General features: G+C 63.7%; 54 protein-coding genes and 2 tRNA genes (1 of these 56 cut by a window edge). 28 read left to right on the forward strand and 28 right to left on the reverse strand.

What is annotated here, in order from left to right; all coding sequences use genetic code 11:
- Positions 1-127 precede the first annotated feature (127 nt).
- The 5 genes from AB6M95_RS00785 (at position 128) to AB6M95_RS00805 (ending at position 3,360) form a co-directional block, all read left to right on the forward strand.
- Positions 128-301 (forward strand): hypothetical protein, encoded by a 174-nt coding sequence (locus AB6M95_RS00785; RefSeq protein WP_371384825.1) that lies wholly within the window; start codon positions 128-130, stop codon positions 299-301.
- Positions 302-484: 183 nt separating this feature from the next.
- Entirely contained in the window at positions 485-739 is a 255-nt protein-coding gene (locus AB6M95_RS00790; protein ID WP_371384826.1) for a hypothetical protein, read from the forward strand.
- A gap of 19 nt (positions 740-758) precedes the next feature.
- On the forward strand, positions 759-1,154 hold the full coding sequence (locus tag AB6M95_RS00795; protein WP_371384827.1) for a hypothetical protein: 396 nt from the start codon (positions 759-761) through the stop codon (positions 1,152-1,154).
- Between the two features lie 96 nt (positions 1,155-1,250).
- Positions 1,251-2,090: a tyrosine-type recombinase/integrase gene (locus AB6M95_RS00800; protein WP_371384828.1), complete on the forward strand. Its 840-nt coding sequence runs from the start codon at positions 1,251-1,253 to the stop codon at positions 2,088-2,090.
- A gap of 187 nt (positions 2,091-2,277) precedes the next feature.
- A complete protein-coding gene (locus AB6M95_RS00805) occupies positions 2,278-3,360 on the forward strand; it encodes a site-specific integrase (RefSeq protein ID WP_371384829.1) in 1,083 nt (360 codons plus the stop codon).
- Positions 3,361-3,409: 49 nt separating this feature from the next.
- On the opposite strand, the gene AB6M95_RS00810 is transcribed toward AB6M95_RS00805, so the two are convergent.
- The 9 genes from AB6M95_RS00810 to AB6M95_RS00850 form a co-directional block, all read right to left on the reverse strand.
- Positions 3,410-3,503, reverse strand: a tRNA-Ser gene (locus AB6M95_RS00810).
- 87 nt (positions 3,504-3,590) lie between these two features.
- Entirely contained in the window at positions 3,591-5,120 is a 1,530-nt protein-coding gene (der, locus tag AB6M95_RS00815; RefSeq protein WP_371384830.1) for a ribosome biogenesis GTPase Der, read from the reverse strand.
- 121 nt (positions 5,121-5,241) lie between these two features.
- Complete coding sequence (locus tag AB6M95_RS00820) at positions 5,242-7,566, reverse strand: methyl-accepting chemotaxis protein (RefSeq protein ID WP_371384831.1); 2,325 nt, start codon at positions 7,564-7,566, stop codon at positions 5,242-5,244.
- Between the two features lie 157 nt (positions 7,567-7,723).
- Positions 7,724-8,761: an S-methyl-5-thioribose-1-phosphate isomerase gene (mtnA, locus tag AB6M95_RS00825; RefSeq protein ID WP_371384832.1), complete on the reverse strand. Its 1,038-nt coding sequence runs from the start codon at positions 8,759-8,761 to the stop codon at positions 7,724-7,726.
- Between the two features lie 293 nt (positions 8,762-9,054).
- Positions 9,055-10,488: an Asp-tRNA(Asn)/Glu-tRNA(Gln) amidotransferase subunit GatB gene (gene gatB / locus AB6M95_RS00830; protein WP_371384833.1), complete on the reverse strand. Its 1,434-nt coding sequence runs from the start codon at positions 10,486-10,488 to the stop codon at positions 9,055-9,057.
- 10 nt (positions 10,489-10,498) lie between these two features.
- Positions 10,499-11,143 carry a DUF4254 domain-containing protein gene (locus tag AB6M95_RS00835; protein WP_371384834.1) on the reverse strand — a complete coding sequence of 215 codons (645 nt, stop codon included), beginning with the start codon at positions 11,141-11,143 and terminating at the stop codon, positions 10,499-10,501.
- Complete coding sequence (locus AB6M95_RS00840; RefSeq protein WP_371384835.1) at positions 11,136-12,533, reverse strand: MltA domain-containing protein; 1,398 nt, start codon at positions 12,531-12,533, stop codon at positions 11,136-11,138. Before AB6M95_RS00840 ends, AB6M95_RS00835 begins: the two co-directional genes overlap by 8 nt.
- Before the next feature lie 69 nt (positions 12,534-12,602).
- Entirely contained in the window at positions 12,603-14,366 is a 1,764-nt protein-coding gene (locus AB6M95_RS00845; protein ID WP_371384836.1) for an ARMT1-like domain-containing protein, read from the reverse strand.
- Between the two features lie 2 nt (positions 14,367-14,368).
- Positions 14,369-15,232 (reverse strand): NAD(+)/NADH kinase, encoded by an 864-nt coding sequence (locus tag AB6M95_RS00850; protein ID WP_371384837.1) that lies wholly within the window; start codon positions 15,230-15,232, stop codon positions 14,369-14,371.
- A gap of 164 nt (positions 15,233-15,396) precedes the next feature.
- Here AB6M95_RS00850 and AB6M95_RS00855 point away from each other — a divergent pair, with 164 nt between their 5' ends.
- Positions 15,397-15,807, forward strand: coding sequence for a DVU0524 family FlgM-associated protein (locus AB6M95_RS00855; RefSeq protein WP_371384838.1), 411 nt, complete (start codon positions 15,397-15,399; stop codon positions 15,805-15,807).
- 28 nt (positions 15,808-15,835) lie between these two features.
- On the forward strand, positions 15,836-16,144 hold the full coding sequence (flgM, locus tag AB6M95_RS00860) for a flagellar biosynthesis anti-sigma factor FlgM (protein ID WP_371384839.1): 309 nt from the start codon (positions 15,836-15,838) through the stop codon (positions 16,142-16,144).
- A 23-nt stretch (positions 16,145-16,167) separates the two neighbouring features.
- Here flgM and fliW read toward each other — a convergent pair whose 3' ends face one another.
- From fliW to AB6M95_RS00915, 11 genes are all read right to left on the reverse strand, one after another.
- Positions 16,168-16,614 carry a flagellar assembly protein FliW gene (gene fliW, locus AB6M95_RS00865; RefSeq protein WP_371384840.1) on the reverse strand — a complete coding sequence of 149 codons (447 nt, stop codon included), beginning with the start codon at positions 16,612-16,614 and terminating at the stop codon, positions 16,168-16,170.
- A complete protein-coding gene (csrA, locus tag AB6M95_RS00870) occupies positions 16,587-16,829 on the reverse strand; it encodes a carbon storage regulator CsrA (protein WP_071546860.1) in 243 nt (80 codons plus the stop codon). The genes fliW and csrA overlap by 28 nt, the downstream gene beginning before the upstream one ends.
- Before the next feature lie 103 nt (positions 16,830-16,932).
- Positions 16,933-18,600 (reverse strand): flagellar hook-associated protein FlgL, encoded by a 1,668-nt coding sequence (gene flgL / locus AB6M95_RS00875; protein WP_371384841.1) that lies wholly within the window; start codon positions 18,598-18,600, stop codon positions 16,933-16,935.
- 15 nt (positions 18,601-18,615) lie between these two features.
- On the reverse strand, positions 18,616-20,751 hold the full coding sequence (flgK, locus tag AB6M95_RS00880) for a flagellar hook-associated protein FlgK (RefSeq protein ID WP_371384842.1): 2,136 nt from the start codon (positions 20,749-20,751) through the stop codon (positions 18,616-18,618).
- Positions 20,751-21,230 carry a flagellar export chaperone FlgN gene (flgN, locus tag AB6M95_RS00885; RefSeq protein WP_371384843.1) on the reverse strand — a complete coding sequence of 160 codons (480 nt, stop codon included), beginning with the start codon at positions 21,228-21,230 and terminating at the stop codon, positions 20,751-20,753. The genes flgK and flgN overlap by 1 nt, the downstream gene beginning before the upstream one ends.
- 77 nt (positions 21,231-21,307) lie before the next feature.
- Positions 21,308-22,051 (reverse strand): rod-binding protein, encoded by a 744-nt coding sequence (locus AB6M95_RS00890; protein WP_371384844.1) that lies wholly within the window; start codon positions 22,049-22,051, stop codon positions 21,308-21,310.
- Position 22,052: 1 nt separating this feature from the next.
- Positions 22,053-23,210: a flagellar basal body P-ring protein FlgI gene (locus AB6M95_RS00895; RefSeq protein WP_371384845.1), complete on the reverse strand. Its 1,158-nt coding sequence runs from the start codon at positions 23,208-23,210 to the stop codon at positions 22,053-22,055.
- A 58-nt stretch (positions 23,211-23,268) separates the two neighbouring features.
- On the reverse strand, positions 23,269-23,964 hold the full coding sequence (locus AB6M95_RS00900; RefSeq protein ID WP_371384846.1) for a flagellar basal body L-ring protein FlgH: 696 nt from the start codon (positions 23,962-23,964) through the stop codon (positions 23,269-23,271).
- 15 nt (positions 23,965-23,979) lie between these two features.
- Positions 23,980-24,987: a flagellar basal body P-ring formation chaperone FlgA gene (gene flgA, locus AB6M95_RS00905; protein WP_371384847.1), complete on the reverse strand. Its 1,008-nt coding sequence runs from the start codon at positions 24,985-24,987 to the stop codon at positions 23,980-23,982.
- 42 nt (positions 24,988-25,029) lie between these two features.
- Positions 25,030-25,812: a flagellar basal-body rod protein FlgG gene (flgG, locus tag AB6M95_RS00910; RefSeq protein ID WP_371384848.1), complete on the reverse strand. Its 783-nt coding sequence runs from the start codon at positions 25,810-25,812 to the stop codon at positions 25,030-25,032.
- Between the two features lie 17 nt (positions 25,813-25,829).
- Positions 25,830-26,606, reverse strand: coding sequence for a flagellar hook-basal body protein (locus tag AB6M95_RS00915; RefSeq protein WP_371384849.1), 777 nt, complete (start codon positions 26,604-26,606; stop codon positions 25,830-25,832).
- Between the two features lie 136 nt (positions 26,607-26,742).
- Between AB6M95_RS00915 and AB6M95_RS00920 the strand changes: the two genes are divergently transcribed.
- From AB6M95_RS00920 to uxx1, 12 genes are all read left to right on the forward strand, one after another.
- Positions 26,743-26,818 (forward strand) — tRNA-Gly (locus tag AB6M95_RS00920).
- 113 nt (positions 26,819-26,931) lie between these two features.
- The gene (rimP, locus tag AB6M95_RS00925) at positions 26,932-27,390 is read left to right on the forward strand and encodes a ribosome maturation factor RimP (protein WP_371384850.1); all 459 of its coding nucleotides are present in this window, start codon (positions 26,932-26,934) and stop codon (positions 27,388-27,390) included.
- A gap of 54 nt (positions 27,391-27,444) precedes the next feature.
- Entirely contained in the window at positions 27,445-28,887 is a 1,443-nt protein-coding gene (gene nusA / locus AB6M95_RS00930) for a transcription termination factor NusA (protein WP_371384851.1), read from the forward strand.
- Between the two features lie 50 nt (positions 28,888-28,937).
- A complete protein-coding gene (locus tag AB6M95_RS00935; RefSeq protein WP_371384982.1) occupies positions 28,938-29,144 on the forward strand; it encodes a YlxR family protein in 207 nt (68 codons plus the stop codon).
- Between the two features lie 4 nt (positions 29,145-29,148).
- Positions 29,149-32,064, forward strand: coding sequence for a translation initiation factor IF-2 (gene infB, locus AB6M95_RS00940; protein WP_371384852.1), 2,916 nt, complete (start codon positions 29,149-29,151; stop codon positions 32,062-32,064).
- Between the two features lie 70 nt (positions 32,065-32,134).
- Positions 32,135-32,428, forward strand: a complete 294-nt coding sequence (locus tag AB6M95_RS00945; RefSeq protein WP_371384853.1) for a DUF503 domain-containing protein — start codon at positions 32,135-32,137, stop codon at positions 32,426-32,428.
- Positions 32,429-32,439: 11 nt separating this feature from the next.
- Complete coding sequence (rbfA, locus tag AB6M95_RS00950) at positions 32,440-32,781, forward strand: 30S ribosome-binding factor RbfA (RefSeq protein ID WP_371384854.1); 342 nt, start codon at positions 32,440-32,442, stop codon at positions 32,779-32,781.
- Positions 32,756-33,721 (forward strand): DHH family phosphoesterase, encoded by a 966-nt coding sequence (locus tag AB6M95_RS00955; protein WP_371384855.1) that lies wholly within the window; start codon positions 32,756-32,758, stop codon positions 33,719-33,721. The genes rbfA and AB6M95_RS00955 overlap by 26 nt, the downstream gene beginning before the upstream one ends.
- On the forward strand, positions 33,722-34,663 hold the full coding sequence (gene truB / locus AB6M95_RS00960) for a tRNA pseudouridine(55) synthase TruB (protein ID WP_371384856.1): 942 nt from the start codon (positions 33,722-33,724) through the stop codon (positions 34,661-34,663).
- A gap of 64 nt (positions 34,664-34,727) precedes the next feature.
- Positions 34,728-34,997, forward strand: a complete 270-nt coding sequence (gene rpsO / locus AB6M95_RS00965; protein WP_371384857.1) for a 30S ribosomal protein S15 — start codon at positions 34,728-34,730, stop codon at positions 34,995-34,997.
- Between the two features lie 250 nt (positions 34,998-35,247).
- The gene (gene pnp / locus AB6M95_RS00970) at positions 35,248-37,497 is read left to right on the forward strand and encodes a polyribonucleotide nucleotidyltransferase (protein WP_371384858.1); all 2,250 of its coding nucleotides are present in this window, start codon (positions 35,248-35,250) and stop codon (positions 37,495-37,497) included.
- Between the two features lie 183 nt (positions 37,498-37,680).
- On the forward strand, positions 37,681-37,884 hold the full coding sequence (gene uxx1, locus AB6M95_RS00975; RefSeq protein ID WP_371384859.1) for a UXX-star selenoprotein family 1: 204 nt from the start codon (positions 37,681-37,683) through the stop codon (positions 37,882-37,884).
- A gap of 98 nt (positions 37,885-37,982) precedes the next feature.
- Here the strand turns inward: uxx1 and amrB are convergent, their stop codons facing one another.
- The 3 genes from amrB to AB6M95_RS00990 form a co-directional block, all read right to left on the reverse strand.
- Entirely contained in the window at positions 37,983-38,792 is an 810-nt protein-coding gene (amrB, locus tag AB6M95_RS00980) for an AmmeMemoRadiSam system protein B (RefSeq protein ID WP_371384860.1), read from the reverse strand.
- A gap of 138 nt (positions 38,793-38,930) precedes the next feature.
- Entirely contained in the window at positions 38,931-42,353 is a 3,423-nt protein-coding gene (locus tag AB6M95_RS00985) for a tetratricopeptide repeat protein (RefSeq protein WP_371384861.1), read from the reverse strand.
- Positions 42,354-42,417: 64 nt separating this feature from the next.
- Positions 42,418-43,434, reverse strand: coding sequence for a sigma-54 interaction domain-containing protein (locus AB6M95_RS00990; RefSeq protein ID WP_371384862.1), 1,017 nt, complete (start codon positions 43,432-43,434; stop codon positions 42,418-42,420).
- A gap of 446 nt (positions 43,435-43,880) precedes the next feature.
- On the opposite strand from AB6M95_RS00990, the gene AB6M95_RS00995 reads away from it, so the two are divergent.
- The 9 genes from AB6M95_RS00995 to AB6M95_RS01035 all read left to right on the forward strand — a co-directional run bounded on the left by AB6M95_RS00995 (position 43,881) and on the right by AB6M95_RS01035 (position 51,134).
- Positions 43,881-44,576 carry a type 1 glutamine amidotransferase gene (locus tag AB6M95_RS00995; protein WP_371384863.1) on the forward strand — a complete coding sequence of 232 codons (696 nt, stop codon included), beginning with the start codon at positions 43,881-43,883 and terminating at the stop codon, positions 44,574-44,576.
- Positions 44,577-45,056, forward strand: a complete 480-nt coding sequence (locus tag AB6M95_RS01000) for a pyridoxamine 5'-phosphate oxidase family protein (protein WP_371384864.1) — start codon at positions 44,577-44,579, stop codon at positions 45,054-45,056. It begins immediately after the preceding gene.
- 346 nt (positions 45,057-45,402) lie between these two features.
- Positions 45,403-46,230 (forward strand): nitrogenase iron protein, encoded by an 828-nt coding sequence (gene nifH / locus AB6M95_RS01005; protein ID WP_371384865.1) that lies wholly within the window; start codon positions 45,403-45,405, stop codon positions 46,228-46,230.
- 72 nt (positions 46,231-46,302) lie between these two features.
- Positions 46,303-46,626, forward strand: coding sequence for a P-II family nitrogen regulator (locus AB6M95_RS01010; RefSeq protein ID WP_371384866.1), 324 nt, complete (start codon positions 46,303-46,305; stop codon positions 46,624-46,626).
- 10 nt (positions 46,627-46,636) lie between these two features.
- On the forward strand, positions 46,637-47,008 hold the full coding sequence (locus tag AB6M95_RS01015) for a P-II family nitrogen regulator (RefSeq protein ID WP_371384867.1): 372 nt from the start codon (positions 46,637-46,639) through the stop codon (positions 47,006-47,008).
- A 36-nt stretch (positions 47,009-47,044) separates the two neighbouring features.
- Positions 47,045-48,610 (forward strand): nitrogenase iron-iron protein, alpha chain, encoded by a 1,566-nt coding sequence (gene anfD, locus AB6M95_RS01020; protein WP_371384868.1) that lies wholly within the window; start codon positions 47,045-47,047, stop codon positions 48,608-48,610.
- Between the two features lie 11 nt (positions 48,611-48,621).
- Complete coding sequence (gene anfG / locus AB6M95_RS01025; protein ID WP_371384869.1) at positions 48,622-48,972, forward strand: Fe-only nitrogenase subunit delta; 351 nt, start codon at positions 48,622-48,624, stop codon at positions 48,970-48,972.
- Positions 48,973-48,984: 12 nt separating this feature from the next.
- Positions 48,985-50,373 (forward strand): Fe-only nitrogenase subunit beta, encoded by a 1,389-nt coding sequence (anfK, locus tag AB6M95_RS01030; RefSeq protein WP_371384870.1) that lies wholly within the window; start codon positions 48,985-48,987, stop codon positions 50,371-50,373.
- Between the two features lie 113 nt (positions 50,374-50,486).
- Positions 50,487-51,134, forward strand: a complete 648-nt coding sequence (locus AB6M95_RS01035; protein ID WP_371384871.1) for a gamma-glutamylcyclotransferase family protein — start codon at positions 50,487-50,489, stop codon at positions 51,132-51,134.
- 124 nt (positions 51,135-51,258) lie between these two features.
- On the opposite strand, the gene AB6M95_RS01040 is transcribed toward AB6M95_RS01035, so the two are convergent.
- The 5 genes from AB6M95_RS01040 to AB6M95_RS01060 all read right to left on the reverse strand — a co-directional run.
- Positions 51,259-52,857: a sigma-54-dependent Fis family transcriptional regulator gene (locus AB6M95_RS01040; RefSeq protein WP_371384872.1), complete on the reverse strand. Its 1,599-nt coding sequence runs from the start codon at positions 52,855-52,857 to the stop codon at positions 51,259-51,261.
- 473 nt (positions 52,858-53,330) lie between these two features.
- Positions 53,331-54,096 (reverse strand): IS5 family transposase gene (locus AB6M95_RS01045; protein WP_371384873.1). Its coding sequence is split into 2 segments (ribosomal slippage): positions 53,331-53,745 and positions 53,744-54,096, totalling 768 coding nucleotides; the frame shifts between segments, so codons are not numbered across the junction.
- A 292-nt stretch (positions 54,097-54,388) separates the two neighbouring features.
- Positions 54,389-54,994, reverse strand: a complete 606-nt coding sequence (locus AB6M95_RS01050; RefSeq protein WP_371384874.1) for a 2-oxoacid:acceptor oxidoreductase family protein — start codon at positions 54,992-54,994, stop codon at positions 54,389-54,391.
- Entirely contained in the window at positions 54,995-55,846 is an 852-nt protein-coding gene (locus AB6M95_RS01055) for a 2-oxoacid:ferredoxin oxidoreductase subunit beta (protein WP_371384875.1), read from the reverse strand. It lies immediately after the preceding gene.
- Between the two features lie 4 nt (positions 55,847-55,850).
- Positions 55,851-56,269 carry the 3' end of a 2-oxoacid:acceptor oxidoreductase subunit alpha gene (locus tag AB6M95_RS01060; RefSeq protein WP_371384876.1) on the reverse strand. The gene runs 727 nt beyond the window's last position, so the window shows 419 of its 1,146 coding nt (coding positions 728-1,146); its start codon lies off the right edge, out of view; it ends in the stop codon at positions 55,851-55,853.

The raw sequence follows: 56,269 nt of genomic DNA on the forward strand, positions 1-56,269 counted from the left end.
CGGGAAGGTGGCCGCAATGCTCCACAACAACCTGCGGTCATTCTACGCTGACGAGCCCATGGCAATGGACTTCTACCGGCAAATGCAAGAGTGCACCGGACAGAATGACGCCAAATAGGGAATCATCATGGAAGACAAACACAAAGAACGGCATGTCCATTTGCACCGCCGCCTTGACGAACTGGTGGCCGACTTTATCCAGTACACCCAAAAACTGCCGAGCAAAACCACGGTCAAGGAATTGATTGATTGGTCCTACGAGCAGTCCCTTGCGCCCGATCATCCGAATCACGGCGCGTAGTTCTCAGCATACTCTTGGAGGAATGATGGACGCACGATGCCAATGGAAAGAATACCAGGAAGGCTATGATGCATACAAGGAGGGGAAGTCTATCTATGACAATCCCTACGCCCCTGTCACCAACGAAGAATACTCTTGGGCATACGGCTTCAACGCCGCGAGACAAAACTCACAGAGGGCACGATGAAAACATACACCGCAAAGCTCAAAACCAGAAAGCAGATGGAGAAAGATATCCCACGCGCTCAATGGGGGTGGTGGATTGATGTTTGTCCCGGCGCGACACTCCAGCTTCGAGATGCCACCGAAGAAGACCTTGCAAGGTGTATCCTTGAGGAAGGCTCTTCCAGAAATCACGAAGACTACCTGTGCGAATCGAAGCCGGAACGTGGGTGGCTTATCCTTCGGGATGCAGTCGCAGAAATAAAAGTTAACTGACTACATGAGAAAGCCCGACATGAGCGAAGAAATCAGAGAAAGCGTTGACGTTGTTGGTGAGTTGTACCGCTGCGCCTGTTCTTGGGAGCCTCAAGTGCGGCTTCTCGGAAACATTCAGGCCATGGAGTTGCGCCAGTTATGTCTACATCACGCCGCCCTTGTAGACGCACTTGAAAAGATTAAGGACCGAACTGAGTTCTGGTGTCCTGATTGTGGTTGGACTGGTGCAGAGCGTGAGCTTGAAATCCACGGAGCCAATACCGAGGCCGGGAATGATGAGATGGCGTACTGCCCCAAATGCGGCGGCGATGAAGTCTGTGAGTTTGAACCCGATGAGTACGCCAAGGAAGCAATAGAACGGGCTGCGAAAATATCGCCTGATACAACCAACCAAGACGCACAAGGCCCCGTCTAGGGACGAGGCCAGTGCGGTGAGTAGATGACAGCCGGGGCCACCCCGGCAGGGACAGGGATAACACAACCGCAATCCGGGGAAAAGGATTGATGCCAAATGGCGAAGGAAATCATCTTGGCTGAGTTCATGAGTGAATACATCGACTACCGCAAGGGCGCGGTCATGGCGTCCACAGTCATGGCCGATACCCTGGCCCTGCGGAAGCTGTGCGACCACGTTGGACGCGAAAAGCCGTTGGTCGAGATCCGTCCCCGCCATGGGGACACGTTCGTCTCCCACTGCACTCGCTCTGGGCTCAAGGCCACCAGCACAACCAACCACTTCCGCCACCTCCACAGAGCGTTCGAAACGGCCAAACTGTGGGAGTACATTGAGTCAAATCCATTCAGCGAGGTGAAGCCGCCCAGGATATTCAAGGCCCCGCCAAAGTTCATCCCGGCCGCCGAGGTAGGCCCGTTCATCGCGGGCATAGAAGACTTCGACAAGCGCATGTTCATCACGGCGCTATATGCCTCCGGCCGACGCAGGTGCGAACTTTTGAACCTCAGATGGGCAGACGTGGACATGACCAAGCGCGAATACCGCGTGCACGTCTCCAAGGTCCACAGGGACACGATCCTACCCATGAGCAAGCTTTTTCACGACGTGCTCGTAGAGCAGAAGATATTCCATGGGCACGGCGAAAAGGTCTTCCCGAAGTGGCGCAACCCGGACAGCGTGACCCACTGGGTGAAGCTTGAGCTCATCAAGGGGGGATACCCTGAACTCCACTTGCACCACCTCCGCCACTCATTCGCTTCGGCCTACGTCGAGGCCGGCGGGAACATCTTCACGCTGTCGAAGCTGCTCACCCATTCCAACGTGAACACCACACAGATATACAGCCACCTCACGCCGGGGCACCTGGCTATGGAAGTGGATCGAGTGAAGGTGTAGCCCATGGCCACGACCGACGACCGCTGCATAGACTACAAGGCCCTGGCTGAGAAGCTTGGGCGCTCCGAGAGCACCATGCAAAAGGAATGGCGCATGTATCCCCATTTCTTCGTCGGTCGTGGCCGCAACTTGAAGTCTGCGCGTTTTGATTTTAATGAGGTGCTAGATCACGTAAAGGAGAAGGCGCGTGGCATTCAAACCGTACAAGGGACCGGGCGGAAAGTACCGGATGCGATTCCGCTACAAGGGGAAAGAATACAGCCAAGTCGTAAAGACCAAGGCCGACGGGGAGACGTGGAAGCAAGAAAAGCTTGCGGAACTCAAGAAAGCCGACAAGGAGGCTCCCGCCGGCTTGACGCTTTCCGTCATGTTCGAGACATACATGGACGACTGCCGGGCCCGGATGCGGCCGCAAACGGTTGATGAAAAACTCCGGCACTTGACCAAATTTGCGGACTCACTGGGACAAGATGTTTACCCGGAACAAATCTCAATCAAACTGGCACAATCTTTCATTTCCAGCGTCCAGCGAGACAAAACCAATAAGACAGCGAATCGCTACCTCCGCACCGTCAAAGCCTGTTGGAACTGGCACATCAAAAAGGGTGAGCGGATAGACAATCCTTGGAACAACGTCGAGAAATATCCAGAAGAGGCCCATCTCAAGAACGTCCCCTCTGCCGAACAAGTGGCGGCTGTACTCATGGCCGCAAACCCTTTCCAGTCCGACTACCTCCAACTCATCTTGCAAACAGCAGCTCGACCGGGAGAAATACGTCTCCTTAAATGGGATGATGTCATATTCGACCGGAAGGTACTCATCTTGTGGACTAGGAAACGAAGAGGCGGAGGCAAGACGCCGCGCCCTGCCCACATGACCAAGACCATGGAGACGATCCTCAGAAGGCGATGGGCGAACCATCCAGGCGGTCCATGGGTGTTCACCCATCCCGATACAGGAAAGAACTACGAACGCCATTCCAACGCCATCCAATACATGATGACAAGGCTATGCAAGAAAGCGGATGTCAGCTTCTTCGACCTGTACTCACTGCGCCACTACGTCAGCCAGCGGGTGATAGATTCAGGCAAGGCAAAGCCGGTTGATGTCCAAAGACTCCTTGGGCACCAAAGGCTTACCACGACCGACAACTACATAAAATCCCTCGTCCCAGACATGCACAATCTGGACGATGTCCTGGAGTCAATTTTGGGCCAAAACGAAGAAGAAAATGCTCAAAAGGGGGCACAACAGGGGGGCACAAAATAATAAACGGCACAAAAATGGGGTTGCAGATTTCACTGCAACCCCTTGATTTTGGCGGAGAAGGAGGGATTTGAACCCTCGTATGAGCTTTACACCCATAACACGCTTAGCAGGCGTGCGCCTTCAGCCAGCTCGGCCACTTCTCCAATCTCTTTGCGCGCGAAAAGACGCCGTGCGCATTGAGGAAAGTCCGTCTACACTTTTACCGCGCGGATTGTCAATAAAGATGGTCCCTATTTGCCTTTTTTCCCCTTCCCGCCCTTGCCGCCCTTGGCGTCCTTGGCGTCGCGTTCCTCGCGGCGGCGCTTGCTCTTGAGCGCCTTGTACTTCTCCTCGTGGCGGCGCGTCTTGGCCCCGCCGATGCGCTCGCGGCCCGGACCGCGCTTGCCCAGCGCCGAGATGCCCCGCGCCTTCTCCCACTCCTTGTTGTCGTGGCTGGACCGGAAGACGATGTTCACTGGCGCGGACTTGATGCCGAGCAGCTTGCGGAACTGGTTCTCCAGGTAGCGCACGTAGGACGTCTTGACGATGGTGTGGTCGTTGCAGAAGAACACGAAGGTCGGGATGGGCTCGTCCGCCTGGGTGACGTAGTAGAACTTGGGCCGCTTGCGCTTGACCACCGGGGGCTGGAGCTTCTCCACCACGGCCTGCATGGCGCGGTTCAGCTCGCCGGTGCCCACGCGGATGTCGCACTCCCGACGCATGGCCTCGGCCATGGGCAGGAGCTTGCCGATGCCCAGCCCCTTGACCGCGCTGGTCATGACCACCGGCACGTGCGGGACCAGGCGCAGTTCCTCCCGGAACGCCTCAAGCGCCTTGTTGGTCTCGTTGCGGGGGATGAGGTCGGCCTTGTTGACGACCACGATGAACGGGGTCTTCTCCTTGGACAAAAATTCGATGAGCCGCTTGTCCTGCCGCCCCACGCCCAGGGTGATGTCGATGGTCAGGATGGTCACGTCGGACCGCTTGGAGTTCTTGAGGGCCCGGATGACGCTGATCTTCTCCAGGTGCTCCTGGATGTTGGCCCGCTTGCGCACGCCGGCCGTGTCCACGAAGGTGTAGCGCTTGCCCTGCTTCTCGAAGGTCACGTCGATGGAGTCGCGGGTGGTCCCGGCCACGTCCGAGACGATCAGCCGGTCCTTGCCGATGAGCGCGTTGATCAGGGAGGACTTGCCCGCGTTGGGACGGCCGAGCATGGTCAGCCTGAGCCCCTTCTCCACGCCGTCGTCCACATCCTCGGGCAGCCCCAACCCCTTGACGAACTTGCGGACCCGGTTGCGCACCTCGTGCAGGTTGAAGCCGTGGGCCGCGGACACGGGCAGGAATTCGATGCCCAGGGAGTGGAACTCGGCGGTCATGTGCGCCTCGAACTCGGAGCCGTCCACCTTGTTGATCAGCATGAGCACGGGCTTGCCGGACCGGCGCACGTACTCGGCGGCCTGCTGGTCCAGCGGGGTCAGCCCCTCCTTGCCGTCGACCACGAAGATGATGGCGTTGGCCTCGTTGATGGCCTCCTGGGCCTGCTCGAAGATCTCGTCCTCGAAGTCCTTGGACAGTTCGGGCGTTGCTTCGGATTCGAGGACCATGCCCCCGGTATCGATGAGGTCGAACCGGGTCTCTCCCATGATGCACTCGCCGTAGATGCGGTCGCGCGTCACCCCGGGCAGGTCGTGGGTGATGGACCGCGACTTCCTCAGAAGTCGGTTGAAGAGGGTGGATTTGCCCACGTTGGGGCGGCCCACCAGGGCGACGATCGGCAGCATGTTGGGCTCCGGATGGTGTTTGATGGCGCGGTAATGCGTGAACCCCGCGCTTTCCACAGGCGGGAAGCGCGGGGGTTACCCTATCTTCATTTAAAAGTCGAGTCCATTGTTGTCGGCGGAATCATCCCTGACCCGCCATGTCCTCGATGACCTCGTTCAGCCGGGTGGCCATGGCGGCCACTTCCTGGATGGCCTCGCTGGCGCTCTGCATGACCTGATACGTCTCCATGGAGATGTGGTTGATGTCGTCCGTGGCCCGGTTGATCTCGTCGCTTGTGGCGGACTGCTGTTCGGCGGCCGTGGCGATGATCCGCACCTGGTCCGAGGCGGTCTCCACCCGGCCGACGATCTCCAGCAGCGCCTTGCCCGACTCGCGGGCCAGGTCGGTGCTGCGCTCCACGGCCTGGGCCGCCCGCTCGGTGGCCCCGACGTTGCGCCCGGTCATCTCCTGAATCCGGCGGATGGCCTCGCCCACCTCGCTGGTGGCGGCCATGGTCTTTTCGGCCAGCTTGCGCACCTCGTCGGCCACCACCGCAAACCCCCGCCCGGCGTCGCCGGCGCGGGCCGCCTCAATGGCCGCGTTGAGCGCCAGCAGATTGGTCTGGTCCGCGATGTCCGTGATCACCCCGAGCACGTTGCCGATGTCCTCAGCCTCGGAGCCGAGCCCCTCCATGGAGCGCCGGAGCTCCTCGGTCTGCGCCTGGACCTCGCCCACGGCCTCGATGACCTGATTGACCATCTTCTCGCCGCGCTGGGCGTGGCTCTTGGCCTCGTCCGCGTCATCGGAGGCCTGGCTCGCGTTGCGGGCCACGTCGAGCACCGAGGCGTTCATCTGCTCCATGGCCGAGGCGGTCTCGGCCGCACGGGCCCGCTGGTCCTCGGACCCGCGCTTGCCCTCCTCCATCTGGGCGGACAGCTCCTCGGCCGCGCTGGACAGGGACAGGGAAATCTCCCGCGCCTGCCCGGCGGCCACGGAAATGCGTCCGTTCTGCTCCTCGATGAGTTTCTGCTGGCCCCGGATCTCGGTCACGTCGACCCAGATGGTCAGGGAGCCGAGCAACTGGCCGTCCATGTCGTAAAACGGCGTGGAGGTCACCTGGGCGTTGATGACCGAGCCGTCCGTCCGGGTGTACTCGGTCTCGTTGTCCAGCCGCTGCTGCTGTTCCACGGCCCGGTCGGACAGGGTCTTGCGGCCGGGCTCCCTGTAGAAGAACTCGCCGGGCGCAAGCCCCACGTAGCTCTCGGGCGGATCGGACCGCAGGAGCAGATCGCACATCTGCCGGTTGACCCACAGCAGCTTGTGATCCTCCCCCACCAGGGCGCACGGCAGGGCGATGCCCGCGAGCACGCCGTCGGAAAAGCCGAGCTTGACCTTGAGTTCGTGCACCATGGTCTCGATCTGCGCGGCCAGGGACCTGAACTCGAACTTGTACTTGCCTTCCAGACGGGCCTGGAGATTGCCCCCGGCCACCTCGGAGGCGTAGCCCAGAATATTCTTCACCGGATTGGTGATGGTCTTGCGCACGGCGAAAACCAGCACGCCCACCAGCAGAATGCCCAGGCCCACGCCGCCCACGGCCAGCTTGTCGCGCTGGTTATGGGCCGCAGCGGCCAGGTCGTCCTCATAGGCGCTCATGACCACCTTCCAGCCGGTCTTGGGCGCGGTGTCGAAGACCATGTACTTCTCGCGGCCCTCCCAGGTATAGGTGGTTTCGCCCTTGTCCGCGCCCAGCGCGACCTTGGCGAACTTCTCGCCGGATACGTCCTTGAGATACAGGTCCTTGTTCACGGCGTGGGCGATTATCCGCCCCTTGTCGTCGAGCATGTAGGCGTACCCGCTGCCCGCCACGCGGAAGGGATCGATGAACTTGGAGGTGAAATTGTCCCACTTGGGGAACAGCCCCACCCCGCCGATGATCTCGCCCGTGTGGTCGTGGACCACGGCGGCCGCGGCGAAGATGAGGATGCCTCCGCCGCTCTTGGAAATAAGGATGTCATTGGACAGGAAGTGGTCCGCCTTGCCCGAAAGGACGGCCTTGACGTACTCGCGCGAGCTGCGGTCCGCCCCGGCCAGGTTCTGCTCCTTGGCGTTGTACCCGGCCACCACCTTGCCGTTCTTGTCGAAGGCGAAGGCCGCCCAGTAGCCGCCGGAGGTGGACATCAGGTCCTTGAACAGCCAGGACGCGGGCAGGGCGTCCCGTCCGGCCAGGGCGTCGGCCACGGCCTGCTGCGAGGCGAGCATGCGCACCATCTCGTCGGTCTGGGCGATATAGTTGTCCAGCGCGGCCATGGTCTGGGCGACCATGTTGTTCATGGCGACCTTGCCCTCGTCGAACACGGTCCGCCGCGTGTCGTGGCTGACCCAGAGCACGGCGGCCAGGATCGAAACGGCCATGCTGGCGGCGATCAGCAGGGCGATGGCGGTATTGACGCTCTTCATCTTCATGATGGACCCGTCCTTGAAGCTGTGTGTTATGCCCCTTCAGTCATAAAAGCCCACCGGGACTGATGTCCATTAGAACAAGCCTCCTCCCGGGGACAAAAAAGGGCAAAACCGCAATGCGGTTCTGCCCCGATACCAGCCCATACCTTGATCACGCCTATTACATGAACAATTTCTTAATGGCAAGGTCGTAGGGCGGATACAGGACGCCCTTTTCGGTGATGATGCCCGCGATCAGTTCGTTGGGCGTGGGATCGAAGGCCAGGTTGTAGACCTCCACGCCCTCGGGCGGGATGCGATGGTCGCCGATGTGGGTCACCTCGCGCGGGTCGCGGTCCTCGATGGGCACGTCGTCGCCGGTGGGCGTCTCCGGGTCGATGGTATACACCGGCGCGGCCACATAGAAAGGAATATTGAACCGTTTCGCGATGATGGCCACCCCGAAGGTGCCGATCTTGTTGACCGCGTCGCCGTTGGCCGTGATCCGGTCCGCGCCGACCACGACCTTGTCCACCAGGCCGCGCTTCATCAGCAGGGCGCAGGCGTTGTCGCAGGCCACCTTGACCGGGATGCCGTCCTTGTGCAGCTCGTAGGCGGTCAGCCGCGCGCCCTGCAGGAACGGCCGCGTCTCGTTGGCAATGACCGAGACCTTCTTGCCCTGGTCGATGGCCCCCCGGATCACGCCCAGCGCCGTGCCGTATCCGGCTGTGGCCAGCGCGCCCGCGTTGCAGTGGGTCATGACGGTGTCCCCGTCGTCGATGAGCTCGCCGCCGAACTTGCCGATCAACTCGCACATCTCAATGTCGCCGGCGTGGATCTCCTTGGCCCGGTCGAGCCAGATGTCCAGCAGCGCATCAAGGGAAACGTCCCCCGCTTCCTCCCAGATGCGGCGCATCTCGCGCACGGCCCAGCGCAGGTTCACCGCCGTGGGCCGGGCGTCGTGGATCTGGTCCAGCTTGGCCGACAGGGTGGCCTTCCAGTCGCCGTCCATGGACTGCACCTCGCGCCCGGCCAGATAGCAGCCGTAGGCCGCGGTCACGCCGATGGCGGGCGCGCCGCGCACGACCATGACCACCAGGGCGTAACAGATGTCGTCCGTGGTCTTGCACTCGAACCAGTCCTCCCGGTTGGGCAGGTAGCGCTGGTCAAGCAGGATCAGGGCGTCTTTCTCGGGAGAATACTGAATGTGTTCGGTCATTTTTGGTTGCCTCCGGCGGCCAGAGGGGAAACTTTTGGAAAAGTTTCCCCTCTGGACTCCCCTTCAAAACTTTTTATCGCGGCGCAGGTAGTATCGGGGTCAACGAGACTCCTCGTATGCGCCGGGCGGTGCGGGCACCACCCTTCCGTCCAATATACAGAGTACGGAGAACGCACCCCCACGCCGCCTTGAAGAATGGACTTTCCCCGAGAACTTCCTGGCGGCGTGGCGACAAAAAGTTTTGAAAGGGGGGCCGGGGGAAAACTTTTCCAAAAATTTTCCCCCGGTCTTCCTTACGAAAGTTTCTTCTGGAACAGCTGCGTGACCACGCCGGGGTTGGCCTGGCCCTTGGACAGGCGCATGACCTGGCCCATGAAGAAGCTGATCAGCTTGGTCTTGCCGCCCTTGTAGGCCTCGACCTCGGACGGGTTGTCGGCGATGACCTTGTCGACCATGGCCTCGAGTTCGGAGGTGTCGGACATCTGGGCCAGCCCCTTGGCCTTGACGTATTCGGCCGGGTCGTCGCCGGAGGCGCACAGGTCGCGGAAGATGTCCTTGCCGATCTTGACCGAGATGGTCCCGTCGTCCACCAGGGAGAGCAGCGCGGCGAGCTTTTCCGGCACGAGCCTGACCGCGCATGCCTCGGTGCCGCTCTCGTTGCAGAACGGCATGAGTTCGCCGACCACCCAGTTGGTGACCTTCTTGGGATCGCCCGGGTAGGCCTTGACCGCCGCCTCGAAGTAGTCGGCCGCGGCGAGGTCGTTGGTGATCAGGGCCGCGTCGTAGTCGGCCAGGGTGTACTCGGCCATGAACCGCTCGCGCTTGGCGGCGGGCAGCTCGGGCAGCTCGGACTTCCACTTGTCCACCCAGGCCTGCTCCAGAACCAGCGGCACCAGGTCCGGGTCCGGGAAATAGCGGTAGTCGTGGGCCTCCTCCTTGCCGCGCATGGAGTGGGTCGTGCCCTTGTCCACGTTGTACAGCCGGGTCTCCTGGATGACCTTCTCGCCGTCCTCGACCAGGTCGATCTGGCGCTCCACCTCGTACTCGATGGCCTTTTGGATGTGCTTGAAGGAGTTGAGGTTCTTCAGCTCCGCGCGGGTGCCGTACTCCTCCTGGCCGAAGGGCCGGACGGACACGTTGGCGTCGCAGCGGAAAGAGCCCTCCTCCATGTTGCCGTCGCAGATGCCGAGGTACAGCAGCACCGAGCGCAGCTCCTTGAGGTAGGCCACGGCCTCCTCGGCCGAGCGCATGTCCGGCTCGGACACGATCTCGATGAGCGGCACGCCGGTCCGGTTTAGGTCCACGAAGCTGGCGTTATCCGCTGCGGAGTGGATGTTCTTGCCCGCGTCCTCTTCCATGTGGATGCGGGTCAACCCCACGCGCTTCTTTTGGCCGTCCACCTCGATGTCGACGTGGCCGTGCTCGCAGATGGGCAGCTCGAACTGGGAAATCTGGTACCCCTTGGGCAGGTCGGGATAGAAGTAGTTCTTGCGCGCGAACACGGACTTGAGGTTGATCTCGCAGTCCGTGGCCAGCCCCGCCTTGGTGGCGTATTCGGCGACCTTCTCGTTGAGCACGGGCAGCACGCCGGGCATGCCGGAGCAGACCGCGCAGACGTTCTCGTTGGGCTCGTTTCCGAACTTGGTGGAGCAGGAACAGAATATCTTGCTCTCGGTTTTCAGCTGTGCATGGACTTCGAGGCCGATGACGGTTTCGTACCGGGACATGGGGGCTCCCCTATTTCTTGTTTCCGTAGAGTTCCGGGTTGAGCTTGGGGTCGTTGTACATCTTGAACTGGAAATAGACCTTGGGCTTCTTGGTCCCGGCGAAATACTCGTCGATCAGCTCCAGGATGGCCCGTTCCAGATCGTTGTGCTGGCGCTTGAGCACGCCGACCTTGTTGTCGCACTGCCGGATGTGCTCTTCGTCCACATCCTTGCGCGAACACTGCTCTTTCATATGATATATCTTGAGCGCCTGGATGGACAGACGGTCCAGGGCCATGCCCACGGTCTCGGTGTTGTACCGCTCCGGGGCCTCCGAAGGCAGGAGCGGCTCCATGGCCGAGACAAGGCACTCGTCCACCCGCTCGATCAGGTCGTTGCGCTGCTGGTTGAGCTTGTCGATGGCGTACTTGCAGTCCGCGATGACGCGGGCGTCCACGTCCTTGCGCCGGGCGCGGTCCTCGACATGCCAGAGTTGGAAGTTGGCCCAATGCTGGCGGCCCACCAGCTCGCGCAGGCCCTGGAGCCCGGCCAGATCGTCGGCGGGATTGCCTTCGTACACGGGTTCGCCGAAGTGCCAGTCCATGACGGACCGGATCTGATGGGCCACGGCGTCCCGAATGGTGCTCTTGATGGAATCGTGTGTGATGTCAGCCATTGATCAATGCTTCTTTGCTTATGAGGAGGTAAACGGTGGCCTCGGTCTTGATGTTGCTGGCGATGGGCGCCACCGCGTTGCCCTCGCCTATGTAGTAATCGACATGGGGGCCCCGGATGGCCGTGCCCGTGTCCTGGGCCAGGCCGATGCCCGCGATCTTGCGCTTGCCCGCCGGGCGACCGTCGCGGGCCTCGGGGATTTCGGCCTCGAAGGCCAGCAGGCTGCCGAGCGGCAGGAGCTTTCGGTCTGTAGCCAGTGAAACCATCGGCGTCAACGGCTTTCCGATCGTTCCCTCGGGCGGCGAGTCTTCCAGACGGAAGAAAACATAGCTCCGGTTTTCGGCCATGAGATCAAACATCCGTTCGGGATGCTTGGCGAAATATTGCTTCACGTCCTCCTTGGACAGATGCCCGTCCGGCAGCAGCCCCTTGGCGTGGAGGATGCGGCCGAGCGAACGGAAGTCGTGGCCGTTCTTGGCCCCATAGAGCACGTTGCGGGTGGTCCCGTCGGGCAGCCTGAGCCGTCCGCACCCTTCCACCTGCATGTAGAAGACGTCCACCGGGTCCTTGGCCCAGGCGATCTCGAGTCCGCGCCCGGCCAGGACCTTGCGCACGTCCACGTCGCCGCGCCTGTAGTACGACAGCACCCGCCCGCTGTCCACGCGGTAGAACCGGTTGCGGCCGCGCACCGGGCCGTAACACAGGTCCTCGGGCACGCCGTAGATGGGATACTCGTAGCCGGGCCGCCGGGTCAGGCTGGCCTCGATCTCCGGGGTGTAGTAGCCGGTCATGAGCGGCTTCTGGCGCATGCCGTACCAGACGAACCGCTGGGCCAGCAGGTCCGGTTCCGCGTCCAGGTGCGGCAGCAGGTCGAGAAATTCCGTGAGCGAGCGGACCACCTGGCCCCAGGTCAGGGACATGCCGGGCCGGGCCAGGGCGGGCTCGGCGGCGGGCATGTTCAGGGCGTATTCCAGGCTGCGCTGGACCGGGCTCTCCAGGGCGCGCCAGGAGTCGAGGCCCTGGCTTCTGATGTCCAGCCGGGCCATGTTCTGCGCGCCCTCCACGTTGGACAGGGGGAAAAACATGTCGCAGGCCGGGATGGACAGGGGCTCGCGCACGGGGCGCAGGGTCAGCCGCCGGACCGATGCGTCGCGGTACAGGCAGGTCACGTCGGCCGCGCCGGCGAGATCCGCCACGGCGTCACCCTCTTCCTCGCTGGGGTCGGCAGCATCGGCATCGGGGGCATCGGTCGCGTCGGCCCCATCGGCGGGGGCCGTCTCCACGGCGGCCGTTTCCCCGTCGGGCGCGGCGGCCCGGGACGGGAAGAGCGGCCCGGTCCTCACGCACGACAGCAGCGCGGCAAGGCAGGCCGAGGCCAGCAGGAGCCTCATCGCCCGCCACAGGGAGGGCCGTATGTCAGTGGGAAAAGGATGCATGGGGTACCGCGCCGTTTGAATTTACTAACCGCACGAGTCGATGGCCACGTCGCAGAACTTGCCCACCCCGTACTCCCGCCTGCGGAAGAACTTCTCGGGGTTCGGGCCGATGATCTGCAGCTCGGGATGGACCCGCTGCACATCCAGGGCGATGTGCATTTCCTTGGTGCAGCCCGTGGAGTACGTGGAGTCCTTTCCGGCCCAGACCGGGGGCACCTTGCGCCCCATCAACTCGAAGCTCTTTTCAATATCGAAATACGTCTGGAAACGCCAGACATTGATGTACCCGCTGCGCTGGACCTTTTCCCACATGAACATCAGGTCGTCGGCGTCCATGCCCTCCTCGAAGTGCTCGCCGGGATTGATGATGTACACGTCGTCCAGCTGGCCGCGCAGGTGGTTGACGTAGGTGGTGATGACCTCGATGGCCTCCTTGGTCTGGCCCGGCACCGAGCCGATGATCCCGGAGTAGAACATGACCGTCTTGCCCTGGGAACGGGCCCGGCGCATCTCCAGGATGATCTCGTCGGCCTTGCCGGTGATGTACTGCTCGGAGAAAATCAGCACCCGCTCGGGCTTGGGCCGGAAATGGACATGGAACACGCCCTGCTCGTCCCGACGGAAATTGAGGATGTCCCGGGTGAACTCGTGGGAGTTGAGGATCAGCCGGTCGTAGGTGTCCTCGCCCTTGGCCAGGACCAGGTCGCACTCCTTCCAGGCCCGGGCGAAGGTCACCGAGGTCCGGTAGGGGTTGAACTTCTCGCGCGTGCCGTCGGAGATGACCAGGAACGGATGGCGGGCCATGACGGCCAGCAGCTCGTTCTTGGACAGCTTGTCCTCGCTGACGAAGTGCGCCCCGGAAAAGGCCCTGGCCAGCTCCAGATCGGAATCCCGGTCCCAGAAGGTCGGGTGGTCGAAGTAGAATCCTTCCTTGAGCGCCATGACCACGCGGTGGCCCAGCCGCAACAGGGCCTTGACCACCTTGAGGTCGAAGAGGATGCCGCCCGCCCGATTGGGCAGGTACAGGATGCGGCGGCGCTGCTCCCCGTCCTTGCCCAGCCGTTCGAACATGGGGGTCAGAAGATCCGTGCCCTCGCGCACCTCGTCGGCCAGGCCCGAGGCGCGCAGGCCGTCCAGGGAGAACATCTCGGGGTTCCAGTGGTCCGTGAAGGTGGCGATGCGCATGAGCCGCTCAATCTCGAGCCGGTCGAGCCGGTTGCGCAGGTCGTCGGTCCTGCCGCTGGCATCGATGTCCACGGGGCTGCCGTGGACCATCTCATCGAAATCCTTGCTCTCGACCATCTCGGCGGCCCGCCTGTTGAGCCCCCGGCGGATGTGCAGGTAGGGGTCGTCGATGCCGGACTGGGTCATGAATATGGTAATGAACCACTTCATCAGCCGCGAGGGCATGAGGATGGGCGAAGCCAGGACCATGCGGAACTTGTGCCGGGCCAGCTGGATGAACCGCCGGGCCATCTTCCGGTCCGCGCAGAAGTCGCGGGACAGGTGGAGGAACCGCTTCCACTGCTCCAGGTATTTTTCGCGCAGCCGGTCCGGCAGCCGCTGGTCCAGGAGCATGAGGAACATCCAGTCCGAGCACGGGGCGTAGAACTCCCCCTCCTTGAGGGCGATCATGAAGCGCATCTGCTCGCCCGAGGCGTTCTTCAGCGGATCGATGGTGTATTCCAGGTGGTTTTCCGACATGAAGTGGAGCAGCAGCGCATCCAGACTGGGGTCGATTCCGTATTTGATGTCCAGGACCGAATCGAACTCTTTGGCCAATCCCATGTTCACCTCTCGCTCAGGAAACCGTGTTTCTTCAATTTCTCGAAATACGCGCCCGGCCCCAGGTCGACCACCAGCAGGTCGGCGGGAGACTTCTCCACGACCACCTCGTCGCCCGGTTCGAGCCGGACGCCGGCCTGGCCGTCCTCGGTCAGGTTGACCTCGCAGGCCTGCTCCTCCACGCGCACGGTGAGCACCCCGTCCGCAGGCAGGACCATGGGCCTGAAGCCGTTCAGGAAGGGACAGACCGGGGTCACGCAGCAGGCCGCGAGCCCGGCGTGGACCAGGGGGCCGCCCGCCGACGCCCCGTAGGCCGAGGACCCGGTGGGCGTGGAGATGATCAGCCCGTCCGCCCGCAGGCGGGAAATATCGATGTCGTCATAGGCCACGGCCAGACGGACGAGCCGGGCCAGTTCGCCCCGGCTGACGACCAGTTCGTTGATCACCAACCCCCTGGCGACCGCTTCGCCCCGGCGCACCACGGCGTACTTGAAAACCAGCCGGTGGGCCGCCCGGAACCCTTCGTCCAGGACCTTGGCCAGCCATGGTCGCCAGTGGTCACGCTCGATCTGGGTCAAAAAGCCCACGCGGCCGAGGTTGACGCCCATGAGCGGGGTCCCGAAGTGCAGCAGCCGCCGGGCCGCGCCGATGTAGGTGCCGTCCCCGCCCAGGATCACGGCCAGGTCGAAGGGGCCGCGTATGCGATCCTCGTTGTCGCAGGACTCGGGACGGGCGTCCACGTGGTGCTCGCAGGTCTCGAAGGGCACCCCCCGCTCCGCCAGAAAACCGGCCATGGCCGTGCGCACGGCCTCGGCGGCCTTGTCGCCCGGCTTGGTCACAATGAGCATTTTTCCAACGGAACGTTTCATGATGGATATTTTTATTTAAATTTTGAGAAACATTCAACCTTTTTCCATTTCAAGGGCCCTTTCGCAGCCCTTTGCCGACCGGCTTTTCTGGATTTTTTTACGTTTTACCCCTAAAGTTTTTTTGCGGGGGGACGATCGTATCATCCAAGGAAAGGAATAATACCGTGAATACATCGTCCGCCAATGTTCGCAATATGCTGCGCACCTATGGGAAGCAGCTTACGAGCGCGAAGCGTCTTGCACGCTTCAGGCAGGCGATGGGCGGAGCGGAGCCCCCGGACGACATCGCCCGGCAGGCCAAGCGCCGGGAACTGGTGCAGCGCATCGCTCACGAGGTCATTGAAAACCTGATCGTCAATTCCGATCGTTCGCCGGTGGTCCAGGCGGTTCTGCACCAGTTGGAGAGCGAGTTCGGCAGCCGGTACGTGTTCGAGTACCCGCTCGACGGAGGCGACGTTCAGATAATCAGGGAGACGCCACAGGGCCCGCAGGACGTCGAGGGTTCCGAGAGGAACAAGGTTTTGCGGAGATTGTGGGAAATAGCATTGTCAAAGGTGGATGGCACCATGCTTTGATAGTCCCGTCTTCAACGGGAGGTACGACATGGTTATTCGAAACATTGTAGGGGATCAGAACCCTTACGCAAACAAGAAGATCGAACGGCCGGAGGCCAAGGAAGTCCGGAACACGCAGGAAAGCGTGAAGACTTCCGGCGAGGTCGCCGACCGCGTGGTTCTCTCGTCCGAGGCCCGGCTGCGGGGCGCCGCCCTGCAGACCGCCAAGGAGGCGCCCGACGTCCGCCGCGAGAAGGTGGACGAACTCAAGCGCCAGGTCAAGGACGGGACCTACCGGCCCGACATCAAAAAGGCCGCCGCGAACCTTATTCGCGACGACCTCGATCTTCTGGTTTAGCCTAAGAGGAAGCGACCCGACGATCAGGACCCTATCGGCCGGAAGTGCGTGGGATACCCCGCCTCCGTCTGTGGAATCTGAAGACCTATCTTCGTCTCCGTGTTGATGACAATCGGCCCCTGGAGATTGAGGGTAGTGTCTTCAGGCCTGTCCTGTGGAATGGTCACGGTCACCAGGATGGCCAGCTGCCGGATGTTCTCGACCTTCAGGACCTTGCGGTCCGGATTCTCGATCTTGACGTCATAGTCGTCGATAAAGCTGTAGGGATCGGCCACCAGGAGCCCGAGGCCCGGGTCGGTGATGCACTGCAACAGCAGAAACGGCGAGTCCCCTTCCCTGACCGGAAGCAGCGTGAACTCGCGCTTGTCCTCGAGCCCCACCAGTCCCCGGGGAAAATAGAGGATGGCGTCGGAGTTGATCGTCCGCTCGCCCAGCCGGGTCATTATTTTTTGCGTTCTTTCTTTTGCCATAGCGCCGCCGCCGCGAGCAGGTCCTGCTGGTTGACTTCCAGCGCCTGCCGGTTCTGTTCCTTGATCTTCAAATAGACCTCCTCCCGATAGACGGTCATGTCTTCGGGCACATCCAGGCCGATCTTTATCTGCTTCCCCTGAACGCTCAGGATCTTCAGCTTGATATTGTCGCCCAGGTAGAGGCTTTCTCCCGGTCTCCGGGTCAGAATCAACATGTCGTTACCAAGTCTTTCCTTCGGCTTGTCCGCTTTTCGCGCGGAATACGCCTTGCCGACTACATGAGGTTCACTCGCAAGTAAAGTGCATTATTTTATTGAATTATAAAAATTTAGAAAGATTGAGCTGCATGATCATGGAGGTCGAGCGCAGCACGGACTCGTAGACGATCTGCTGCTGGGCGAGCTCGGTCATCAGCTCGGACACGTCCGCGTCCTCGATGGAACTGAGCAGGGACTTCTCGTTGAGGGCCAGCCCGTCCACGATGTTCTGGCTGATGCCCAGCCGGTTCACCCTGCCGCCGATCTCGGCCACGGAGTTCATGACGTGCGCCTGGGCCTTGGACAGGTTGGCCAGGCACTGCTGGCAGCCGGTCTGGTTGTTGGTCTCGGCGAAGGCCACCAGATTGCCCATGACCTCGAACAGGTTCATGGAGGGTTCGTCCTGTCCCTGGATGGTCAGGGTCATGTTCGCGGCGCCGTTGGACTGGAACACCCGGCTCGCGTTCTGGCTGCCGAGCGTCAGGATGGAGCCGTTGGACGACAGGATGGTGTCCGGATCCATGTAGATGCCGCCGAAGATGTCCTTGCCCACGTTGTTGACATTGATCTGCTCGCTCGGCGAGATGTCCAGCTTGATGGCCGCTGTGTGCGGACGGATGACGAACTGCTGGCCCGGCTGCAACTGGTTGGAGCCGTTGGAGGTCAGGGTCAGGATGCCGCCGTTGGCCACGGACAGCACGGCCTCGTTGGCCGATGTGTCGGGCTGGGCCACGTTGCCGGTCACCCAGTTGATGCCGCCGTCCAGGCTGTAGGAGTACTGGATCGCCTGATCCATGGTCACGGCCGACTGGTTGTCGATGCGGATGGTCACGTTGGAGTCCAGGAAGGAACCCGAAGCCGCGGCCGAGAGCAGATCCACGCCCGGCCCCAGGGAATCCACCATAGGCGGGGTGTCCTCGTCGTCGCCCATGTACTGGGCCGAGGGCCGGATCCACATCCAGGTGCCCTCGGAGGTGGACTCGTCGCTGGGGTCGTTGACCTTGATGGTGGCGTCACCGTGGAAGCTCACGCTGGTGCCGCTCTGGGGCAGGCTCAACACCCCTTCGGTTCCCGCGAAATTCATGGTCGCGTCCGTCTTCCAGGTGCGCCCGCCGTCCACGGAATAGCGCACGCCCAGGTTGGGATCGGACAGGTTCATGTTGCCGCCCACCGGGGTGGCCCCGGTGGTGTCGTAGTACTGGACCAGGACCGTGGTGTTCGAGGAGCCGTTGACCGTGAACTCGGCGTTCTTGCCGAAATCCTCGTCGTTGGTGGTCAGCCACATGATCTGCTTGAAGGCCGCGCCTTCGGTCTTGTGCCCGGCGAAGATGGACTTGTCCTCGAAGTCGGTGTTGGCCAGGCTGATGAGCTGCTCGAACAGGGAGCGCATCTCATAGCTGACCTGCTCGCGGTTGTCCGCTCCCACGGTGCCGGTGACGATCTGGGTGGCCAGTTCCTTGGCCCTGCTCAGGATGGTCGAGACCTGCGTGAGGGCCTCGCTCGCGCCGTTCAGCCAGCCCTTGGCCGTGGAGATGTTCTTCCCGTACTGGTCCAGTGAACGCAGGGTGTCGCGGTGGTCCAGGATGCGGGTCATGCCCGTGGGGTCGTCGCTGGGCTTGTTGATGGCCTTCTGCGTCTGGGCCTTGACGTTCAGGTCCATGAGCGAGGTCAGGGACGTGTTCAGGTTGAACACGTAGCGGTTGAAGAGCATCTGTTGTGTTACGCGCATAGCCTTGTCTCCCGCCTACGGTTTGAGCGACAGGATGGTCTGGAGCATCTGGTCGGCTGTGGTGATGAGCTTGGCCGCCGCCGTGTAGGACGCCTGGTACCTGATCAGGTCGCTCATCTCCTCGTCCAGGTTGACGCCCGAGATTTCCTGCTGGCGGTCGTTCAGGTCGTTGGCCAGGGTCTTGTAGAAATTCTGGTTGAACTTGGCCCGGTTGGTGTCCGTGCCCACGTTGCCCACGATGCCGTTGTAATAATCGAGGATGGTCTGCGAAGTGGTCCCCTCCACGGCCGTGGAGGTGGTCACGTTGACCTCGCGCAGGCCGTACATGGACAGGGCCGTGGAGTTGTCCCCGGGGTTCATCTCCCCGGCCCCGTTCACGTGGCCCGTGGCTAGGTAGTCGAGATCGCCGGTTATCTTCTCGTTGATGGCCATGGAGTTCGGGTCCTGCCCCTTGAAGAAGGTGTTCAGCCCCAGGCCCGCATAGAGCCCGGCCGAGTCCGTGCCGAAGGCGAAGGTGTAGCCGTCCTCGGCCTCCAGGCGCAGCTTGTTGTTGACGATGGTGGCTTTGATGGCTCCCGCATAGGTCCGGTTGTAGGCGTCGCGCACGTCCTCCAGGGTGTGGATCTCCGGGTTGAAGGTCCCGCCGTTGCCGTCGAAGTCCAGGGCCGCGCTCGAGGCCAGCAGCCCGGTGGATTCGTTGTACACGTACATGAAGGCGCTGCCGGACTGGAGCTTGTCGCCGAAGGCCAGCCCCGTGGAGTCGCTGCCGAGGGCCTTGTTGGTGTAGTCCACGCGGTAGGTGCCGTCGACCACGGTGAAGGCCTGGAGCCCCGCGCCCTGGCTGTGTCTGCGGTTGGTCTCCCAGATGACCGTCCCGGTCAGCTCGTCCAGCTTGGACCGGTACTTGCCCACGTAGTTGTCGCGGAAGGAAAGCAGCGCGGCGATGGAGCCGCCCGTGAGCCGCTGGGGATTCTCCTCGCCGTTGAAGTGCAACTGCGGGGTGATCTCCTCGGCGTGGGAGGTGTTCTGCACCCAGTACAGCCCCTGGTGCGGGCTGATGACGAACCGGTCGCCGTCCACGAAGGTGCCCGAGGGCGAGCCCTGGGCCCCGGCGTTGGAGCCGAACCAAATCTGCAGTCCCTCGACGTTGACCCGGTCGTCATACTCCCGGGCCGAGAAATGCCGTTCGGTGCCGTCCTCGTTGGCCAGCCAGGTCACGCCGCCATCCAGGGAGACGCGGAACTGGGCCGCCCCGGCGCCCGAGCCGACCTGCCCCGACGGGTCGCCCGCGTTGGAGGCGATGAACTCGATGGTGTACTCGTAGTCGCCGTTGCCGTCGAAATAGATGTTGCCGTCGAAGGTGGAATCCGGACGCAGGTCCTCGACCTTGGCCGGAGCCCGGAAATCCAGGGAAAATGCGCTCGCCCCGTCCACCAGGGTCTGCCCGGACTGGGTCAGGACCGTGAACTCGCCGCCGCCGTTGTCGATGGTCTTGATGTCCACCAGCTCGGCCAGGGCGCGGACCTTGCGCGCGCGTTCGTCGTACAGGGCGTTGGCATTGTTCTGGCCGGGCACGTCGTGGACCTGGATCTCGCGGTTCAGGTCGGCGATGTCGTTCATCAGGCCGTTGGCCTTGGCCACCTGGGCCGACACCTCGTTGTTGATCCGCTCCTGCATCAGCGAAAGGTTGGTGTCCACGGACTTGAGGGTGGAGATCAGGGTGGCCGCGTCGTTGACCACGGTCCGCCGCGCCCCGTAGTTGTCGGGCCGCTGGGAGACCTCGTTCCAGGAATTGAAATACTGGGACAGGGCGTTGCTCACGCCGCTGCCGCTGGACTCGTTGAGCAGGTTCTCCACGCCCTTGAGCTGCTCGAAGAGGTTGCCCCACATGTTGCTCAGGGAAGACTGCCCCAGGTACATGGCCTCGACCATCTCGTCGAAATGCCGGACCACCTCCGTGGCCTTGACGCCCGTGCCGAGCTGGCCGGGCGAATAGTCGATGTAGGGCCCCTCCTCCAGGTTCACCGAGCGGCGCGAATAGCCCTTGGTGTTCACGTTCGAGATGTTCTCGCCCGTGACCTGCAGTTGGACCTGCGAGGCGAACAGGGCCCACCGGCCCATGTCCAGGATGGAGTTGGCGCCGAAGGACATTACAGTCTCCCGTTCAGCAGGCGCGCGTCATTGACGCCCTTGGCGAACCGGCCGGTGCGCGCGTAGGCCGTGGTGGACTTGGGCTTGATCTGATTGTGCATGTAATCGAGCAGCCCCTTGGACTGGTCGAACAGGGCCATGGCCATCTGCTGGTTCTTGGCGGCCTGGACCCCGCACTTCTGCTCGGTTTCGTCGAGCCGAGCCAGGAGCTCGGAGATGGATCGGAACTGTTCTGCGTCCAGGCCGGGAAGGATATCCCGGACACGCTGGGCCGTAGGCTCCACCCGGGCGACCATGCGGCGCAGGGAGACCCGTTCGGCCGCCACCTGACGCATGAGTTCCTGGATGGACAGCTCCACCTGGGAAACGGATTGGGGCTTGAGCTGGGTAAGACGGGAAAATTCTTCCTCAAGCAGGAAATACAGAAGCAGCATGGCCTTGTTCTGGCGGACCAAATTTTCCTCTATCAGGCGGATCATCCTGCTACCTCGTCACTAATAACCTGTTATATTTCCATACCAATTCTTGATTCTCGCCGACAATCGTCCCGGGGAGCTCACCCTATTTCTGCAAGTTTCCGGCCAACCTTGCCATCGTCATCCCCGGCGCTCTGGGCCGCGTAGCCGCCGCCCCGTCTGCCGCCCGCCGTGGGCCCGGCCAGACCGTCGCGGATGCGCCGGGCCTCGAGCTTGCGGGTCAGCGCATCGAGCCGTGACTTGACCTCCACGTCGCTCAGCACGCCGGACGCGCCGCCCTCCCGCTCCTTCGCGGCGGACGCCTCCAGGGGAGCCGCGCCCTTGGAACCGTTCACCACCGCGTTGCCGCCCCAGTCCTCCAGGGTCATGCCCTGGGGCCGGTTCAGGGCGATGGGCTGGGCGCCCCGCTTCAGGGCGATGCCCTCCTCCTTGATCGGGTTGATCTCCACCCCTCCGGCCAGGGTCTCCTGGCTGGCCTGCTTGAGCTTCTGGCTGAGCTGGGCGTAGATCATGTCCGCCAGCCCGATGCCGCCCGCCTGGGCCATCTTTTCCGAGAAGTCGCGGTTGAACATGGACATGTAGGAGTCCTCCTGCTTGGAGTGCAGGTAGCCCTCCTTGGGCACGGACTGCTGCATCTGCTCCCAGAGCTTGCCGATGAAGACCGCCTCGAAGTTCTGGCAGGCCTTCTTCAGCTTGGACAGCTTGTCCGGGTCCGCGCCGGACAGATTCTTCCTGAGCCCGTCCATTTCATTCTTGAACCGGGCCAGGTCCTGGGTGTCGGCGACGCTGGCGGCCAGCTTCGGGTCCATGTTGCTGTCGATCATGCTAGATAACCTCCACTTCAGCGTGCAGGGAGCCCGCCGCCTTGAGGGTGCGGATGATGGAGATCAGATCGCGCGGGGTCGCACCGATGGAGTTCAGGCCGTCCACCAGCTCCTGCAGGGTGGCGCCCTCCATGAGCATCAACTGCTTGTTCTGCTGCTGGATCTGGATGTCCGTCTGGGGCGTGACCACGGTGGTGCCGTCCGAGAACGGGCCGGGCTGGCTGACCTGCTCGGTCTCGGAGACCACGATCTGCAGGTTGCCGTGGGCCACGGCCACGCGGCTCAGGCGCACGTCCTGGCCGAGCACCACGGTGCCGGTCTTCTCGTCCACCACCACCTTGGCCTTGCCGTCGGGCGAAATGTCCAGGTCCTCGAGGGAGGCCATCAGCGGGACCATGTTGCCCCGGAACCGGTCGGGCAGCTCCAGTTCGACGGTCGAGATGTCCTTGGCCTTGGCGAACTGGCCGCCCATGCTGGCGTTGATTTTGTTGACCACCTGCATGGTCGTCCCGAAATCGCGCATGTCCAGGTTCACGGTGATGTGATCCTGGTTGTTGAACTTGAAGGGCACGCCGCGCTCCACCACCGCTCCGCTGGGAATGCGGCCCACGGTGGGGATGTTCTGCTGGGCGTTGGCGGCCGCTCCGGCCACGTTGAAGCCGCCGATGGTCAGGGCGCCCTGGCTCACGGCGTAGACCCGCCCGTCCAGCCCCTTGAGGGGCGTGACCAGCAGAATCCCGCCGAGCAGGGACTTGGCGTCGCCGAGCGACGAAACCGTGACGTCCAGGCTGGAGCCGGGCTTGGCCGAAACCGGCATCTTGGCCGTGACCATGACCGCGGCCACGTTCTTGGGCTTGAGCTTGTCGGGGTCGGCCTCCACCCCCATCTTCTCCAGCATGTTGGCCATGGAACGCATGGTGAACGTGCTCGACGTGCCGTCGCCCGTGCCGGCCAGGCCGACCACCAGGCCGTAGCCCACCAATTCGTTGTTGCGTACTCCGCTGAAGCTGGCGATGTCCTTGAGCCGGGCCGCCTGGGCCTCGGCCGGGGCGAGCACGAACGTCAGGTACAGGACCAGCGCGACGAACAGCGCCGCCAGGACCAGCGTCCGGGCCGCTTCGCCGGAATCCACGGGGTTGATGCGTTCATTCAAGATCATGGCGTTCACTCCTCGAACCTCTTCTTCAATTTCTTCGATGCGCGTTCGGGCCGTCAGGCTAGAACGGAAAGACGTTGTCCAGGATGCGCGACAGCCAGCCGGGCTTCTGCTTGTCCGCGAGCACGCCCTGGCCGTAGATCTCGATCTGGGCCTCGGCCAGGCTTGTGGACGGGATGGTGTTGCCCGACGAGATGTCGCGTTGGCGGATCAGGCCGCGCACCACCAGGAACTGGGTCTCGTTGTTGACCCGGATGCGGCGCGCGCCCTCCACCTGGAGGATGTTGCCCGGCAGCCTGCGCACGATGCGCGTGGCCACCGTGGCCTCGAAATTGGACTCCTGCTTGGTCTCGCCGGTGCCCGACAGCTTCGAGGACTGGTTGGCCACGATGCCGATGCCCGCCTTGGCCCCCAGGCTCCCGGCCAGGGGCACGCTCCCGATCAGCCCGGTGGACGGCATGGCCGAGACCGAGGTGTTGACGTCGTTGGACTTGTCGGCCGTGGTCTCGGACTTGATCTTGGTGGTTGCGGTCTCGGCCACCTGGACCAGGACGATGTCGCCCACGCGGCTGGCGCGGTTGTCGTCGTACAGGAACTCGGAGCGGTTCGAGTCGTACAGGGAACCGGGATTGGACGCCGGGTCCTGTTCCTCGTAGGCGGGCGGGGTGAGCACGGGCATGGGCTCGTTCTCATACTTCCGGGCGCAGCCCGAGGCCAGCAGGATGGCGGCCATGACCATCAGAAAATAGCGTCTCATGACGATGCTCCTTGTCTACCTGACGACCACGGTCTCGCCGTCCACGACGGTCGCCAGGATGATCTTGTTGCTCTGGAGGTTGCGGACTTCGACCTGCTGCCCCACTCCGGCCTCGCCCAGGGCCTCGGCCTTGATGGACAGGCGGACCTGGTGCCCGTTGTAGACCAGGGTGACCATTTCGCCCCGCTCGATGAGCGGCACCGGTTCCAGGTGGGACATGGTGAAGACCTGCCCCCGGCCCAGGGTCCGGGCCATGCGCCACGGTCCGCCCGTGCCGTCCCAGACGTCGCGGTTGTAGGCCATGTTCATGCGCTGGAAGGCGACCTTGTCCCGTGTCACCCGCTCCATGCGGTTCAGGGGCCGGGCGGCCACGGGAACGGCCTTCCACACGTCGGCGAAGACCACGGCCGAGCGGCGCGAAACCACCTTGCCGTCCGGGGTGATGCCGCTCAGGATGATCTCGTTGCGTCCGGGCGCGAGGTCGTCGCTCATGCTGATGACCAGCTTGTCGTAGTCATTGGGGAAAAATACGTAATTCGGCATCTGGACGTTCTTGAAGCTCACGTCGCCGCCCAGGTCCTTGGCCCGCGGCGTCAAAAAGGCGACGATCCGCTGCTTGAGCTCGACCGCATCGACCACCCGGCCGCCGGTCTGCACGGTCAGCTGGCTCGGCAGGGCCAGGTTGTCCGCCACGTCGCCCATGTAGTACTTGAGCACCTTCGCGAGCTTGTCCCGGGGCACGGTGACCACGTGGCCCTGCCGGTCCGAGGCTTTCCAGAGCTTGATGGACGAGAGTGTCGGCCACTGAAGGCGGGCCGTGTCGTTCACCGGGTCGGCGATCTCGCCCAGCAGGACGTCCGGCCCCTTGACGCAGGCCACGTTCCGGACCAGGCCCTTCCACCGGTTCCCCTTGGCCGCGCCGGTCAGGACGGGCACGGACAGAAGGAGGATGGCCAGGCCCGCCGCGAGGACGTACCGGACCACACCGTTCGTGTTGATGCTCGGATTCTGCTTGCTCCACATAGACTTGAACCTGCCTTGCGGCGTGATCTCCCCGACCACCCGCTATCGCTTGATGTTGATGGCCGTCTGCAACATGCCGTCCGAAGTGGTAATGGCCTTGGAATTGATCTCGAAGGCGCGCTGGCCCACGATCAGGCCGACCATCTCGTCCACCATCTCGACGTTGGAACCTTCCAGGAACCCCTGGGCGATGGTCCCGAAGTTCTGGTCGCCGGGGGTTCCGGCCACGGCCGCGCCCGAGGCGTCGCTCTGGCGGTAGAAGTTCCGCCCGGTGGCGATGAGCCCGGCCGGGTTCTGGAACCGGTAGAGGTCGATGTCCGCCGTGGCGAGCACGGTGCCGTCCTTGTCCAGGGCGGAAATGGTCCCGGTCCCGGAGATGGACACGCTGGACGTTTCCGGGGGCACAGTGAACTCCGGCTGCAACGGATAGCCGCCGGCCGTGACCACGCGGCCCTGGTCGTCCAGCTCGAAGGAGCCGTCCCGGGTGTAGACCTCCTCGCCGTTCATCATGACCTGGAAGAAGCCCTCGCCCTCGATGGCCATGTCCAGGGGGTTGCCGGTGTTCTGGAAGTCGCCCTGGGTGAAGAATTTGTGCACGGACACGGGGCGCACGCCCATGCCGACCTGCATGCCCACCGGAGTCCGGGTGCCGTCGGCGTTCTGCGTGCCGGCCACCTTCAGCGTCTGATACATGAGGTCCTCGAATTCCGCCCGGCTCTTCTTGAAGCCCGTGGTGGAAACGTTGGCCAGGTTGTTCGACAGGGTGTCGATTTGGGTCTGCATGGCGATCATGCCGGTGGCGGAAGTCCACAGGGAACGCATCATGGTACAAGCCTCCTATGCTAGACGGTGGGACGGCCCACTTGGTTGATCAGTTTGTTGTCCAGGTCGCTATCGGTCTGCATCATCTTGGTATACATGGTGAACGCCCGTTGCGTTTCGATCATGGAGACCAACTCGGTGACCACTTCCACGTTGGACTTCTCGATGAAGCCCTGGGACACGGTCAGGTCCTCGGGCGGCTCTCCGCCCCCTTCTCCGAGCATGCGGTAGTTGTTGGACCCCACCCGTTCGATCTGGGTCGGGTCGGTGAAATCCACCAGGTCGAAGGAACCGGCGGGCTGGCCGTTGACCAGGATGTTGCCGCTCCCGTCCACCTCGATGCGGCCGCCCTGCGGGATGATCAGCGGGCCGCCGTCGACCATGACCGGATACCCGTCCACGGTCCGCAGCATCCCGTCGGCGTCGGTGACGAAATCCCCCGCCCGGGTGTAGAGCATCTCGGCGTCGCCCTGGAGGGTGAAGAATCCCGGGCCGGACAGGGCGAAATCGAGCTGGTTGCCCGTGCTCTCCAGGCTGCCCTGGGTGAGGTCGGCCTGCTGGGCGGAAAGACGCGCCTTGGCCATGATGTGCCCCTCGGGAAACATGTCCTTGCCGCGAATGTAGGTTTTCGCGTCCACCAGGTAATCGTGGGCGAATCGAATGAAGGTGTCATGGAAGGCCAGCTTGTCTTTCTTGAAGGCGGCCGTGTTCACGTTCGCCAAATTATTGGCGATGGATGACATCCTTAATTCATTGGATAAAGCCCCGAAAATGGCGCTTTGTGTACTGTCCCGCATAGGGCGATCCTCCTGTTCGACGAGGGAATTGCACTATGCATGCCAACGGTCCGGGACCCAATTCGGGACCCGGAAACTACCTGCACGATGGTTGTTGACAAGCTGGGTATATATGTATAAATAGGCTCGTTTCCAAGCGGGTGTAGCTCAGTTGGTAGAGTACAAGCTTCCCAAGCTTGGTGTCGCGGGTTCGACCCCCGTCACCCGCTCCAAAGCCTTTCGCAGGGTTCAATAAAAGAACCCTGCGGGGTTCGCGTAGGTGAGCTCGGGCTCACCTTTTTTATTTGCCGGGCCGGTCTTCCGGTCCGGCGGGAGAATCGGAGCGATGCGCCAGACTTTCGAAGAAATGTTGTCGGACATGATCCGGCCCGAGGTGGAAAACCTCGGCTATGTATTTTGGGGGCTGAGTTCCCCCGCTTCGGGCAAGAAGCGCGTTGTTCGCATATACATCGACGCCCCCGGCGGGGTGAACATCGACCAGTGCGCCGAGGTCAGCCGCCAGGTGGGGCTCATGCTCGAGGTGGAGGACGTCATTCCCGGCGCCTTCGTGCTCGAGGTTTCCTCGCCCGGGCTGGAGCGCATCTTCTTCACCCCGGCCCAACTGGCCGACTACATCGGCCGCCAGGTCGACGTCCTGCTCTTCGAGCCCATGGGCGACCGGCGCAAATTCAAGGGCGAGCTGGCCGGAGTGGCGGGCGACACCGTCACCGTGAACGTCGACGACAAAGCCATGGACTTCGACTGGACCGCCATCAAGAAAATCACCCTGGTCCACGAATTTTAGCAGATATCACTGCCGGAGGGGAAAGGCCCCGACCGGCACAAGCGGAGGTTTATCATGTCGGAGCTGAAAAGAGCCATCGACCAGATTAGCAAGGACAGGGGTATCGACCGCGACCTGCTGATCGACACTCTCGAAGAGGCCGTCCGGTCGGCCGTGGCCCGGAAATACGGCGAGACCATGGATATCGAGGTAGCCTTCAACGAGGAGCTCGGCGAGATCGAGGTCTTCGAGTTCAAGGTGGTCGTGGAAGAGGTGCACGACCCCGTCAGCGAAATTTCGCTCGAGGACGCCGTGGCCCACGACCCCAACGCCCAACTGGACGACGAGATGGGCTTCCCGGTCAAGGTCGAGGATCTCGGCCGCATCGCCGCGCAGTCGGCCAAGCAGGTCATCATCCAGCGCATGCGCGACGCCGAGCAGGAAATCATTTACGAAGAGTACAAGGACCGCGTGTCCGAGATCGCCAGCGGCATCATCCAGCGCCGCGACCGCACCGGCTGGATCATCAACCTCGGCCGGACCGAGGCGCTCCTTCCCAAGGAAGAGCAGATCCCCAGAGAGCGCTACAAGCGCGGCGACCGGGTGCAGGCATATATCATAGATGTATTGAAGGAATCGCGCGGACCGCAGGTCGTCGTGTCCCGGTCCCACCCGGACTACATGATCGAGCTGTTCAAGCGCGAGGTGCCCGAAGTGGCCGACGGCACGGTCAAGATCATGGGCGTGGCCCGCGACCCGGGCCTGCGCGCCAAGGTGGCCGTCATGTCCCGCGACCGCGACGTGGACCCGGTCGGCGCCTGCGTCGGCATCCGCGGCTCCCGCATCCAGAACGTGGTCCAGGAACTCAAGGGCGAGCGCATCGACATCGTGGTCTGGTCCCCGGACATCGCCATGTACGCCCAGCACGCCCTGTCCCCGGCCGTGATCTCCCGGATCACCGTGGACGACGAGGACGAGGCATTGGAAGTGGTCTGCCCCGACGATCAGCTGACCCTGGCCATCGGCCGCAAGGGACAGAACGTCAAGCTGGCCGCCAAGCTCCTGGGTTGGAAAATAGACATTTTCACCGAATCCCGGTACGGCGAGCTCAACGCCGCCCGCAAGGGCATGGACCAGATCGCCAGCGTGGCCGAGGTCCCCATGGAGAACTTCTTCAGCGCGGGCTTCGAGTCCCTCGAGTCCATCTTCCTGGCCTCCGACGAGGAACTCCTGGCCATCCGCGGCATGACCGAGTCCAAGATCGGCGACATGCGCCTGGCCATCAACATGCTCGCCCCCGGCCTCGAGGCCGAACAGAGCTTGCCCGAAGCGGACGAGCCCGAGACGGACGACGTTGAGGAGGAAGTGGTCGAGACCGAGGCGGTTGCCGAGGAAGAGACTGCGGAAGTGGCCGAGGAAGAGACCGAGGAAGTGGCCGAGGAAGAGACCGAGGAAGTGGCCGACGACGAGACTGAAACGGAAACCGAGACTCCCGCCGAGGGCGCGGAGAAAAAATAGACTCCGGACGGGGGCGGCGCATGTCCGACAAGGGGCAGAGTCCCGAACGCATGTGCGTCGTCTGCCGCGAGCGGTTTCCGAAAGAGGAACTGACGCGGTACGTGAGCCCGGAGGACTTGACCGGACCGGACGCAAGCCCGGTGCCGGACCCGGCCATGAACAGGCCGGGACGTGGATATTACGTATGCGGCCAGGTCCGGTGCAGGGAACGATTTCCCAAAATGATTCTGGGCCTGATGAAGAAACGTGCGAGGTGATTAGATGACGGCAAAGGTTCGGGTAGAAGACTTGGCTGCTGAGCTTGGTCTCAGCAACAAGGAGATCATTCAGCAGCTTCGTGAGATCGGCGTTCAGGCGAAAAGCCAGAAGACCGTCGTGGAAGACGAAGATGTGGACCGCCTCAAGGCGGAATTGAAGAAAGGCGGCTCCGGCAAGAGGGAAGTCCGCCGTGTGGGCGAGTCCGGCGTCATCATCCGACGCAGGCGCAAGAAGGCCAAGTCCCCCAGGGGAGAGGAAGCCGTTTCCGAGGTCGAGGATTCGATCGAGGAGCCGGAAGAGTCCGTCCCGGTGACCGTTGAGCCCGAAGCCGTCGAGGCCGCCCCCGCCGAAAAGGAAGCCGAGGTGACCGCCGCCGCGCCCGAGCAGGAGCCAGCCCCCCAGGCGGCCCCGCGCAAGGCCGCGCCCAAGGTCAAGATCATCAAGCCCGCCGTGCAGGAGCCCGAAGAGGTGCCTGAAACGGAAGTAGCCGAGGCCGCACAGGCCCCGGCCGCTGAAGCTGTGGCAGCAGAGGCCGCTCCCGAACCCGCCCCTGCCGAAGCCCAGCCCGAGCCCGAAGCCGCCCCCGAAGCCGTTTCCGAACCCGAAGCGCCGGCCATCGCGCAGGAGGCCTCCGACGAGGCCGAGCCCGTGAAAGCCGAAGCCGACCTTGATGCCGACACCGAAGAGGAGAAGGCGGAAAAGGCCGAGCCCAGGAAGAAGAAAAAGAAGAAGCGCGAACCCGAGGCGCCCAAGGTCAAGATCATCTCCATGCCCACCGAGGCGGAGGTGCAGGCCCGCGAAGCGGCCAAAATGGCCCAGCCCGAACGCCGTCCCGCCCGTCCCGGCGCACGTCCCGGCCCTGCGGGCGCGCGCCCTGCCGCCGGTCGCCCCACGGGCCCGCGTCCTGCAGGTCGCCCCGGCCCCGACGGCGCCCCGAGCCCGGTCCCGGATCCGTCCTCGGGCGACGGCCGCAGCAAGAAGAAAAAGGGCAAGAAGGACCGCCGTGTGGTGGAGTTCGCCACCGAAGGCGGACAGGACCACACCAACAAGTTGTACAACGACTCCAATTTCCCGCAGGGCCGCAAGGGCCGCAAGAAAAAGGGCCGTCGCGGACAACCGATGATGCAGCCTGATCAGAACCAGGCGCAGCCCATGAAGGCCGCCAAGCGCAAGATCAAATTCGACGAGACCATCCGCCTCGCCGACATGGCCCACCAGATGGGCGTCAAGGCCCAGGACCTGATCAAGGCCCTGTTCGGCATGGGCGTCATGGCGACCATCAACCAGTCGCTCGACCTGGACACCGCCTCCCTTCTGGCCGGCGAGTTCGGCTACGAGGTGGAGAACGTCTCCTTCGACGAGCAGGAATTCCTGGCCCCCACCGAGGTGGACAAGGACGAGGATCTCAAGCCGCGTCCCCCCGTGGTGACCATCATGGGCCACGTCGACCACGGCAAGACCTCCCTGCTCGACGCCATCCGCATGTCCAAGGTGACGGAAGGCGAAGCGGGCGGCATCACCCAGCACATCGGCGCGTACCACGTCCAGACCAACCGGGGCGAAATCGTCTTCCTGGACACCCCCGGCCATGAGGCGTTCACGACCATGCGCATGCGCGGCGCCCAGGTGACCGACATCGTCATCCTGGTCGTCGCCGCCGACGACGGCGTCATGGACCAGACCCGCGAGGCCATCTCCCACTCCAAGGCGGCCGGCGTACCCATCGTGGTGGCCGTGAACAAGATGGACAAGGAAGGGGCCAACCCGGACAACGTCAAGCGCGAGCTGGCCGAACTCGGTCTGTCTCCCGAGGAATGGGGCGGCGACACCATCTTCGCCCACGTCTCGGCCAAGCAGAAGGAAGGCATCGACGAGCTGCTCGAAATGGTCCTGCTCCAGGCCGAGGTCATGGAGCTCAAGGCCAACCCGGACAAGCACGCCCGGGGCCACATCGTCGAGGCGCGCCTGGACAAGGGCCGCGGCCCGGTGGGCACCATGCTCATCAGCGAAGGCACTCTGAACCAGGGCGACAGCTTCGTGTCCGGCATCCACTTCGGCAAGGTCCGGGCCATGTTCAACGATCAGGGCAAGAAGATCAAATCCGCCGGACCGGCCATGCCCGTGGAAATCCAGGGCTTCGACGGCCTGCCCGAGGCCGGTGACGAACTCTTCGTGGTGGACGACGAAAAGGTCGCCCGCCGCATTGCACAGTCCCGCGCCATGAAGCAGCGCGAGAAGATCCTGTCCGCCAAGACCAAGGTCACCCTGGAGTCCTTCCTGGCCTCCAAGCCCAACGACGAGGCGCAGACCCTGAACCTGGTGCTCAAGGCCGACGTGCAGGGCTCGCTGGAAGCCGTGACCGAGGCCCTGAACAAGCTGTCCACGGACGAGGTCAAGATCAGCGTCGTCCACGGCGGCGCGGGCGCCATCACCGAATCCGACATCCTTCTGGCGGGTGCGTCCGAGGCCATCATCATCGGCTTCAATGTGCGCCCGAACCTGAAGGTCAAGCAGATCGCCGAGCAGGAAGGCGTGGAAATCCGCTTCTACGACATCATCTACAAGCTGGTGCAGGAAGTGAAGGACGCCATGAGCGGCATGCTCTCCCCGGACATCGAGGAGGTCTACCTGGGCCAGGCCGAGGTGCGCGCCACCTTCAGCGTGCCCAAGGTCGGCATGATCGCCGGCTGCTTCGTGGCCGACGGCAAGATCACCAGGGGCGGCAAGATCCGCTTGCTGCGCGACGGCGTGGTCATCTACACCGGACAGATCGCGTCCCTGCGCCGCGAGAAGGACGACGTCCGCGAAGTGGCCAAGGGCTACGAATGCGGCATCGGCCTCGAGAAGTTCAACGACGTCAAGGTCGGCGACAACATGGAGGTCTTCGAGACCAAGGAAGTCGCCCGCACCATCGACTAGCATAACGGACAGAAAACTGCGGGCGGCTCATTGCACAATGGGCCGCCCGTGTTTATTTTAGGGGATCGGCATGATCATCGGCGTTCTCCACCTCGAGTTCAGGCTCCACGGCAACCGCTCCCTCAAGGGCAAGCGCAAGGTTTCCCTCAGCCTGAAGCAGAAGCTCAGAAACAAGTTCAACGTTTCCGTGGCCGAGGTCGACGCGCTCGACGTGCATGAAAAGCTGGTCCTGGCCGTGGTCACCACGGCAAACGAATCGGCCCGGGTGGAGAGCACCCTGTCCAAGGCCTTGGCCATGGTGGAGGCCATCTCCCCGGCGGAACTGACCCGCTGCAACACGGAAATTTTCTCGGATACCGAGTAGAGGACAAGGCAATGAAAGCATCCGGCTCCAGACGCGCCGTCCGCATGGGCGACCAGATACTGCGTGAGATCGGCACCCTGCTCGTGGAGGAGGCGGCCGACCCGCGCCTGAACCTCGTCACCCTTTCCGGCGTGCGCATGAACGCGAACCTGCGCATCGCCGAAATTTTCTACACCGTGTCCGGCGACGCGGAGCACCGCAAGGAAGTCCAGGCGGGCCTGGAGCAGGCCACCGGCTTCCTCCGCTCCCGGCTCGGACGCATCCTGAAGCTGCAATACACCCCGGAACTGCGCTTCCAGTTCGACGAATTCCTCGAGGACGTGGTCTATGGAAAGTCCCATCCGACGGATTAGCGAGATCATCCGCGACCGCGACGAGTTCCTGGTCGCCTCGCACTACAGTCCCGACGGCGACGCCATCGGCTCCATCTGCGCCCTGGGGCACGTCCTGGCCGCCCTGGACAAGAAGGTCCGCCTGTACAATCCGTCCGGCCTGCCCTCCCGCTACGCCTTCATCGACACGCCCGCGCCCATAGAGCGCGAACTGCCCGAGGCCCTGCCCGAATGGACCTTTGTCCTGGACTGCGGCAGCGGCGAGCGCATGGGCGAGGCCCTGGCCGCCCGCGCGGGCGAGACGCGGTTCGTCAACATCGACCACCACCTGGGCAACGACGAGTTCGGCGCGATCAACTGGGTGAACGCGACCCAGCCCGCCGTGGGCAACATGGTCGCCCTGCTCGCCGAAGCGCTGAGCGTGCCCCTGACCGGCCCCCTGGCCGAATGCGTCTACCTGGCCGTGGCCACGGACACCGGCTTCTTCACCTACGGCAACACCACGCCGGAGTCCCTGGAGCTGGCCGCTAAGATGCTCCGCGACGGGCTGGACATCGCCCTGATGAACGAGCGCATCACCAAGCAGTGGTCCGAGAACCGCATGCGGCTGTGGACCGAGGCCATGGGCGCCATGGAGCTCTTCCTGGACAAGCGGGTCAGCGCCACGGTGATCACCAGGGACATGTTCGCCCGCACCGGGACCTCCAACGCGGACACCGAGAACCTGATCAATTTCCTGCGCCGCCTCAAGACCGTGCGCGTGGCCGCCATCCTGCGCGAGGAGGGGCCGGACTTCTACAAGTTCAGCCTGCGCTCGTTCGGCGACGACAACGTCCAGAAGGTGGCGGCGGCATTCGGCGGCGGCGGACACAAGAACGCGGCGGGCGGGTCCATACAGGCCCCCCTGGCCGAAGCCAAGGCGCGGCTCATTCAGGCCGTGGCCGACCAGTTGGGGCTCTAGATGGGACGCAGACGCAACAAGCGCAGCGACGAACAGCTCGACGGCCTGCTCATCCTGAACAAGCCGTCCGGGCCCACCTCGGCCGCCTGCCTGAACGACATCAAGCACCGCCTCAAGCAGTACAAGATCGGCCACGGCGGGACCCTGGACCCCATGGCCGAGGGCGTGCTTCTGGTCCTGCTCGGCAACGCCACCAAGCTTGCGCCGTACCTGACCGGCGGGACCAAGACCTATTCCGGCACGTTTCGGCTCGGAATTACCACGGACACCCTTGATATCCAAGGAGAAGTGGTCAAGGAATGCCCCGTGGAGACGACGCCCGGCGACGTCGAACGTGAAATTTTGTATTGGAAAGAGTTGACAGAGCAGGAAGTTCCTGCCTATTCGGCTGCCAAACACAAGGGCACGCCGTTGTACGCCCTGGCCCGCGAGGGCCTGGAAACACCGGTCAAGACCAAGCCCATTGTTATTTCTTATGTGGAAGCGCTGGACGTGAATTTGCCCGAAGCGGCATTCAGGGTCAGCTGTTCCGCGGGCACCTACATACGATCCCTGGTCCACAGCTTGGGGACTCGAATGGGGTGTGGCGCGGCGCTGACCAGCCTGGTCAGGGAAGCCAGCGAGCCTTTCCGGCTCGAACAGGCTTATACCCTGGAGGACGTCCTGGAGAATCCGGAACTGTTTCCGGAACGGGTGATTCCGCTTGCGGACACCCTGCCCCACTGGCCCAGGTTCCGGTTGACCGAACCGCTGGCAGGACTCGTCATGAACGGGTCCTGGCTGCCGGTGACCGATCAGCCCGGAACGATGCTCGCGGGCGAAATCGGCGACCAGGCCATGCTGCTCGGTCCCGACGACGAACCGCTGGCGCTGGTGGAGGCCAAACTCCAGGACGGCAAGCCCAGATGGGCCATTCTCCGGGGACTCTGGAACCGGGACTGATCCGCCGAGAGCTCACTGTCCGGCACAACATAACAAGCAACATCCAACTTAGGAGGATATCGCTGTGGTGATGACTGCTGAAGAAAAACAGAAGATCATTGACGAGTACAAAACCTGCGAAGGCGACACCGGGTCCCCCGAGGTCCAGGTCGCGCTGCTGACCGCGCGCATCACCTACCTGGCCGACCACTTCAAGACCCACAAGAAGGATCACCACTCCCGCACCGGCCTGCTGAAGCTGGTCGGACAGCGCAGGAAACTTCTCAAGTATCTGCAGAACAAGGACATCACGCGCTACCGCGAGCTCATCGGCCGCCTTGGTCTGCGCAAGTAGTTCTTTGAAGAATTGATGTTCGGGGGAGGGTCAAACCTCCCCCGTTACGTACGTCACTTTCTGCGTCGGAGCCGTCTTTTGGACGCTCCGTACCCCCCACGCTCTGTTTAGTTGGCTGCGGAAGGCGTTTTTGGGACACCCGTCCCATCGACCCAAAAGCCCCTCCCCAAGCCGGCTAACCCCATTGGAGGGTTTCTCGCAGAAAGTGATTCACCTTTATTGCCTTGAAAAAAAGGCATGGAGAATCTCTATGACGATGATTCCTTTCGATGCGACCAAGGTCACTGCGACCGTCGGCGGCATCGACATTTCCATCGAAACCGGGAAATTCGCTCGCCAAGCCTCCGGCGCGGTGACCATTTCCTCCGGTAACACCACTGTGCTGGTCACTGCCGTGACCCAGCCCCTGGACATTGACCGCGGCTTCTTTCCCCTGACCTGCAACTATCAGGAAATGGCGTACGCCGCGGGCCGCGTGCCGGGCAACTACTTCCGCCGCGAGGGCCGTCCCTCCGAGCACGAGACCCTGGTCTCCCGGCTCATCGACCGTCCCATCCGGCCCCTGTTCGCCAAGGGCTTCTCCGACGAAGTCCAGATCATCGCCACCGTCCTGTCCGCCGACAAGCGCGTCAATCCGGACGTCCTGGCCCTGACCGGCGCTTCCGCCGCCTGCCACATCTCCAAGATGCCCTTCCTCGGCCCCATTGTGGGCGCCCGCGTGGGCTACGTGGACGGCGAGTTCGTCCTCTACCCCTCCTACCGGGGCATTGAGGAGCGCTCCTCCCTGAACCTCGTCTTCGCGGCCACCCGCGAAGCCATGGTCATGGTCGAAGGCGGCGGCAACTTCGTCTCCGAAGACCTGGTGGCCGACGCCCTGGCCTGGGGCCACGAGCAGGTCCGCCCGCTCTTCGACATCCAGGACGAGCTGCGCGAGAAGGTCGGCGTGCCCAAGATCGAGGTCTCCGCTCCCGAGCGCGACGAGGAAGTGGCCGAGTACCTCGGCGAGATCCTCACCGCCGATCTCGAAAAAGCCCTGACCACCCCCGAGAAGATGGTCCGCTACGCCGCCAAGGACGCGGCCAAGCAGAAGGCCAAGGAGGCCGTGGCCGAGAAGTTCCCGGACGACGAGGCCAAGCTGGCCGCCGTCGGCGACATCGTCGGCGACATGACCAAGAAGATCGTGCGTCAGCGTATCGTCAAGGAAGGCCTGCGCATCGACGGCCGCGACACCACCACGGTGCGTCCGCTGTCCATCGAGGTCGGCCTGCTCCAGCAGACCCACGGCTCGGTCCTGTTCCGCCGCGGCGAAACCTGCTCCCTGGCCGTCGCCACCCTGGGTTCCACCCGCGACGAGCAGCGCTACGACTCCCTGCTCGGCGACGCCACCAAGCGGTTCATGCTGCACTACAACTTCCCGCCCTACTGCGTCGGTGAAGCCCGCATGCTGCGCGGCACCTCCCGCCGCGAAGTGGGCCACGGCGCCCTGGCGGAGCGCGCCATCTCCCCGGTGCTGCCCAGCCCCGAGGAATTCCCGTTCACCATCCGCGTGGTCTCCGAAATCATGGAGTCCAACGGCTCCTCGTCCATGGCTTCCGTGTGCGGCGCCACGCTGTCCCTGATGGACGCGGGCGTGCCCATCACCGAGCCGGTGGCCGGCATCGCCATGGGCCTGTGCAAGGAAGGCGATGAATACTTCGTCCTGACCGACATCCTCGGCGACGAGGACGCGCTCGGCGATATGGACTTCAAGGTCGCGGGCACCCGTGACGGCATCACCGCCATCCAGATGGACATCAAGATCGCCGGCATCCCGCAGGAGGTCCTCAAGAAGGCCCTGTACCAGGCCAAGGAAGCCCGCACCCACATCCTCGACCACATGACCGAGGTGCTGGACAAGCCGCGCGCCGAACTGTCCGACCTGGCCCCGCAGATGGCCGTGGTCTACATCGACCCCGAGAAGATCCGCTCGGTCATCGGACCCGGCGGCAAGAACATCAAGGCCATCACCGCCGAGACCGAAGCCGACATCGACATCGAGGATTCCGGCAAGATCTCCATCTTCGCCCCGACCCTGGCGTCCATGGAAAAGGCCAAGGAAATGGTCCTCTACTACGACCAGAAGCCCGAGCCCGGCAAGAACTACAAGGGCGTGGTGCGCAAGATCCTCGAGGTCGGCGCGCTGGTCGAGATTCTGCCCGGCCTGGAAGGCATGCTGCACATCTCCCAGCTCGACTTCGAGCGCGTGGAGCGTGTGGAAGACGTGGTCCAGCTCGGCCAGGAAGTCTGGGTCAAGTGCATCGCGCTGGAGCCCGGCGGACGCATCCGCCTGTCCCGCAAGGCATGGCTCATGGAAGAGGCCGGCCAGGAAGTCGACCTTGAAGAGTTCAAGCGCCCCGCTCCGCGCAGCGGCGACCGTGGCGACCGTGGTGACCGTGGCGGCCGGAACGATCGCGGCGGACGCCGCGACAGCCGGGGCGGCCGCGGCCGCGACCGCCGCTAGGCCCTTCCGTCTAGACTGATACAACGCCCTGCCCGGCTCACGCCGGACAGGGCGTTTTTTTTGCCTCCCCCTTCCCCCTGCCCCCCATCCCCCTCTCTCCCTCCGAAACTTTTTAGTGCCGCTTCGCGGGGGTTGTGCCGGGCCGACGGCGGATGGTATCCTCTTGGTCGAACAGGAGCGAACATGAGCGAGATAGTGATCTACGGCAAGCCCACCTGCCCGCACACCAAGCGGGCCCTGGCCGCGCACCCCGAGGCGCGCTTCGTGGACATCCTGGCCTCGGAGGCCAACATGGAGGAGATGCTCAGGCTCTCGGACGGACAGCGGCGCATCCCGGTCATCGTCGAGGACGGACGGGTCTGCGTCGGCTTCCGCCGGGGCTCCTGACACGTCTGATTCCCGGCAGGCTGCCGGGACAACGAAAAAAGGCCATCCGAACGATGGCCTTTTTCTTTGCCGCCCCCGCGCGGCGCAAAACCGGAACGCTAGCTGACCAGCACGCCCGCGTAGCCCACCACCTGCTCGAAGTCGCCGGAGACCTCGCCCGAGGTAGAGTAGGCCATGAGCTCGGCATGGGTCGCGCCCATGGTCTTGGCCGCGTACAGGCCGGTGGTCATGGGCAGCACCCCGCACATGGAGATGTGCCGGGAACGCACGACGTCGTAGAGCACGGCGGGCTCCAGGGTCATCACCGGCTCGAGCGCCATGCCGTCCATCTTGCGGGCGTCCTCGTTGGAGATGTAGTGGCTCATGTCCGAACTGACCACGATGGACACGGGTGCGCCGAAGTCGTCCAGCGCCCGGCCGATGGCCGTGCCCACCCGCTCCAGCGACTCCAGGGTGGGCGCGGAGATGCAGATGGGCACGATGGTCGTCTCCGGATTCAGCCGGAACAGGAACGGCAGGACCACCTCGATGGAGTGTTCGCCCGTATGGGCCGAGACGTCGGCCTTGATGGCCGGGTCCGCGTCGAGCAGCGCCCCGGCCAGGCCGGTATCCACGGGCAGGGCCCCTCCCGGGATGATCCAGTTCCCGTCGGGCCACAGGGCGAACCGCTCACCCCGCCCGGTGTGGTTGGGGCCGAGCAGGAGCACGGTGGGCGCAAGGTTGGCCGCGCCCAGGGTCTTGCCGCAGACCGCCCCGGAAAAGACGTACCCGGCGTGGGGCACCATGGCGAGCAGGGTCGATTCCTCCTGCCGGTCCCCGGCCTGGCTCAAATATCCGTCCACCTCGGCATGCAGCCGCTCGGGCCGCGCATCGTAAAACCGTCCGGCAACAATGGGATGTCTGTCCATATCTCCACCTCAACAAACAGCAGTTTCAAAAAACCACGCCAACTGCGTAACACATTATCGCGCGCAACCAAACCCACGAAGCCAAAATATCACGCTCGGAAGGAAAAGGGGGGAGACGGAGGGCGGAAAAAGCCGGTCCTAGCCCGGATTGGGGGCGTATTGGCTGGCCTTCTGCTCGAGTTCGTAGGTGTCCAGCGCGGACTTGGCGAGCTGCGCCTGGAGGGAGTCGGGCTTCTTGTCAATGATGTCCTGGAGCAGCTGCTTCCATTCTTCCATGGCCCCGGCCTTGCGGTAGATGCGGGCCAGCTTGAACCGTGTGGAGGCCCACTCGGGGTTGTCCGGGGTGATGTACTTGTCATATTCCTTGGCCCATTTGAGGGCCTCCTCGTAGCGCCCGGACCGCTCGGTGGCGTAGATGGACATGAGCACGGCGTCCTTGATCTTTTCGGGGTCGCCCTTGGTCTGCAACAGCAGGGACAGGGCCTCCTGGGCGTAGACGAAGACGCGGCGCAGGTCCTGGCGCTCCATGGCGTCCTTGGCCATGTAGTACATGGCGTAGGCGCGGAAGGCCGGGTCCACGTTCATGTCCTTGGCCAGGTCGGCCCACATGGCCACGGCCCGCTTGCCGTCGCCCAGGTTCTGCAGCGCCATGGCCCGGGCGTAGTCGAGCTGGCGCTGCTGCTCGGGCTTGAGCTTCCAGTTCTTGGAGGCCATGGCCACCAGATCGTTGATGTCCTGCCAGGCGAGCTGGTCCAGGTGGATGTTCACGGCCAGGCCCAGGGCCTGGTCCGAAACGCCGGGGATCTGCTTCTTGGTCAGGTACGGCTTGAGCATCTCCAGGGCCTTGTCGGGCTGGCCGATCTTCCAGTAACTGGTGGCGATGGCGAGCTTGGTGTTGTCGTCGACCTTGGAGTCCTTCTTGCCGATGAAGTCGTAGGTCTCCCAGTAGCGGACGATGCGGCCGTAGCGCTGCTCGGCGAGCATGCCGGGCACGGCCCGGACAAAGACCGAGTCGCCCAGGGTGCGGGCCTTGTCCACCAGCGGGCTGTCCGGGTATTTCTCGATGAGGTCCTGGGCGGCGCTCAGGGCCTCGGGGTACTTCTGGTTGAAGGCGTACCACATGGCCAGCTTGAGCTGGGCGATGGGCGCGAGCGGGCTGTCCGGATGCTGGCTGACGATCTCGGTGTAGACCCGCTTGGGGTTGAGGTTGTAAGGGCGGTTGAAGACGTCGACCATCTCGCTCATGCCGGGATCGTCGTAGATGCCCTCCTCGGCCAGACGCATCTTGCTGATGAGCCCGCCCTCCTTGTCGGGGTAGTCCTTGACCGCCTTTTCGTAAATCTGCTTGGCCGCGTCCTTCTCGTTCTTGCGCAGGTAGATGTCGCCGATGCGGGCCAGGATCACGTCCGCGCCGTCGGCCTCGGGGTTGAGGTTGTAGTAGGTGAAATAGTGGTTCTTGGCCTGGTCCCACTTCTTCAGTTTCATCTCCACGCTGCCCGCCAGCCGCAGGAAGTCCATGTTCTCCATGTAGTAGTCGGGCCAGCGTTTGTCGATGTAGTCCACGATCTGGTACGCCTGATCCAGGTAGCCCAGGCGGTCCAGGGAGTCGGCCAGGTAATAGGCGGCCTGCTTGGCCAACTGGTGCTCGGGATAGGTCTGGATGAGGTACTGGAACTGGTCGGCGGCCTTCTTGTAGTCGCCCTTGCGGTACCAGTACTCGCCCCAATAGTAGCTGATGGCCGGGATGTTGTCGTCGTCCGGGTATTTGTCCTGAAGAATCTTGAAATAGGCGCGGGCCTCGGGGAAGTTGCCCACCTGAAGGTTGAGCAGGCCGAGATTGAGCAGGGCGCGCGGCACCCGGCTGGAGCGCAGGTTGGCGTTCATGGCCTGGATGTAGGCCTGGGCCACCTCGTCGAACTTGTTCGTCAGGTCGCCGGAGTCGAGCTGCCGCTTGATGTCGGCTATGGCGTACAGGGTCTCCTCGCGCACGTCGTCCGGCAGCTTCGGCTGCTTGAGCAGGTCCTCGTAGAGCGGCAGGGCCTCGCTCAGCGACCCGTTGAACATCATGGACTGGGCCTCGTAGAGGTTGTCGCGGATGGCCTGGAGCCGGGCTTTTTCCTGCTCCTCGGGGGTCAGCTTCTTCTCCTGCTTGCCGTCCGCTCCGGGCGCGGCCGCCTGGTCCGTCGCGGGCTGCCCGGCGTCGGACGCGGGCTGCTCGGCGTCGGGCGACGGGGCCTCGGCGGTCGACGCGGGCGGTTCGGGGGCGGGCTCCACGGGCTGGACCGCCTCGGGAGCCGGGGCGACCGCCTGGGCGGTCTCGGGCGCGGGCTCGGAGACAGGCTGGTTCGCGGGCTGGTTCGCGGACGGAGGCGGCGACACCGCGCCGCCCGCCTGTCCCAGGCCGGACACCGGCGGCGGAGGCGGCGCGACCGCACCGCTCACCTGGCCCTGACCGGACATCTCGGCCGGGGACGGGGACGCGTCCACAGGCGTCGCGCCCTGCCCGGCCGGTTCGGCCGGAGGCGGGTTCACGCTGCCGACCGTCTCGCCGGGAATCGGGGATTCCTGCGCCGGGGCCGGGGCTTCGGCCGCCTGTTGCGGCGCGGGGGCCACGGCCTGGCGCGTGGCCGGTTCGGTCACGGGTTCGGTCACGGGCGCGTCCGCCTGCTCGGCCGGGGCGACCATAGGGGCGCTTCCCCCGGCGTCACCGGCCAATTCGGCGAACTTCACTTCCTCGGCGGACTTGTTCACCGCCTTGAACCGCAACTCGCTGGCGGGCGGATAGTCGCCGGTCACGGTCTCGCCGGGCATGGCGGGAGCAAGGGGTCCGGCCGTCCCGGCGGGTGTCTGCGCGGCCGGGGCCGCGACTTGGTCGCCGGGAGCCCGGACCTCGTTGCGCACTGAATAGGGCACGGCGAAAAACGGCTTGCGGTCGGCGGTCGGGGCCTCGGGCGGCAGATCCGTCCCACCCGCCGGGGCGGGCTGGTCGGGCCGGACCGTGGAAAGATTGCGGGCCACGTCCGCAGCCGTGGGGGCCTTGGGCGCGGGCTGGGCCGGAGCGGTCACGGAAGCGGGTGCGGCGGGCTTCGGGACGGCGGGAGCCGGGGCGGGCGTCGCGGCCTGGGCGGTCCGGGCCGGAGGCGCGTCGGGAGCCCGCCAGCGCGCGCCGATGGGGTCGGAATAGACCTGGAGCACGAACTCGGGTTTGCCCTGGGAGGGCACGCGGATGTACCCGAAGGCGTCGGTGGAGGTGGTTATTTCCACCCCGTTGTCCGTGGTGGCGATGGATTTGACCAGCTTGCCGGGAAAGTCCTGCGCGTCGGGCCGGGCCTCCCGGTTCCAGATGCCCACGGGCAGCAGGACCTTCAGGGTCCTCTTGCCGGTCCGGGCCACGGATGACTGTGGCAATGTGCCGGAATCAAAAGCGAAAGTCATTCGCTCCGAGCCGCCCTGCGAGGAATAGCCCACCCGCAGAGCCAGGGCGGGATCGACCAGGATCAGGCCCAGGACAAGGGCGGCCGCCAGGGGCCAGGCTATACTTTTGACATATTTCACAGTCACGGCAAGCAGTTATGCAATTGTCGTGCTACCCGCGAAACGGGCAGCTCTTGCACTACCCCGCTGGTTACAGCAAATCTCTCTTTTTCAGCTTCTCGATGAGGGTGGTCCGCTTGATGCCGACCAGCTCGGCGGCCTTGTTCTTGACCCCCTCGGCCTGTTCCAGGGCCTCGGCCAACAGGCGGCCCTCGATGGCCTCCAGAAAATCCTTGAGCTTGAGGTCCTTGTCCCGCATGTCCTTGAGTGACGGCCAGGCGAACCCGGCCGGGCGCATGGGCACGACCTTCTCCTCCCGCCTGAGCGGCTTCTCGCCGATGTCGGTGAAAATCTTCTCCGGCAGGTCCTCGGGCTGGACCTCGCAGTCGTCGCACAGGATGGTCAGCCGCTCCATGAAATTCTCCAGCTCGCGCACGTTGCCGGGCCAGGAATAGGTCAGGAGCATCTCCCGCGCCTTTTCGGACAGGGTGAGCGGTTTGCGGGCCTTGCTGCCGCAGTGGCGGTTCAGGAAATGCTCGGCCAGGAGCAGGATGTCCATGCCGCGTTCGCGCAGGGGCGGCAGCTTCAGGGGGATGACGTTGAGGCGGTAGAAGAGGTCCTCGCGGAACCGGCCCGAGGCCACATCGCCCTCCAGGTCCCGATTGGTGGCCGCCACCACGCGCACGTCCACTTTCTTGATGGAGGTGCCGCCCACCCGCTCGATCTCCTTCTCCTGCAGGGCGCGCAGGATCTTGACCTGCAGCGACAGGTCCATATCCCCGATCTCGTCCAGGAAGATGGTCCCGCCGTCGGCCAGTTCGAACCGGCCCGGCCGCGAACGGATGGCGTGGGTGAACGCGCCCTTCTCGTGCCCGAACAGCTCGGATTCGAGCAGTTCCCTGGGGATGGCCCCGCAGTTGATGGGCACGAAGGGCATGTCGCGGCGCTCGCTGTTGTGGTGCAGCGCCCGGACCAGCAATTCCTTGCCGGTCCCCGACTCGCCCATGACCAGCACCGTGCTGTCCGTGGGCGCGACCTTGCCCAAGACCTTGAACACCTTGGCCAGTGCCGGGCTGTTCCCGATGATGCCGTCCAGGTTGAGCGACATTTCCCCTCCGAATTCGCATGGATACAAAGCCAACAGGACCCCCTGCCCCGCAGCCATATCTTTACTATATATCTTCTCTGTCAATTTGCTGACGGCATGTCAACGACTATAACTCCTTCACAGAAAGAAATTCTGGAAAATCGCCCCCCTGTCTGGAAGCTGGACAAGGGGCAGCCGGAATGCCGCCCGTCGACGACGAGCCCGGGACCGGCCCGGACGGGTCACGGCCCGACGTTCTTTTTTATTGAAAAGTTCTCTCCGACGTATCAGTTATAAGAATCGATATACCCGGCCCATGTCCGCCCGTCGGCCTCGCCCGGGAGGATCCCGGCTTCGCCCCCCGCCGGGTGGTGATCCGTGGACCTCTCCGCCCTTTCCGGTCATCTTGGTCCCATATTTGCTCTGACAGGCCATCCAAACGCAACCACGGAGGATGCGACAAAGCCATGCGAATTCATACTCTCGAACACGTTCCCTTCGAAGGGCCCGCCGCCCTTGAGGAGTGGGCGCTCGCCAACGGGCACACCCTGGCGAGGACGCCGGTGTACGCGGGCGGCCCCCTGCCCGCACCGGAAGACTTCGACTTCCTGGCCGTCCTGGGCGGCCCCATGAGCGTTCACGACGAAGCCGAGCACCCCTGGCTGACGGCGGAAAAGGCGCTCCTGCGCCGGGTGGTGGAAACCGGCAAGCCCATGCTGGGCGTCTGCCTGGGCGCGCAGCTGCTCGCCGAAATCCTCGGCGGCGCCGTCACCCGCAACCCCGAACCCGAGATCGGCTGGCTGGAGGTGGAAGCGACCGCCGAAGGGGCCGACTCCCCGTTGTTCAAGGGGATGCCGGGCGCATTCACGGCCTTCCACTGGCACGGGGAAACCTTCTCCATCCCGCCGGGGGGCGTCCGCCTGGCGAAGAGCCGGGCCTGCGCCAACCAGGCCTTCGCTTTCGGCGAGCGCATCCTCGGCGTGCAGTTCCATCTCGAAACCACCCCGCGCAGCATGGAGCTGCTGCTGGAAAACTGCGCCGACGAGATCGTGGACGCGCCGTTCGTGCAGGATGCCGAGCGGATGCGCGCCCAAACCGGCCAATGCGAAACCATGCGTCCCACGCTCAACACCCTGCTGAACAACCTCACGAAGGAGTACTAGATGCGGCATCCCAAGCGCGAAATACAGGATAAGGCCAAGGTCGAGGAACTGCTCAAGGGCTGCACCACCCTGCAACTCGCATTGTGGGACGGCGAAACCCCCTATGCGGTCACGGTGGACTTCGGCTACGCCGACGGCGCCGTCTACTTCCACAGCGCAACGGCCGGGCTCAAGATGGACTGCGTGCGCGCCAACGGCCTGGTCGCCTTCACCACGGTGGTGGAGAGCGAGCTCATCCGGGCCGAGGACGGCTGTGGCTACACCACCCACTTCACCTCGGTCAGCGGCCGGGGCCGGGCCACCGTCCTGGAGGACCCGGCGGAAAAGGCGGCCGGGCTGGACGTCATCCTGGCCCAGCACCAGGGCCCCACCGGAGGGTATCCGGAAAAAGTCCTGCGCAAGACCGCCGTGGTGCGCATCGACCTGGACGAGCTGGTGGGCAAGGTCAACCCGGCCTATCCCGGCGACCCGCAGATCTGATCCCCCTCTCCCCATCCAACCGACCGTCAGGGCCGGAGGCGTTCGTCTCCGGCCCTTTTTTCGCGCCCCGCGCCCGTACCGTCCGGTGCAAACCGCATGAAAGCGTACCGATCGGTACGATCCGCCGGAAAATCAGGGCCTCGACTTCGCACCGATCCGTACATTTCCCCGAAAAATAGTTCGCCGTACGCACGAAATCCGCCCCGTTTCCGGCCCGGAATCAATATTTGACCAATTTCAGCCCGTTTTTTCCCTCCTGGCACGCGCCGTGCTCATATGGACTCGAAACGAACCTCAAAAGGCGGCCCCGGACATCCATAGGGGCAGGAACGCCAAAGGACAGAGCATGACCAGGAAAATAGCTATCTACGGCAAGGGCGGCATCGGCAAGTCCACGACCACGCAGAACACGGCCGCGGCCATGGCCAACTTCCACGACAAGAAGATCTTCATCCACGGCTGCGACCCCAAGGCGGACTCCACCCGGCTGATCCTCGGCGGCAAGCCCCAGGAGACGCTCATGGACGTGCTGCGCGACCAGGGCGCGGAGAAGGTCACCAAGGACAAAGTCATCCGCACGGGCTACAAGGGCATCCAGTGCGTCGAATCCGGCGGCCCGGAACCGGGCGTGGGCTGCGCGGGCCGGGGCGTCATCACCGCCATCGACCTGATGGAAAGCAACGGGGCCTACACCGAGGACCTGGACTTCGTCTTCTTCGACGTGCTCGGCGACGTGGTCTGCGGCGGCTTCGCCATGCCCATCCGCGACGGCAAGGCTCAGGAGGTCTACATCGTGGCCTCGGGAGAGATGATGGCCATCTACGCTGCCAACAACATCTGCCGGGGTCTGGTCAAATACGCCAAGCAAAGCGGCGTCCGCCTGGGCGGCGTGATCTGCAACAGCCGCAACGTGGACCAGGAGCGCGAGTTCCTGGACGAATTCACCAGCGCCATCGGCACCCAGATGATCCACTTCGTGCCCCGCGACAACATCGTGCAGAAGGCCGAGTTCAACAAGAAGACCGTCTGCGAATACGATCCCACCGAGAACCAGGCCCTGGAATACAGCACCCTGGGCCAGAAGATCATCGACAACGACAACTTCGTCATCCCGACCCCGCTGACCATGGACGAGCTTGAAGCCATGGTGGTCAAGTACGGCATCGCCGACTAGCCGGACCGGGGCGGGGCGGCGCCCCATCGACCCCGGAAACACAACATCCCACCCCTGGACAAGGAGCATCACATGGCACTGAAGATGATCAAGGCAATCGTCCGGGCCGACGCCGCGGACACCGTGGCCGACGGACTGGCCGAGGCGGGGTTCGCCTCCATGACCAAGATAGGCGCCTTCGGGCGCGGCAAGCAGAAGGGCATCACCGTGGGCACCATCCACTACGACGAACTGCCCCGCACCATCCTGCTGATGGTCGTCGAGGAGACGGACGTGGACGAGGTCCTCAAGCTCATCCACTGCAAGGCCTACACCGGCAATTTCGGCGACGGCAAGGTCTTCGTCACCCCGGTGGAGAACGCGGTCACGGTGCGCACGGGCACGAACGGTCTGTGAGGTGGCGGCCATGAAGGAAATCATCGCCATCATCCGGCCCCGGAAAATGGGCGCGACCAAGGAGGCCCTGGACGGGCTCGGCTTTCCGTGCATGACCGCGGTCCAGGTCCTGGGACGCGGCAAGCAGCGCGGCATCGCGGGCGAGCTCAACGTGGACATCCGCCCCGAGGAGCTGGCCAGGGGCAAGTACAAGGCCGTGTCCTACATCCCCAAGCGCATGCTCTCGGTCGTGGTCCCGGACGGCGAGGTCAACCCGGTGGTCAACGCCATCGTGGAGATCAACCGGACCGGCCAGGTGGGCGACGGCAGGGTCTTCGTCTGCCCCATCGACGAAGCCCTGCGCGTGCGGACCAACGAGCACGGCGAAAGCGCCATCCTGTAACCGCCAGGCCCCTAACGATTCAAGGAGACAACATCCATGCCCTACCATGAGTTCCAATGCAGCAAGTGCCTACCCGAACGCAAGCAGCACGCCGTCGTCAAGGGCGAGGGCGAGGACCTGACCTCCGCCCTGCCGCTCGGCTACCTGAACACCATTCCCGGGACCATCTCCGAGCGCGGCTGCGCCTACTGCGGCGCCAAGCACGTCATCGGCACGCCCATGAAGGACGTCATCCACTTGAGCCACGGGCCCATCGGGTGCACCTACGACACCTGGCAGACCAAGCGCTACATCAGCGACAACGACAACTTCCAGATCAAGTACACCTTCGCCACGGACATGAAGGAAAAGCACATCATCTTCGGGGCCGAGAAGCAGCTCAAGCAGTCCATCCTCGAGGCCTTCAAGGCGTGCCCGCACATCAAGCGCATGGCCATCTACCAGACCTGCGCCTCGGCGCTCATCGGCGACGACATCGAGGCCGTGGCCCAGGAGGTCATGGACGAGATGCCGGACGTGGACATCTTCGTCTGCAACTCGCCCGGCTTCGGCGGGCCCAGCCAGTCCGGCGGCCACCACAAGATCAACATCGCCTGGCTCAACCAGAAGGTCGGCACCGTGGAGCCGAAGATCAAGAGCGACTACGTCATCAACTACGTGGGCGAGTACAACATCCAGGGCGACCAGGAGATCATGATCGACTACTTCAACCGCATGGGCGTACAGGTGCTGGCCACCTTCACCGGCAACGGGTCCTACGACGACCTCTGCTCCATGCACGGCGCGCACCTGAACGTGCTCGAATGCGCCCGCTCGGCCGAGTACATCTGCAACGAACTGCGCAGGCGCTACGGTACGCCCCGCCTGGACATCGACGGCTTCGGGTTCGAGCCCCTGGGCACCTCCCTGAAGAAGATCGCCCTGTTCTTCGGCATCGAGGACCGCGCCCAGGCCATCATCGACGAGGAGACCACCCGCTGGAAGCCGGAGCTCGAATGGTACAAGGCCCGGCTGACGGACAAGAAGGTCTGCCTCTGGCCCGGCGGCTCCAAGCTGTGGCACTGGGCCCACGTCATCCACGACGAGATGGGCATGGACGTGGTCTCGGTCTACACCAAATTCGGCCACCAGGGGGACATGGAAAAGGGCATCGCCCGCTGCGAGCAGGGGGCCCTGGCCATCGACGATCCCAACGAGCTCGAAGGGGTCGAGGCCATGGAGAACCTCCAGCCGGACATCATCCTGACCGGCAAGCGGCCCGGCGAGGTGGCCAAGAAGATGCGCGTGCCCTACCTGAACGCCCACGGCTACCACAACGGCCCGTGGAAGGGCTGGGAAGGCTGGGTCCGGTTCGCCCGCGACATATACAACGCCATCTACTCGCCCATCCACAAGCTCTCCCTGCTCGACATCAGCAAGGACGAGATTCCCACGGACAAGGGGTTCGAGACCCAGCGCATGCTCTCGGACGCCGACCTGCCCGACGAGGTCAGAAACTCCCCGGACATGCGGGAGTACACGGGCAAGTACAACTGCCTCAAGGACCTGCGCAAGAAGACCTACCCGCCGTTCGAACACAACGTGCTGGCCGACGCCGTCTAGGAGGGACCCCCATGGCCGAATCCATGCAAGAAAAAATCGCCGAACTGGAAGACTACATCATGAAGAAATGCCTGTGGCAGTTCCACTCCCGCACCTGGGACCGGAAACGGCAGAACGAGAACATCCTGGGCATGACCAAGCACCTCCTGCTGGAGGAGCCCGTCAGCCGGGAGACCCCGGAGGAACGCTGCTACTGGGTGGACGCCGTGACCATGGCCGAGGCGTTCAAGACGCGCTGCCCCTGGCTCGCGGGCATGTCCAAGGAAGACATCGCCGTTCTCATGGACGGGCTGTACGCGCGGATCGACCACCTGACGGTCACCGGCTCGCTCAACCAGGAACTCAACGACCAGCACTATTAGGAAGGAAAGCATATGCCCTGCGAAGTTAAGGAAAAGGAACGCGTCGGCTGCATCAACCCGATCTTCACCTGCCAGCCGTGCGGCGCGCAGTTCGCCAGCATCGGCATCAAGGAGTGCATCGGCATCGTCCACGGCGGCCAGGGATGCGTCATGTTCGTGCGCATGCTCATCTCCCAGCACTTCAAGGAGAGCTTCGAAATCGCCTCGTCCTCGGTCCACGAGGACGGCGCGGTCTTCGGCGCGTGCTCCCGCGTGGAGGAGGCCGTGGACGTCCTGCTCATGCGCTACCCCGACGTCAAGGTGGTGCCGATCATCTCCACCTGCTCCACCGAGGTCATCGGCGACGACATCGACGGCGTGGTCACCAAGCTCAACGCCGGGCTGCTGCCCGAGAAATATCCCGGCCGGGAGGTCCACCTCATCCCCATCCACACCCCGAGCTTCGTGGGCAGCATGATCACGGGCTACGACGTGGCCGTGAAGGATTTCGTCGCCCACTTCGCCGAGAAGACCGAGCCCAGCGAAAAGATCAACCTGATCACCGGCTGGGTCAATCCGGGCGACGTGGCCCACCTCAAGCACCTGCTGGCCGAGATGGACGTAGACGCCACCGTGCTCTTCGAGATCGAGACCTTCGACTCCCCGCTCATGCCCTCGGGCAACCACGTGTCCCACGGCGAGACGACCATCGCGGACCTGCGCGGCACGGCCAACGCCCTGGGGACCATCGCCCTGAACCGCTACGAGGGGGCCAAGGCCGCGCAGTACCTGGAAGACGAGTTCAGCGTTCCGGCGGTCATCGGGCCCACGCCCATCGGCATCCGCAACACCGACACCTTCCTGAACAGCATCAAGGCCATGACCGGCAAGCCGATCCCCGAATCCCTGGTCCGGGAGCGCGGCATCGCCATCGACGCCCTGACCGACCTGGTGCACATGTTCCTGGCCGACAAGCGCGTGGCCATCTACGGCGCGCCCGACCTGGTCATCGGCCTGGCCGAGTTCTGCCTGGACCTGGAGATGCGGCCCAAGCTCCTGCTGCTCGGCGACGACAACGTCCGGTACGTGGACGACCCGCGCGTCATCGCCCTCAAGGAGAACGTGGACGACGACATGGAGATCGTGACCAACGCCGACCTCATGGAGCTCCAGGACCGCATCGTCAACCAGGGGCTGGAGCTGGACCTCATCCTGGGCCACTCCAAGGGACGGTTCGTGGCCATCGACAACAACATTCCCATGCTCAGGGTGGGCTTCCCGACCTACGACCGGGCGGGCATGTACCGCCACCCGGTGGTCGGCTACGCGGGAGCCACCTGGCTGGCCGAGCAGATGGCCAACACCCTGTTCACGGACATGGAATACAAGCACAACAAGGAATGGGTCCTCAACGTCTGGTAGCCCCCTGACACCTCCATGGGTCCTACCGACTTTGACCGCGGGACCGCCGAAGGTCTCTTGCTCTCGGCCTTGGGCGGTCCCGCAACTTCACAACCGCACAGGAGGATACCCCCATGCAACCGATCACGGTCCGGACCAAGGGGGCGGCCCCGCAGGACGCCCCGACCGCCCGCAGGATCATCCATTTCGCCTACGGGTCGAACATGAACCCGGAGCAGATCCACCAGCGCTGCACCGGCGCGGAGGTCCTGGGTCCGGCCCGGCTCCCCGGCCACGCCCTGGGCTTTTTCGGCAACAACCGGCTCTGGGACGGCGGCCTGGAGACCGTGGTCCCGGCGCCGGGGCACACCCTGTGGGGCGTGCTCTACGCGCTGGGTCACACGGACGCGGACAGCCTGGACGCCTGGCAGGGCGTCCGGCTCAACGGGACCGGGGAATACTTCCACAGCCCGGCCACGGTCTTCGATGAAAGGGGCGAGGGACGTTTCGCCGTCCTGTACAAGAAGGACCTGCTCGGCGAGCCGGTGCCGCCGAGCCGGGAATACCTGGGATTCATCCTCGACGGGGCGCGGGCGCGCGGGCTGCCCGAGTACTATCTCCGGGAGCTGGCCGCCCTGCCCCGGACCCCGGCCCGCTTCATCGTGCCCCGGTCCCCGGCCGAGGCGCGGGAGGGCACGCTCTCCACGTCCTGCCCCGACTGCGCGAGCCTGATCGACGAAAACGGAAGGCTGATAGAGGATATTTCCGGCCGCGCCTCCTAGCCGCCGGGTCCGCCGCACGCGGACCAGAGGACGCGGACAGGCGATGGCGAGACCCCGGCAGGCTCCGCCATCGCCTGTCACACATCCGGCGAGGAAAGCGCGCGAGGCAGTCTACACGGCCCGCTTAGACGGCCTGCTTGTCCACGGCCTGGCGGAAGGACTTGTAGTTCAGGTTGAAGCGCTTCATGCGCAGCCCCATGGTGCGCCGGGTCAGCCCCAGCGCCCCGGCGGCCTCGGTCATGTTGCCGCGATGCTGGCGCAGGGCCTCGACGATCATCTCGTACTCGATGGACTGCAGGCGCGCCTCCAGGCCGTTGGGCACGCCGCTGTCCGCGAGCTGGGGCGACTGGAGGGACAGGGGCAGGTCGTGGCTGTGGATGGTCTCGTCGTCGGCCAGGATCACGGCGCGGTGCAGGACGTTCTCCAGCTCGCGCACGTTGCCCGGCCAGTCGTGCCGGGTGAGCATGTTCAGGGCCGGGGTGGAGATGGAGGTGATCTTTTTTTCGGTCTCCACGGCGTAGCGGGCCACGAAGTGTTCGGCCAGGGTGACGATGTCGTTGCCCCGCTCGCGCAGGGGCGGGACCATGATCGGGAAGACGTTGAGCCGGTAATAGAGGTCCTGCCGGAAGGTCCCTTCGGCGACCATCTCGGCCAGGTCCCGGTTGGTGGCCGCGATGATCCGGATGGAAACCGTGATGGAGCTGTTGCCGCCGACCCGCTCGAACTGGCGGTCCTGGAGCACGCGCAGGAGCTTGGCCTGGGCCCCCAGGGAGAGCTCCCCGATCTCGTCCAGGAACACGGTCCCGCCGTCGGCCTCCTCGAACTTGCCCTTGCGGGACTGGGTCGCCCCGGTGAAGGCCCCCTTTTCGTGGCCGAACAGCTCGCTCTCCACCAGATTCTCGGGCATGGCCGCGCAGTTGAACTTGACCACCGGCCCCTCGGGCGTCGGCCCGCCGTAGTGCAGGGCGTCCGCGATCATCTCCTTGCCCACCCCGCTCTCGCCGAGGAGCAGGACCGTGGTCCGGGTCGGCGCGACCTTGCGGATCAGAGCGTAAACCTCGCGCATGGGGGCCGAGTTGCCGATGATGTTCGGCGGCTTGAACTGCTCCTTGATGCGGCTGATGAGCTGCCGGGTGCGGTTCTCCCACTGCACCTTGTCCACGTTCTCGATCAGGTACAGCTCGAGCGCGTGGGCCAGGATGTAGGACATGACCACAAGCACGTCGAGGTGCTTGTCCACGAACCATTTGTCCTCGTAGCGCCGCTCCGCGCTGATGGTGCCCAGCACCTTGCTGCCGCGCACGATGGGCACGCACATGAAGGAGCAGTCCAGGTCCTGCTTGCCGGACAACGATTCCGTGCGGTTGAGAAAGGTCGGCTCGTCGCCGATGCGGGAGACCACGATGGGCCGCGCGGTCTCGACCACCTTGCCGGTGATGCCTTCGCCCATGAGGTACACGCCCCGGTCCTCCTCGGCCGGGGTCAGGCCGATGCTCCGGTGCACGAAGATGCGCCCGCTCTCGCGGTCGTACAGGCTGACCATGCCGCGCCGGATGCCCATCTCGTTGCGCATGTAGGCCAGAAGGCAGTCCAGGGCTCCGCTGAAATCGTCGCGCTCCGAGAGCAGCTCGTTCATGCGCCGCAGCAGCGGCACGATCCGCCCCCGGCACGTCCCGGTAGAGCACTCCCCGGCCTTGCCGCTCTGCTTTTCCGCACAGGACATGCCCGTGCCGTCCTGCACCCCGGCGCGATGAGGGTTGGTCTCCACTCCGCCACGCAGCCTGTTCCCGACCGATGCCTGTCGCACGATGCCGCCTTCCCGTTTGATTTTGTCCCGGATGACCGCCCTTGCCCGCCCTCTTCCCAAAGAGCGAAATGGCCCGCAGAGCATATCCGAAACCTATGCATCGCAATGACCATGCCAATGCATCGGACCGGAACAATCCGGGGCACTGTCCAAGTCAATATACTGAATTAAAAGAGAAATATAAAAAACCAACAGGCACGGCCGACATCACGGCCAACCACAAAACGTACATTTTGGTACGTTCCGGCCGGTAGCCTACACCCTCCGCATACGATAAATGTAGCCTCGGACCCGACCTCGTGCCCGAAAGGAAGCCTCCGGCGGCCGGGGCGCTGCCCCGGACCCCGCTTAAGAACCTCTTGAAAGAGGTTCTTAGGGTCTGTCGACATTCATTTCAACCAAATCCAAATCGCTGCAACATGTAAGAATGACATGTAGGTAGAGGCGAGCTTGTCGTATCTCGTTGCTATTCGTCTAAATTGTTTTAATTTCGCAAACATACATTCAACCATGCTGCGCTGTTTATACAGATGGCGATCGTAGTCGCGAGGTTCTTTTCTAAGAGATCGTGAAGGGATTACGGGCTGGGCTGGCATCGCTAAAATGGTGTCTACAATCTGCTGGGAATCGTATCCTTTGTCAGCAAGAACATAGTCCGCAATTTGCCCGGAAAGCAACGGTATGGCTTGTGTACAATCTGAAATATTACCTGGTGTTAGAATGAATTTGGTTGGACAGCCGAGAGAGTCTGTGCTAGCATGAACCTTGCTGGAGAACCCACCGCTAGACCTCCCGATCTGCTGGCAGAGGTGCCCCCTTTCCGCCCGCCGAATGTTGGTGGGCTCGGACGATAGAGCTGTCGATCATGAGCCACTCTGTGTCGGCATCAACTGCGAGGGTGTTGAACACCATTTGCCAAAGGCCTTTCTTTGACCACCGGATGAACCTTTTGTGCACGGAAGACCATTTTCCGTAGGAAGCCGGAAGGTCTCGCCAAGGGGCGCCGGTTTTCCCTATCCATAAAACCGCATCAACGAACAGCCTGTTATCTTGAGCGGTTCTGCCACTATCGCTCTTCTTTCCTGGAAGAGAATCCTTGATCTTGTCCCACTGATCATCGCGTAAAGCATGACGTTTCTGTGCTGCTGCTTTCATGAAAAATGTTGTAGCACGGTCGCAGTCGAATGTCGACAGACCCTAAGAATCTCCAGAACTTTTTATGCCGCTTCGCGGGAGTCGTACGGACGCAACAGGCCGTGATTCTTCACATACCGCCCTACCGCCCCGCTCACTTTGAAGAGAAGGAGCACCCTTTCTCTCTACCCGCCCCACGCGCGCGTGCGCATACAAAAAGTTTAGGAAGGGAGAGGAGATGGGGGTCCGGGGGCAAAAAAAGGCGGGCCGCGTCAGCGGCCCACCTTTTTTTCAGAACGCCCCCACTCCGGGGTCAGTCGATTTCTCCGTATTCCTCGACCCGCCAGACTTCTCCCGCGTCTTCGCCCCACTCCTTCTTGGCCAGCCGGTGGCCGAGGTTGAAGGCCTTGGTGTTGACGGCCCGGATCTTGGGCGGGAGCACGGATTCCAGGCTCTTGCGCATGGTCGCCTGGTTGATGAACGGCAGGAGGCAGGAAAGCGCGCCCAGGACCACGGTGTTCATGGCCTGGGCGATGCCGATCTTGTCCTTGGCGAGCGCGGTAAACGGCAGGCCGAGGAACTGGTTGGTCGGCGGCTGCTTGACCAGATCGGACTCGATGACCAGGATGCCGCCCTTCTTGAGGTACGGGAAGTAGGCGTTGCACGCCTCCTGGGACAGGGCCACGAGCAGGTCCAGGGATTCGGCCTTGGGGTAGCTGATCCGCTTGGAGCTGATGACCAGGTCGCACTTGCTGGACCCGCCGCGCGCCTCGGGGCCGTAGCTCTGGGTCTGGGTGACGTTGTAGCCGTGGCCGAGCGCCAGCCCCTGACCCATAATTTTGCCGAGCGTGATGATGCCCTGGCCGCCGAGGCCGGAGAAACGGATTTCGAAACGATCGAGTTCCTGCTGCGCCTTCATCTACTTGCCCCCCTTTGCGGCCTGCCTGAGGAAGTTCTCCTGGCGGGCGTAGTACAGCTCCTCGTAGCCGGGCCTGCCGCGATCCACGAACACGCCGATGGGCATGCGGTCCGCGCGCTTGTCTTCGGGCAGCTCGTTGTAGCGCTCGACGGGGATGGCCGTGGACTTGAGCCACTTGTACATGTCCACCGGAGAGTTGTACTTGTTCTTGCGCCCAAACTGGGTGTGGCACGGGGTGATGGCCTCCACCAGGGAGAAACCGGGCCGCTCCAGGGCCTCCATCATGATCTTTTCCAGCCGGTTGACGTGGAAGACCGTGCCGCGCGCCACATAGTTGGCGCCCGCGCCCCGGGCCAGCTCCACGGTGTCGAAGCTGTGGTCCAGCTGGCCGTAGGGGTTGGTCATGGTGGTGGAGCCTTCGGGCGTGGCCGGAGAGCTTTGCCCACCGGTCATGCCGTAGATGTTGTTGTTCAGGATCATGGCCGTGACCCCGATGTTGCGCCGGGCGGCGTGGATTAGGTGGTTGCCGCCGATGGACAGCGCGTCGCCGTCACCCATGAGGGCGATGACGTGGAGTTTGGGGTTGGACATCTTGATACCCGTGGCGAAGCTGAGCGCCCGGCCGTGGGTGGTGTGCACGGTGTTGAAGTCCACGTACACGGCCAGCCGCCCGGAGCAGCCGATGCCCGCGACCACGACCACGTCGTCCTTGGGGATGCCCAGCGCGTGGATGGAGCGGATCAGGGTGCCGAGCACGATGCCGTGCCCGCAGCCCGCGCAGAGCACGTGCGGGAACTTCTTGTTGTGCCTCAGATATTGGTGGATGATTTCGTTTCCGGTGATGTTGCTCATGTGGCTACCCCTGCATGATGACCTTGAGGATTTCCGAGGGAGTGACGATCTGGCCGTCCACGCGGTTGATGGTCCTGACCGCGGCGTGGCCCATGTTGACGCGCTTCACCTCGCGGGACATCTGCCCCATGTTCATTTCCGGGACCACCAGGGTCCTGGCGTGGGCCAGGATCTTTTCCGTCTGCCTGCGGGGGTACGGGAACAGGGTCATGAGCTTGAGCAGCCCGGCCTTGACGCCGTTGCTGCGGGCCTGCTGCACGGCCAGCTCGGCCGAGCGGGCCACAGAGCCGTAGGCGATGACGCAGACGTCGCAGTCTTCGGTCATGATCTCCTCGACAAGCTGGATGTCGTAGAAGAACTGGTCGATCTTGCGGTGGATGCGGTCCATGAGCTCGACCACTTCCTCGGGCCGCTGGGTTGGGA

This window comes from Pseudodesulfovibrio karagichevae, assembly GCF_041414475.1.
GTDB lineage: Bacteria > Desulfobacterota > Desulfovibrionia > Desulfovibrionales > Desulfovibrionaceae > Pseudodesulfovibrio > Pseudodesulfovibrio karagichevae.

What these genes read in the sequence shown, in the direction of transcription:
- AB6M95_RS00785 (WP_371384825.1), top strand. Translation starts at nt 128, where the DNA reads ATGGAAGACAAACACAAAGAACGGCATGTCCATTTGCACCGCCGCCTT.
- AB6M95_RS00790 (WP_371384826.1), top strand. Translation starts at nt 485, where the DNA reads ATGAAAACATACACCGCAAAGCTCAAAACCAGAAAGCAGATGGAGAAA.
- AB6M95_RS00795 (WP_371384827.1), top strand. Translation starts at nt 759, where the DNA reads ATGAGCGAAGAAATCAGAGAAAGCGTTGACGTTGTTGGTGAGTTGTAC.
- AB6M95_RS00800 (WP_371384828.1), top strand. Translation starts at nt 1,251, where the DNA reads ATGGCGAAGGAAATCATCTTGGCTGAGTTCATGAGTGAATACATCGAC.
- der (WP_371384830.1), bottom strand. Translation starts at nt 5,120, where the DNA reads ATGCTGCCGATCGTCGCCCTGGTGGGCCGCCCCAACGTGGGCAAATCC.
- AB6M95_RS00820 (WP_371384831.1), bottom strand. Translation starts at nt 7,566, where the DNA reads ATGAAGATGAAGAGCGTCAATACCGCCATCGCCCTGCTGATCGCCGCC.
- mtnA (WP_371384832.1), bottom strand. Translation starts at nt 8,761, where the DNA reads ATGACCGAACACATTCAGTATTCTCCCGAGAAAGACGCCCTGATCCTG.
- gatB (WP_371384833.1), bottom strand. Translation starts at nt 10,488, where the DNA reads ATGTCCCGGTACGAAACCGTCATCGGCCTCGAAGTCCATGCACAGCTG.
- AB6M95_RS00835 (WP_371384834.1), bottom strand. Translation starts at nt 11,143, where the DNA reads ATGGCTGACATCACACACGATTCCATCAAGAGCACCATTCGGGACGCC.
- AB6M95_RS00840 (WP_371384835.1), bottom strand. Translation starts at nt 12,533, where the DNA reads ATGAGGCTCCTGCTGGCCTCGGCCTGCCTTGCCGCGCTGCTGTCGTGC.
- AB6M95_RS00845 (WP_371384836.1), bottom strand. Translation starts at nt 14,366, where the DNA reads ATGGGATTGGCCAAAGAGTTCGATTCGGTCCTGGACATCAAATACGGA.
- AB6M95_RS00850 (WP_371384837.1), bottom strand. Translation starts at nt 15,232, where the DNA reads ATGAAACGTTCCGTTGGAAAAATGCTCATTGTGACCAAGCCGGGCGAC.
- flgM (WP_371384839.1), top strand. Translation starts at nt 15,836, where the DNA reads ATGGTTATTCGAAACATTGTAGGGGATCAGAACCCTTACGCAAACAAG.
- fliW (WP_371384840.1), bottom strand. Translation starts at nt 16,614, where the DNA reads ATGGCAAAAGAAAGAACGCAAAAAATAATGACCCGGCTGGGCGAGCGG.
- csrA (WP_071546860.1), bottom strand. Translation starts at nt 16,829, where the DNA reads ATGTTGATTCTGACCCGGAGACCGGGAGAAAGCCTCTACCTGGGCGAC.
- flgL (WP_371384841.1), bottom strand. Translation starts at nt 18,600, where the DNA reads ATGCGCGTAACACAACAGATGCTCTTCAACCGCTACGTGTTCAACCTG.
- flgK (WP_371384842.1), bottom strand. Translation starts at nt 20,751, where the DNA reads ATGTCCTTCGGCGCCAACTCCATCCTGGACATGGGCCGGTGGGCCCTG.
- flgN (WP_371384843.1), bottom strand. Translation starts at nt 21,230, where the DNA reads ATGATCCGCCTGATAGAGGAAAATTTGGTCCGCCAGAACAAGGCCATG.
- AB6M95_RS00890 (WP_371384844.1), bottom strand. Translation starts at nt 22,051, where the DNA reads ATGATCGACAGCAACATGGACCCGAAGCTGGCCGCCAGCGTCGCCGAC.
- AB6M95_RS00895 (WP_371384845.1), bottom strand. Translation starts at nt 23,210, where the DNA reads ATGATCTTGAATGAACGCATCAACCCCGTGGATTCCGGCGAAGCGGCC.
- AB6M95_RS00900 (WP_371384846.1), bottom strand. Translation starts at nt 23,964, where the DNA reads ATGAGACGCTATTTTCTGATGGTCATGGCCGCCATCCTGCTGGCCTCG.
- flgA (WP_371384847.1), bottom strand. Translation starts at nt 24,987, where the DNA reads ATGTGGAGCAAGCAGAATCCGAGCATCAACACGAACGGTGTGGTCCGG.
- flgG (WP_371384848.1), bottom strand. Translation starts at nt 25,812, where the DNA reads ATGATGCGTTCCCTGTGGACTTCCGCCACCGGCATGATCGCCATGCAG.
- AB6M95_RS00915 (WP_371384849.1), bottom strand. Translation starts at nt 26,606, where the DNA reads ATGCGGGACAGTACACAAAGCGCCATTTTCGGGGCTTTATCCAATGAA.
- rimP (WP_371384850.1), top strand. Translation starts at nt 26,932, where the DNA reads ATGCGCCAGACTTTCGAAGAAATGTTGTCGGACATGATCCGGCCCGAG.
- nusA (WP_371384851.1), top strand. Translation starts at nt 27,445, where the DNA reads ATGTCGGAGCTGAAAAGAGCCATCGACCAGATTAGCAAGGACAGGGGT.
- AB6M95_RS00935 (WP_371384982.1), top strand. Translation starts at nt 28,938, where the DNA reads ATGTGCGTCGTCTGCCGCGAGCGGTTTCCGAAAGAGGAACTGACGCGG.
- infB (WP_371384852.1), top strand. Translation starts at nt 29,149, where the DNA reads ATGACGGCAAAGGTTCGGGTAGAAGACTTGGCTGCTGAGCTTGGTCTC.
- AB6M95_RS00945 (WP_371384853.1), top strand. Translation starts at nt 32,135, where the DNA reads ATGATCATCGGCGTTCTCCACCTCGAGTTCAGGCTCCACGGCAACCGC.
- rbfA (WP_371384854.1), top strand. Translation starts at nt 32,440, where the DNA reads ATGAAAGCATCCGGCTCCAGACGCGCCGTCCGCATGGGCGACCAGATA.
- AB6M95_RS00955 (WP_371384855.1), top strand. Translation starts at nt 32,756, where the DNA reads ATGGAAAGTCCCATCCGACGGATTAGCGAGATCATCCGCGACCGCGAC.
- truB (WP_371384856.1), top strand. Translation starts at nt 33,722, where the DNA reads ATGGGACGCAGACGCAACAAGCGCAGCGACGAACAGCTCGACGGCCTG.
- pnp (WP_371384858.1), top strand. Translation starts at nt 35,248, where the DNA reads ATGACGATGATTCCTTTCGATGCGACCAAGGTCACTGCGACCGTCGGC.
- uxx1 (WP_371384859.1), top strand. Translation starts at nt 37,681, where the DNA reads ATGAGCGAGATAGTGATCTACGGCAAGCCCACCTGCCCGCACACCAAG.
- amrB (WP_371384860.1), bottom strand. Translation starts at nt 38,792, where the DNA reads ATGGACAGACATCCCATTGTTGCCGGACGGTTTTACGATGCGCGGCCC.
- AB6M95_RS00990 (WP_371384862.1), bottom strand. Translation starts at nt 43,434, where the DNA reads ATGTCGCTCAACCTGGACGGCATCATCGGGAACAGCCCGGCACTGGCC.
- AB6M95_RS00995 (WP_371384863.1), top strand. Translation starts at nt 43,881, where the DNA reads ATGCGAATTCATACTCTCGAACACGTTCCCTTCGAAGGGCCCGCCGCC.
- AB6M95_RS01000 (WP_371384864.1), top strand. Translation starts at nt 44,577, where the DNA reads ATGCGGCATCCCAAGCGCGAAATACAGGATAAGGCCAAGGTCGAGGAA.
- nifH (WP_371384865.1), top strand. Translation starts at nt 45,403, where the DNA reads ATGACCAGGAAAATAGCTATCTACGGCAAGGGCGGCATCGGCAAGTCC.
- AB6M95_RS01010 (WP_371384866.1), top strand. Translation starts at nt 46,303, where the DNA reads ATGGCACTGAAGATGATCAAGGCAATCGTCCGGGCCGACGCCGCGGAC.
- AB6M95_RS01015 (WP_371384867.1), top strand. Translation starts at nt 46,637, where the DNA reads ATGAAGGAAATCATCGCCATCATCCGGCCCCGGAAAATGGGCGCGACC.
- anfD (WP_371384868.1), top strand. Translation starts at nt 47,045, where the DNA reads ATGCCCTACCATGAGTTCCAATGCAGCAAGTGCCTACCCGAACGCAAG.
- anfG (WP_371384869.1), top strand. Translation starts at nt 48,622, where the DNA reads ATGGCCGAATCCATGCAAGAAAAAATCGCCGAACTGGAAGACTACATC.
- anfK (WP_371384870.1), top strand. Translation starts at nt 48,985, where the DNA reads ATGCCCTGCGAAGTTAAGGAAAAGGAACGCGTCGGCTGCATCAACCCG.
- AB6M95_RS01035 (WP_371384871.1), top strand. Translation starts at nt 50,487, where the DNA reads ATGCAACCGATCACGGTCCGGACCAAGGGGGCGGCCCCGCAGGACGCC.
- AB6M95_RS01040 (WP_371384872.1), bottom strand. Translation starts at nt 52,857, where the DNA reads ATGTCCTGTGCGGAAAAGCAGAGCGGCAAGGCCGGGGAGTGCTCTACC.
- AB6M95_RS01050 (WP_371384874.1), bottom strand. Translation starts at nt 54,994, where the DNA reads ATGAAGGCGCAGCAGGAACTCGATCGTTTCGAAATCCGTTTCTCCGGC.
- AB6M95_RS01055 (WP_371384875.1), bottom strand. Translation starts at nt 55,846, where the DNA reads ATGAGCAACATCACCGGAAACGAAATCATCCACCAATATCTGAGGCAC.